The following is a 57410-nucleotide window of genomic DNA, read 5'->3' as shown; positions in this document are numbered from 1 at the left end:
GGCCCGCTGGGTTTTGGCTACAACAAGGAGCTGCTGGCCAAGCGCAAGCTCAACCCGCCCCAGTCGTGGGCCGACCTGCTCAAGCCAGAATTCAAGGGCGAGGTTCAGATGGCCAACCCGGCCTCTAGCGGCACCGCCTACACCATGATCGCCACGCTGGTGCAGATCATGGGCGAGGAAAAGGCGTTTGAATACCTCAAGGCCCTGCACCCCAACATCAGCGCGTACACCCGTTCAGGCACGGCGCCTGTCAAGGCGGTTGCACGCGGCGAGACCACGGTGTCCGTGAGCTTCGTGCACGACGTGACCACCGAGGCGGTCAACGGCTTCCCCGTGGGCTCGGTCACACCTTCTGAAGGTACCGGCGCCGAGGTGGGCTCCATGAGCATCGTCAAGAACGGCCCCAATACCGAGGCCGCCAAGAAGTTCTATGAATGGGCGCTCACGCCGGGTGGTCAGCAGTTTGGCCTGGCGGCCAAGCAGTTCCAGCTGCCCAGCAACACGCAGGTGCCCAAAGACCCGCGCATGACCGATCCGGCCAAGATGAAGCTCATCAACTACGACTACGCCAAATACGGCGCCAGCGCCGAGCGTCGCCGCCTGATTGCGCGCTGGGAAAAAGACGTGCAAAACGCAACGCGCTAAGGGGTGGTGGTGTCGGCAGCAGCGGCGGCGCACGCAACCCTTCGGACCAGGACTCCCGGTGCCTCGGTCAACCGGCCCCTGTGGGTCTGGCTGGCCATGGGCGTACTGGGGTACCTGGTGTTCCCCTGGTATGCACAGCAGGACGCCAATGGCCTGCTGGCGGTGGGCCAGGTCTTCAGCAGCGAGCAGGCGGCCAACGGGCTGATGCAGGCGGCCTTGTTCGGGCGCCCCTGGCTGTGGCTGGGCCTCGCCGGGCTGGTGGTGGCGGGCCTGGGGGCCTGCCTGCCCGCCGGGCGCAAGCAGGGTGCCCTGCTGGTGGCGGGGGGTGCGCTGGGGCTGGCGGCCCTGCTGCTCAGCGGCTTTGCGATTGGCGCGCGCGGCTGGGCGTTTGAATGGATGAACAACAGCCTGGGCGAACTGGGCGCGCGCCAGCCCGGCATGGGCTGGGGCGGGTTTGTGGTGCTGTCGGCGCTGCTGGTGCTGCTGTCTTTTGGGGTGGCACGGCGGGGCTTCTTCAAGGGCGATCTGTTCGTGGCTGCGGCAGTGGTGGGCTGTGGCAGCCTGCTCGCGCTGTTCATCGTGTTCCCGGTGCTCAAGGCGCTGTCGGCTGCGTTTTTTCTGGAGGACGGCCCGTTCTCGCTGGCCGTGGTGTGGGAGCGCATCGCGCACGAGCGCAACTTCAGCCTGTCGTGCCTGGCGGGCGGCCAGCGCTGCGGTGTGGCCTGGAACACGCTGTTCCTGGGCTTGATGACGGCCACCAGCACCACGCTGCTGGGCACCTTCATGGCCCTGATGGCCGAGCGCGCATCGCGCCGCTATGCGCGGCCGCTGAACATCGTGGCGCTGCTGCCCATCATCACGCCGCCGTTTGTGGTGGGCCTGGGGCTCATCCTGCTGTTTGGCCGCGCAGGCGTGTTCAACCAGTTTCTGGAATACGCGTTTGGTATCACGCCGTCGCGCTGGTTCTACGGCTGGCTGGGCGTGTGGGTGGCGCAGACCTTTGCCTTCACACCCATTGCTTTCATGATCATGCGTGGCGTGGTGCAGGGCGTGGCGCCCAGTCTGGAAGAGGCCGCGCAAACGCTGCGTGCCAGCCCGCACCGCACCTTCATGACCGTGACCCTGCCGCTGCTCAAGCCGGGCCTGGCCAACGCGTTCCTGGTGGGCTTCATCGAAAGCATGGCCGACTTCGGCAACCCCATCGTGGTGGGCGGGCAGTTCTCGGTGCTGTCCACCGAAATCTTCTTTGCCATCGTGGGTGCGCAGTATGACCAGGGCCGTGCCGCGTCGCTGGCCTGGATCCTCACGTTCTTTGCGCTCACCGTGTTCGCCATCCAGCGCGGCTTGCTGGGCAAGCAGAACTTCACCACTGTATCGGGCAAGGGCGATGCGGGCATCGCCATGCCGCTGCCGACGGGCGTGCGCCGCGTGGTGCACTCGATTGCACTGCCCTGGATGGCGTTCACCCTGATCGTGTACCTGTTTGCGCTGGCCGGTGGCTTTGTGCAGACCTGGGGGCGCGACTACACCATCACCCTGGCGCATTTCCGTACCGCGTTCAGCGTGGAATGGGGCGAGTTTGGTGTGGTGTGGGCGGGCACAGCGTGGAACTCGTTCTTCACCACGCTCAAGCTCGCCGCCATCTCGGCGCCGCTCACGGCCACGCTGGGCATCGGCATTGCGTGGCTGCTGGCGCGCACCGAGTTCCGGGGGCAGGGCGCGTTCGAGTTTGCAGCGCTGCTGGCTTTTGCCATTCCGGGCACGGTGCTGGGCGTGAGCTACATCCTAGCGTTCAACGTGCCGCCGTTCGAGCTGACGGGCACGGCCCTCATCATCGTGCTGTGCTTCATGTTCCGTAACCTGCCGGTGGGCGTGCGTGCGGGCACGGCGGCGTTCAAGCAGCTGGACCGGTCGCTCGATGAGGCGTCCGTCATGCTGCGCGCAGGCAGCGTACAGACGCTGCGCCACGTGGTGCTGCCGCTGCTCAAGCCCGCGCTGGTGGCTGCACTGGTCTACAGCTTTGTGCGTGCCATCACCACCGTGAGCGCGGTGATCTTCCTGGTCACCGCCGAGAACGAGCTGGCCACCACCTACATCATCGGCCGCGTGGGCAATGGCGACTATGGCGTGGCGCTGGCGTACTGCACGGTGCTCATCGTCCTTATGTCGGCCTCCATCGGACTCATTCAGCTGCTGGTGGGTGACCGCAAACTGGGCCGCCGTGGAGCCGCTCCCGCTGCGCACTGATCCCTCTGACAAAAAAGAAAACACGCCATGAACAACAATGACGCGGGCATCGTGTTCCGCAACATCACCAAGCGCTACGGCAGCGACAGCAGCGCGGCCCTGGCCGTCAAGGGCATCAGCTTTGAGGTGCCGCGCGGCACGCTCACCACCATCCTCGGCCCCTCGGGCTGCGGCAAGACCACCACCTTGCGCATGATTGCGGGGCTGGAATCGCCCACTTCGGGCGAGATCTTCATCGCAGGCCAGGACGTGACCACGCTGGGCCCCGCGCAACGCAATGTGAGCATGATGTTCCAGAGCTACGCGTTGTTCCCGCACATGAATGTGGTGGAGAACGTGATGTACGGCCTGCGCATGTCGGGCCAGCCCAAGGAGCAGGCACGCACCAAGGCGGTGGAGGCGCTGCGCGGCGTGGGCCTGGTGGGCTATGACGACCGCCTGCCCAGTGAACTCTCGGGCGGGCAGCAGCAGCGTGTGGCCCTGGCCCGTGCGCTGGTGCTGGAGCCCGAGGTGCTGCTGTTTGACGAGCCCTTGTCCAACCTCGACGCCCGCCTGCGCCGCGAGATGCGCGAAGAGATCCGTGCGCTGCAGCAGCGCCTGTCGCTCACGGTGGCCTACGTCACGCACGACCAGGCCGAGGCCATGGCGGTGAGTGACCAGATCATCGTGATGAACCAGGGCCTGATTGCGCAAAAGGGCTCGCCCCGCGCGCTGTATGAAACCCCGCACAGCGAATTCGTCGCGGGCTTCATGGGCGAGGCCATGCTGTTCCCGGCCGTGGCCGACGCTGACGGAACGGTGGCGCTCGGCCCACTGGTGCTGCGCCCCCGCATGGCGGTGAAGAGCGGCCCGGTGAAGGTGGCGGTGCGGCCGGAGGCCTGGCGCATTCACCGCCAGGGCGAGGGCCTGCTGCCCGCGCGGCTGGACAAGCGGGCCTACCTGGGCGCCGTGTACGAATACACCTTCGAGACCGCGCTGGGCCACATCTTTGTGGTGTCGTCCGACCTGGACGATGTGCTGGCTGTGGGCGACGCGGTGCAGCTGAGCCTGGGTGCCCACGGCGTATCAGTGGTTGGTAGTACCGAAGGCGCCCGGACCAATGCGGAATAATGGCGCCATGACGAACCAACTCGACGCCCTCAAACAGTTCACCACCGTGGTTGCCGACACCGGCGACTTTCTGCAACTGGCCCAGTTCCGTCCGCAGGACGCCACGACCAATCCCTCGCTGATTCTCAAGGCGGTGCAAAAGCCCGAATACGCGCCGCTGCTCAAGGACACCGTCGCCAAGTGGCAAGGGCGTGCGATGGACGAGGTGATCGACCGCCTGCTGGTGCGTTTTGGTTGCGAGATCCTGACCCACGTGCCCGGCCGTGTTTCCACCGAAGTGGACGCCCGCCTGAGCTTTGACACCAGCGCCACCGTCACGCGCGCCGAGCGCATCATCGAGCTGTATCAGGCCGAAGGCATCCACATCGACCGCGTGCTCATCAAGATCGCGGCCACGTGGGAAGGCATCCAGGCCGCCGCCCAGCTGGAGCGCAAGGGCATCCACACCAACCTCACGCTGCTGTTCTCTTTTGCCCAAGCCGTGGCCTGCGGCCAAGCCAAGGTGCAGCTGATCTCGCCCTTTGTGGGCCGTATTTACGACTGGTACAAGAAGCAGGCGGGCGCGAGCTGGGACGAGGCTGCGCGCGCAGGCGCCAACGACCCGGGCGTGCAGTCTGTCACGCAGATCTACAACCACTACAAGCGTTTTGGCATTGCCACCGAGGTGATGGGCGCGAGTTTCCGCAATGTGGGGCAGATCACGGCGCTGGCTGGGTGCGACCTGTTGACCATTGCGCCCGAGCTGTTGGCGCAGCTGGCTGCGAGTGATGCACCGTTGCAGCGGGCGTTGGATGCAGAGGCTGCCAAGGGCATGGACTTGCCTGCGGTGAACTATGACGAGGCGGGGTTCCGGTTTGCGCTGAATGAGGATGCGATGGCGACCGAGAAGCTGGCTGAGGGGATTCGGGCGTTTGCAGTGGACGCTGTGAAGCTGGAGAAGCTGATCCTTGCGGCTTGAGCTCGGGTTTCTTTTTTGAGCGGCTGGTGCCTGGGTTGCGGGCGCTGGCCGTTTTTGTTTTTGGGGGGCTCTGGGGAGCACATCGCGCAGCATGCTTGTGTTGAGGGTGGAGGCCGGGAGTCGCCCGGCGTGCGAGTAACTTTCTTTTGCTTCGCCAAAAGAAAGTCACCAAAGAAAAGGCGACCCCCAGTCTGCGACCCCGGCGCTTCGCTCCGGGGCAAACCTGCGGCGGGGCGGTTGCGGGGTGCGCCGTGGAACTCGCTTTGCGCTGCGCGCGCCGCTCAGACATCCACGGCGAGTCAGTTGACGAGGCATGGGCGCTCCGACGCCCATGCCACCCCGCAACCGCCCCGCCGCAGGCGCAGCCAGCAGGGGTGGGACAGCCGAACATCCAAACGGCCCCACGGGCCATTGCTGCGCTCGGCCCAGGCTGCGCAGCGCGTGGCGCTTGCACCCGCGAGATGGGGCCGAGCGCAGCAAAGGCCCGTGTGGCTGTTCTGTACCCCGGTGCCCCTCTGGATGCGCCGAGGAGCGCAGGGTTTGGCGGATCAGGGCTCGCGTGTGTCTGAGCGACGCGCAGCGGCGCGAGTTGAGCGAGACCCCGCCAAACCCGAGCACCGCAGGTTTCCCCGTAGCGAAGCGCAGGGGACGCAGACAGTGGGGTCGTCTTTCTTTTGGGTACTTTTCTTTGGCGAAGCAAAGAAAAGTACCTCGCCTGCCGGGCGACTCCCGGCCTCCGCCCTGATCCCAGGCAAGCAACCCGATACGCGCACAAGCCTCCACAGACTCGCTGCGCCCAACAACAGTCCGTTAGACCGTCAACGTCGACCGGAAATCTCCCACCCGGAAGTGCTGGAGTTCACTATAAAAATCATAGCTACCAAGGCATGATGCACTAGCGCACCCAGCCAAAAACACCAAAAAATCACCCCGCAGGCAGCCGCATCCCCACCCGCAACCCCTTCGGCACCACCCCTTCCGCCACCGTCCGCCCCCCGTGCCGCAGCGCGATCTCTTCCACGATCGACAGCCCCAGTCCGCACCCCCCCGCCTTGTCCGACCCACGCCAGAACCGTGCAAACAGATCGCCCAGATGCTCAGCCGGCACGCCCGGTCCATCGTCCTCCACCACCAGCAGCGCCCAATGCCCGGGCTCTTCATGGCCCACGCGCACCGTCACCGTGGCACCGGGGCCCGCGTAGTGCAACGCGTTGTCGATGAGGTTGTTCAACGCCTCGCGCAGCAGCAGCGGGTGGCCCTGCGCGGGCAGGTGGTCCACGCCCTCGTAGCCCAGGTCCATGCCCTGGGCCAGGGCGCGGGCGGCCCATTCGCGGGCCACCTCGCGGGCCAGGGCGGCGAGGTCGATGGACTGCATCTCCACGTTCGACTCCGAGCGCGCCAGCTGCAGCAGCTGGTGCACCAGGTGCGCGCTGCGTTGCGCGGCCGACAGCACCTTTTGCAGGCGGGCCTGCACTGCGGGTTCGTGGCTTTCGTGCAGGGCCAGTTCGGTCTGGCCGATCAGGCCTGCGAGCGGCGTGCGCAGCTGGTGGGCAGCGTCGTTCAGAAAACGCTTTTCCTTTTGCTGGCCACGCGCCACGGTCTCCAGCAGGCGGTTGATAGTGCTGGCCAGCGAATGCACTTCCTGCGGGGCAGAGGTCAGCTCGATGGGCGGCAGCGGCGTGGTGCCCGTGTGGGGCTGTGCGCCGGCTCGTTCAATTTGCGCCTCCAGGCGCTTCAAGGGCTGCAGGCCGCGCAGCACACCGGCGTACACCACGGCGCTCAGGGCCAGGCCCATCAGGCCCATGGGGAACACCATGCGCTCCAGCAGTTCCTGCGCAATGCGCTCGCGCACCGTGAGGCTCTGGGCCACCTGCACGCGCAGGCGCTGGCGGGTGGAGGCGGTGCCGTAGTCCACATCCAGCAAGGCCACGCGCACCGGTTTGTCATCCACCCGCGCCTGGTACAAAAACGCCTCGCCCACCGCCACATCAACCTGCGCGGGCGGTGGCGGCAGCTGCGCGTTGCCCAGCAAAAAGCGGCCGGGCGGGGACGACACCATGTAGGTGATGCGGTCGGCCGGGTCCTGTTCCAGGATGTCCTGCGCGGCCTTCGGAAAGTCCACCAGCAGCCCATCGCCAATCGGCTTGATCTGCCGCGCCAGCGCCCGCACTGACTGGGTCAGCGTCTGGTCAATGCCCTTCTCGCCGTTCTGCAGCGCAATGCGCCACGCCAGAAACCCACCCGACAGCCACAGCACCAGCTGCGGCAGCAGCAGCCACAGCAGCAGCTTGCGTTGAAGAGAGACCCCAGGTACGTGGCGCATGTTTCAACAGTCAAAAATGGGCGGCGCTGCGTTGAAAACTGGCACGGCCCATGCGAGGGCCGCCGCGCAAGGGCCGCCCCGCCGCGCTGGCGGCGTCCCCCTGCCCGCGCACAGCGCGAGAGAAGGGGGAAGCGGCGCAGCCGCTCAGGGGGATGCTCACGGTTTATTCAGCATGTACCCCAGCCCCCGGATATTGCGGATCACCAGGTTGGACTGGTCGAGCTTCTTGCGCAGGCGGTGCACATACACCTCCAGCGCATTGGAGTTCAGCGGGGCGGCGGTCTGGCCGGGCTCGGGCGGGCTGGCGCGCCAAGCGGCCAGCACGTCGTCGCGGGTGACGACTTCGCCGCAGCGGTGGGCCAGCAGTTCCAGCAGCTCCCACTCGCGCTGGGTCAGCTCCAGCAGGTCGCCGTTCAGGGCAGCGGCATGGCTGGCGTGGTCCAGCACCAGCGGGCCGATGGTGGTGCTGGCAACGCCCGCCGCGCTGCTGGCCTGGGTGAAGGCGGGCTGGCGCGCGCGGCGCAGCATGGCCTGCAGGCGGGCCTGCAGCTCCTGCATGTTGAAGGGCTTGGTGATGTAGTCGTCGGCCCCGGCGTTCAGGCCCAGCACGCGGTCGTCGACGCCGTCGCGGGCGGTGAGGATCAGCACTGGCAATCCGGCGATGTGCGCGCGGGCCCAGGTCAGCAGCTCCATGCCGTCGGCGCCGGGCAAGCCCAGGTCCAGGATGATGCCGTCCACCGCCTGCGTCTGCAAAAGCGCCATGGCCTGCGCCACGCTGCTGGCGGTGCAGACGCTGTAATCGAGTTGCTTGAGCTGGCCGGTGAGAGCGTCGAGCAGGAGGGCGTCGTCTTCGACAATCAGTATCGTGGCCATGGATTGAGCATAACAAAGGCCCCTGCAACGGGCCCTCTGTGGGGCCGCTGCGACTCTCAGGGAAAGCCCTGAGAATTAAATTAATTATTGTAATTAAAGTACCGACTGCGCTGAACGGCACCGGTATCACGGCGCAGCAACGGGTTCTGAAAACAACGTCGAGGAGACAAGGGTATGTGGAAGATGACAAAGATCGCCGCACTGGCGGTGGGCCTGGCGGCCGCGATGTCTGCCAGCGCGGGGGAGGTCGAGGTCCTGCACTACTGGACATCGGGCGGCGAGGCCAAGTCGGCCGCCGAGCTCAAGAAGATCATGCAGTCCAAGGGCCACACCTGGCGCGACTTTGCCGTGGCGGGCGGCGGTGGCGACAGCGCCATGACGGTGCTCAAGAGCCGCGTGATCTCGGGCAACCCGCCCTCGGCCGCCCAGGTCAAGGGCCCGGCCATCCAGGAATGGGCGTCCGAAGGCGTGCTGGCCAATGTCGATGCGCTGGCCAAGACCGAGAAGTGGGACGACGTGCTGCCCAAGGTGGTCGCCGACGTGATGAAGTACAAGGGCAGCTACGTGGCTGCCCCGGTCAACGTGCACCGCGTGAACTGGCTGTGGGCCAGCTCCGATGCGCTGAAGAAGGCTGGCGTTGCCAGCATGCCCAAGACCTGGGACGAGTTCTTTGCCGCTGCCGACAAGCTCAAGGCCGCAGGCCTGGTCCCCGTTGCCCATGGCGGCCAGAACTGGCAGGACTTCACGACCTTTGAATCCGTGGTGCTGGGCGTGGGCGGTGCCAAGTTCTACCAGGACGCACTGGTCAAACTGGACGACAAGGCCATCAACAGCGACACCATGAAGAAGTCTCTGGAGACCTTCCGCCGCATCAAAACCTACACCGACCCGGGCGCTCCCGGCCGCGACTGGAACCTGGCCACGGCCATGCTCATCCAGGGCAAGGCGGGCTTCCAGCTGATGGGTGACTGGGCCAAAGGTGAGTTCATCGCGGCCAACAAGGCGCCGGGCAAGGACTTCCAGTGCGCAGCGGCACCGGGCACGGCCAACGCGTTCACCTTCAACGTGGACTCGTTCATCCTGTTCAAGCTCAAGGACGCAGCAGCGCAGAAGGCGCAGAGCGACTTGGCCAGCTCCATCATGAGCCCTGAGTTCCAGGAGGTGTTCAACCTCAACAAGGGCTCGATCCCTGTGCGCACCGGACAGAAGATGGACAAGTTTGACGACTGCGCCAAGCTGTCCAGCAAAGACTTTGCCGACACTGCCAAGAGCGGTGGCCTGGTGCCCAGCGTGGCCCATGGCATGGCGATTGCGCCTGCCACCGAAGGGGCGATCAAGGATGTCGTCAGCCAGTTCTGGAACGACGACAAGGTGAGCGTCGCCGACGCCATGAAGAAGATCGCGGTCGCCGCGAAGACCAAGTAAGCCGTGTACGACACACGCACCCGCACGCACTAAAACCAACCCCAGAGGGATCCCATCATGAAGACAAGAAACCGCCTCACGGCGGTGGCTTTGGCCGCCGCATGCGCGAATGGCGCCTTTGCTATGGACGTAGCAGGCTTTGAGTTCAACGGCTACTCCCGCGGTGGCCCGGTGTTCAACCACTCCGACGGCGTCAAGGGCAACCTGACGCTGGGCGGCGAGCTGCAGAAATACCGCCTGGGCAACGAAGGCGACAACGGCATCGAAGTCAACTTTGCCAAGGGCTTCGAGGCCGGTGGCATCAACTGGAAGGTGAACTACATGCCCGCCAAGTGGGGCAGTGGCGACATCAGCACCGAACAGGCGTTTGTGGAAATGAGCGGCTTCTCGTTCTCGCCCGAAGCCAAGTTCTGGGTCGGCCAGCGCCGCCTGCGGATCCAGGACGTGCACATCGTCGACTACTTCCTGCTGAACTACGGCGACAACATCGGCGCTGGTGTGACCGACGTGCCTGTGGGCGGCATGAAGCTGGGCGTGGGCGTGTTCTCCGGCGACAAGTTTGACGGCGGCCTGCCCAACAACGTGAAGGCGCACCGCATCAACGCCGACCTGTCCGAGATCAACACCAACCCCGGCGGCAAGCTGCGGGTGTTGCTGACCGCCGTGGGCGGCAAGAACCAGGTGGGCGGCGGCTCCGGCTCCGGCATCTCGTTGATGCACACGCAAAAGGAGTTCCTGCTGCCCAGCATCAGCAACACGCTGTATTTGCAGACATCGCGCGGCCATGCCCGCATCGACGGGGAGTTCGAGGCCATCGAGGGCACCAGGGCAGGCAAGCGCGCCACCCGCATTGCCGACTCCATCAACTGGCAAAGCGGCCCGTTTGGCGGCCAGGCCCTCATTGGCTACCAGACCAACAAGGCTGACCTGACCGGCGTGGAGACCAAGGACTTCTCGCTGGGCGGCCGTGGCTCGTACGCGTTCACCAAGAACTTCAAGGGCCTGGTGGAGTTGTCCACCACCACCCGCAAGGGCAGTGGTCCGGACCAGCGCCTGTCCAAGGTCACGCTGGCGGGTGCCCTGGCACTGAATGAAGACTTCTGGTCGCGTCCTGAGCTGCGTCTGTATGTGACGAAGGCCAACTGGAACCAGGCGGCGGCTGTGGCCAACGCAGGCACCTTTGGCGCCAATGGCAAGACCTCGCGCACGCTGGTGGGCGTGCAGTACGAGGTGTGGTGGTAAGAGGGAGAGAGTGAGTAGCGAGTTAGTTTGAGGTAGACACTTTGTTCATTGGGGGGTGCTCTGTGCGCACCCCCCTTTTTTCATGTGACACAAAGTGGGTGAGTGAATGAGTGAATGAGTGAAACGGTGATTCAGTGACTGATCGAGACACCGCCTACCGCGCGCGCAGCGTGTGCAGTGCGTACGCAAGAGAGATTCGCAAGCAATGAAGAATTCCTTTGAAACCTGGCTGCCCAGGCTGGTGGTGACCCCGGCGTTTGTGCTGGGTTTTGCCTTCATCTATGGCCTCATGGTGTGGAACGGCGTGCTCAGCCTCACCGCATCGCGCATGCTGCCCAACTACGAATGGGCGGGCCTGGCGCAGTACGAGCGCCTGTGGGAGATGGACCGCTGGTGGGTCGCCCTGAAGAACCTGGGCATTTTTGGCGTGGGCTATGTGGGCGGATCGCTGGTGATTGGTGTGGTGCTGGCCGTGCTGCTGGACCAGAAGATCCGCGCCGAGGGCGCGCTGCGCACCATCTACCTGTACCCCATGGCGCTGTCGTTCGTGGTGACCGGCACGGCCTGGAAGTGGCTGCTGAACCCCGGCCTGGGCATCGAAAAGATGGTGCGCGACTGGGGCTTCACGAACTTTGAATTTGGCTGGCTGGTGGACACCGAGATGGCGATCTACTGCGTGGTAATCGCCGGCATCTGGCAAAGCGCCGGGTTTGCCATGGCGCTGTTCCTGGCCGGGCTGCGCGGCATTGACGACAGCATCATCAAGGCCGCGCAGGTCGATGGTGCCTCGCTGCCGCGCATCTACTGGCGCATCGTGCTGCCCGCGCTGCGGCCGGTGTTCTTCTCCACGCTCATGGTGCTGTCGCACCTGGCCATCAAGAGCTTTGATTTGGTGATGGCGCTGACGGCGGGCGGCCCCGGTTTTGCCACCGATGTGCCCGCCACCTTCATGTACACCATGTCGTTCTCGCGCGGGCAAATTGGTCTGGGCGCGGCCAGCGCCACCATGATGCTGGCCACCGTCGCGGCCCTGGTGATTCCTTACCTTTACAGCGAACTGCGGACCAAAGCCCATGACCGCTAAGCCCTCCTTGTTCCCTTCTGTGGGCCGCCTGCTGGTCTACACGGTGCTGGCCCTGGCCACCGCCTTCTTTCTGCTGCCGCTGTACGCGATGCTCGTCACGTCGTTCAAGGACGCCGAGGAAATCCGCAGCACCTCGCTGCTGGCACTGCCCGCTGCGCTCAACTGGTCGGCCTGGGGCACGGCATGGTCCAGCGCCTGCACGGGGGTGGACTGCAACGGCTTGCGCCCCTTCTTCTGGAACTCGGTGGCCATGGCCGTGCCAGCGGTGCTCATCTCTACCGTGTGGGGCGCGCTCAACGGCTATGTTCTGAGCCTGTGGAAGTTTCGCGGCAGCGACACGCTGTTTGGCCTGCTGCTGTTTGGCGTGTTCATGCCCTTCCAGGTCGTGCTGCTGCCCATGAGCCAGGTGCTGGGCTGGCTGGGGTTGTCCAGCTCCATCACCGGGCTGGTGCTGGTGCACTGCCTGGCGGGGCTGGCGGGCACCACGCTGTTCTTTCGCAACTACTACGCGGCCATCCCCAAGGAGCTGGTGAACGCCGCACGCATGGACGGCGCAAGCTTCTGGCAGATCTTCTGGCGCATCGTGCTGCCGCTGTCCACGCCCATCGTGATGGTCACGCTGATCTGGCAGTTCACCAACATCTGGAACGACTTTCTGTTCGGTGTGGTGTTCTCGGGCACCGAGTCCAAGCCCATCACCGTGGGTCTGAACAACCTGGCCAACACCAGCAGCAGTGTGAAAGCCTACAACGTGGACATGGCGGCCGCCATCATCGCGGGCCTGCCCACGATGGTGATCTATGTGCTGGCGGGTAAATTTTTTGTGCGCGGGCTGACGGCCGGCGCGGTGAAGGGATAAATCATGGCGTCATCACTCGACATTGCAGGCATCAACAAGCGCTTTGGCAAAGGCGACAAAAGCGTGGAGGTGCTGCGCAAGGTGGACATCCACGTCGCGCCCGGCGAGTTCCTCATCCTCGTCGGCCCCTCGGGCTGCGGCAAGTCCACGCTGCTCAACATCATTGCGGGGCTCGATGAACCCACCGAGGGCGAGATCCGCATCGGTGGCAAAAACGTGGTGGGCATGCCCCCGCGCGACCGCGACATCGCCATGGTGTTCCAGAGCTATGCGCTGTACCCCACGCTGAGCGTGGCCGACAACATCGGCTTTGCGCTGGAGATGCGCAAGATGCCCAAGGCCGAGCGCCAAAAGCGCATCAACGAAGTGGCCGCCATGCTGCAGATCAGCCACCTGCTGGACCGCCGGCCCAGCCAGCTGTCGGGCGGCCAGCGCCAGCGTGTGGCCATGGGGCGGGCGCTGGCGCGCCAGCCGCAACTGTTCCTGTTTGACGAGCCGCTGTCCAACCTGGACGCCAAGCTGCGCGTGGAGATGCGCGCCGAGATCAAGCGCCTCCACCAGGCCAGCGGCATCACCAGCGTGTACGTCACACACGACCAGGTCGAGGCCATGACCCTGGGCTCGCGCATCGCGGTGATGAAGGGCGGTGTGGTGCAGCAGCTGGGCACGCCGGACGACATCTACAACCGCCCGGCCAACACCTATGTGGCCACCTTCATCGGCTCGCCCACCATGAACCTGCTGCGCGGTGCGGCCACGGGGGGGCAGTTTGGCATCCAGGGCGCAGCGCTGAACCTTGCGGCCCCCGCCAGTGCCAACGAGGTGCTGCTGGGCGTGCGCCCCGAGCACCTGGTGATGCAGGAGACGGCCCCGTGGCGCGGCCGCGTCAGCGTGGTGGAGCCCACAGGCCCCGACACCTATGTGATGGTGGACACGGCCGCAGGCAGCGTCACGCTGCGCACCGACGCCCAGACCCGCGTGCAGCCCGGCGACGCCGTGGGCCTGGCGGTAGAGCCCGCCAACGCCCACTGGTTTGACGCCAGCAGCGAGAATCGGCTGGCGTGAGCCGCGCGGCGCAAGCGCCGCCGGATCGTTGCATGTAGTGTGCTGTCCCGCAAATAGCTGCACATGAAATCGCGTCCTCACCCCCAGGGCTGCGTTGCAAATCCTCGCGATAGCGACGGCTATCACTGCGGTTTGCGCCTTGCTCTGGGCGCGATGTCATCGATTTCATTTCGTGCAGCTATTTGCGGGACAGTACACTGGTTGCTATTGAAACAATAGCTGCTAGCGCATGTTCTACTAGCGCTGGCAGCTGTTTTTGCTTAAAAACACCGCATGACACCCCTGCGCCTGCTGGCCGACATTGGCGGCACCAACATTCGCCTGGCCTGGCAAGACCAGCCCGATGGCCCCCTGCACGACACCCGTGTGCTGCCCTGCGCACAGTTCCCCACGGTGGACGCCGCACTGGCGGCCTACCTGGCCGAAGTGAACATCGCCACCCCGCGCGAGGCGGCGTTTGGCATTGCCAACCCGGTCACGGGAGACGCCATCCGCATGACCAACCACAGCTGGAGCTTCTCGCAGCGCGCCGTGCGCGAGGCCTTTGGTTTTGAGCGGCTGGTGGTCATCAACGACTTCACCGCACTCGCGCTGGCGCTGCCCCTGCTCACGCCCGAGCAGCTGCGCCCCGTGGGCGGCGGTGTGGCCGTGCCGGGCGCTGCGATTGCGCTGCTGGGCCCGGGCACGGGCCTGGGCGTGTCGGGCCTGGTGTTTCCGCCCGGCTCGAGCCTGGGGGTGCCGCTGTCGGGCGAGGGCGGCCATGTCACGCTGGCCGCGCAGACCCAGCGCGAGTTCGATGTGCTGGGCATTCTGCAAGAGCGCTACGGCCACGTATCGGCCGAGCGCGCCGTGTGTGGCGCCGGGCTGGTGGACCTGTACCACGCGCTGCGTCGGCTGGCCCAGCGCGGTGGCAAGGAAGTCAGCTCCGCCGCACAGGTGACCGAGCTGGCGCTGCAGGCCAACGACTCGCTGGCGCTGGAGGCGCTGGAGCTGTTCTGCGGCTTTCTGGGCAGTGTGGCGGGCAACCTGGCGCTCACGCTGGGTGCACGCGGTGGTGTGTACCTGGGCGGCGGCATGGTGCCGCGCCTGGGCACATGGTTTGACCAGTCCCCGTTCCGCGCGCAGTTTGAATCCAAAGGGCGCTTCCAGTCCTATCTGGCGACCATTCCCTGCTGGGTCATCGACCCCGGCGCCACGCCCGCGCTGTTTGGCGCATCGCGCGCGCTGGACATTGCGGGCTCGGACGCATGAGCAGCAACAGCGCACCACCGCCCATGCTCCGGCCCACCGGTGTGCACCATGTGGCCATCATCGCCAGCGACTACGCCCGCTCCCGCCGCTTCTACACCGAGGTGCTGGGTTTGCAGGTGGTGCACGAACACTACCGCGCCGAGCGGCAGTCGTACAAGCTGGACCTGCAACTGCCCGATGGCACGCAGGTGGAGCTGTTTTCCTTTCCTGAACCGCCTGCGCGCCCGTCCTACCCCGAGGCCTGTGGCCTGCGCCACCTGGCCCTGCGCGTGGCCGACATGGCGGCCAGCGTAGCTGCCTTGGCCGCCCATGGCGTGGCCGTGGAGCCGGTGCGCACGGACCCGTTCACCGGGGCGCTGTTCACCTTTTTTGCCGACCCGGACGGGTTGCCGATCGAGTTGGTGGAAGAGGGCAGGGCGCGGTAAACCGCACATCGCTGCAACGCTGCGCAGCCATTGCGCAGGCGCTAAGGGTGCGGACCTGCCTCCCAGGGCTTCAGTTTTATTTCAACCACGCCTTGACGCGCGCCGACAGCGCCTCGGTACTGATGCCGTAGCGGTCGTGCAGCGTGGGCAGGGCCCCCGCATCCAGGTAGGCATCGGGCAGCCCCGCCAGGCGGAACCGCGCGGGCTGTACGCCGTTTTGCAGCAGCGCGCTGGCCACAGCCTCGCCCAGGCCGCCAACCACCGAATGGTTCTCGGCCACCACCACCAGGCGCGGCTTGCGCTGCACCTCGGCCAGGATGGTTGTTACATCGAGTGGCTTGATGGTGGGGCAATGCAGCACGCCCACGCCGATGCGGTCGGCCTGCAGCGCCTTGGCCACCTCGAGCGCGCGCATGGTCAGGAAGCCGCTGGAGATGATGAGCACCTCGTCGCCATCCACCAGGCGCTTGGCCTTGCCCAGCTCAAACTGGTAGTCGTACTCGTCCAGTACCAGCGGCACATTGCCGCGCAGCAGGCGCATGTAGACGGGGCCGTTGTGGGCAGCCATTTGCGGCACGGCCTGCTCGATGTCGAGGGCATCGCTGGGGTCGATGATGGTCAGGCCCGGGATGCCACGCATCATGGCGATGTCTTCAGTGGCTTGGTGGCTCGGGCCATAGCCGGTGGTCAGGCCGGGCAGCGCGCAGCACATCTTCACGTTCAGATTTTCTTCGGCAATCACCTGGTGGATGAAGTCGTACGCGCGGCGCGTGCCAAACACGGCGTAGGTGGTGGCGAAGGGAATCAGCCCTTCCTTGGCCATGCCGCCTGCCGCACCCATCAGCAGCTGTTCGGCCATGCCCATCTGGTAGAAGCGCTCGGGGTAGGCCTGCGCAAACAGGTGCAGGTCGGTGTACTTGGCCAGGTCGGCGGTCATACCCACGATCTCGGGGCGGGTAGCGGCCAGTTCGACCAAGGCCTTGCCAAACGGTGCGGCCTTGACGCGCTGCCCCTCGCCCGCGATGGAGGCGATCATGGCGGAGGTGGTCAGGCGCGGTTTTTTCTCGGCGACGGTGTTCATGCGGCGGCTCCTTAGGGTGCGTTCTGGTCGAGGATGGCGAGGGCCTGCTGCCACTCGGGCGGATCGACGCGGATGAAGTGGTTCTTGTCGCGCGTCTCCAGGAAGGGAACGCCTTTGCCCATGAGCGTGTTGAACAGGATCACGCGCGGCTTGGGCTCTGTCAGATTTCGCGCGGTGTCAAAGGCCGCCAGCACGGCAGCCAGGTCGTTGCCATCGACACGCTGCACATGCCAGCCAAAGGCCAGCCATTTGTCGGCCAGGGGCTCGAAGCCCAGCACCTGGCTGCTGGGACCGTCTGCCTGCTGGTTGTTGATGTCCACCAGGCAGATCAGGTTGTCGAGCTGGTGGTGGGCCGCCGACATGGCGGCCTCCCAGGTAGAGCCTTCGTCCAGCTCGCCGTCGCTCATGGAGTTGTAGACGAACGCGGGATTCTTTTTCTGCTTCAGGCCCAGCGCCATGCCCACACCGATCACCAGGCCCTGGCCCAGAGAGCCGCCCGAGATTTCCATGCCCGGTGTGTACGTGGCCATACCGCTCATGGGCAGGCGGCTGTCGTCGCTGCCGTAGGTTTCGAGTTCCTCCTGCGGAATCACGCCGGCTTCGATCAGCGCTGCGTAGTGGGCGATGGCGTAGTGGCCGTGCGAGAGCAGAAAGCGGTCACGGCCCTCCCAGGTGGGGTCTTGGGGTTGTAGGTTCAGCGCATGGCCATAGGCCACGGCCAGCACGTCGGCCCAGCCCAGGGCCTGGCCGATGTAGCCCTGGCCCTGAACCTCACCCATGCGAACGGCGTAGCGGCGGATGCGATGGGCGCACCGGGCCAGCGCCTGCAGTTTGTCTGCGGCGGAAGTCATGGAGTTCTCCTGTGTGAAAGCGGGGGAAGAAAAGCGGTCAGCGAAGGATCGAGGCCGGCACGTAAGACACCAGCGCCAGCACCAAGAAGGCCACGAAGTAAAACGGCCCCAGCTCGCGCACCGTCTGGCCCACCTTGACCTTGGCCAGTGCGCTGGTGATGAACAGCGTGGTGCCCACCGGCGGGGTGTAGAGGCCTACAGCCAGGTTCACCACCATCATGATTCCCAGCTGCACCGGGTCCATGCCAATGCTTTCGGCCAGGGGCAGGAACACCGGGGTCAGCAGCAGCACGGCGGCCGGCAGGTCGATGAACATGCCGATGAACAGCATCAGCAGGTTCATGATCAGAATCACGATCCAGCCCTGGCTCACGTTCTGCTGGATCCAGTGGGCCACACCTGTGGGCATCTGGTCATAGGTCAGCAGCCAGCCGATTGCGGCAGAGGCCATGATCACCAGCAGCACCACGCCGGTCGCCAGGCCCGCATGCACCACGGCATCGTTCAGGCGCTTGAGCGACAGGTCGCGGTACACCACCACCGACACCGCAGCGGCGTACAGCGTGGACAACACGGCCACCTCGGTGGGTGTGGCAATGCCAAAGCGCAGGAACAACACGATCAGCACCGGCAGCAGCAGCGCGGGCGACGAGTACAGCAGGTGCACGCGGAATTCACTCCAGTTGATGGGGGTGGTGTCGCGTGGGAAGTTGCGGCGCTTGCCGACCCACCAGCACATGAACATAAAGCCCACGCACATCAGGATGCCGGGCAGGATGCCCGCGACAAACAGTGCCGCAATGGAGGCATTGGCCGTCAGGGCGAACAGAATCATCGGGATCGAGGGCGGGATCAGGATGTCGATGGTGGCCGCTGCAGCCAGCGTGGCTGCAGAAAAAGCGGGCGGATAGCCCAGGCGCTTGTGCCAGGGAATCAGCAGCGAGCCGATGGCCGAGGCATCGGCCACGGCCGAACCCGACACGCCACCGAACAGCGTGGACGACAGCACGCCCACCTGCGCGGGCCCGCCGTGAAAGCGGCCGATCAGCGTGCTGAGCACGCCCACCAGCGCAGCCCCCAGGCGGCCGCCCATCATGAGCGAGCCGGTGAGCATGAAGAACGGGATCGCGATCAGCGGAAAGCTCTGCACCTGCGCCACCATCTGCTGCACCAGCAGGTCGAGCGGCACGCGGTCGGAGGTGGCGGCGGCCGCCATGGCCGCGACCAGCAGCGCATGGGCAATGGGCATGGCCAGCACGGCCGCACCGAGAAAGACAAAAAGAATGAGGGCGCTCATGGTGAGTTCCTTGGCAGGGGTGGCGGGGCTTACCAGTGCGCCTCGGGTACGGCGGTCTCGGCACCGGGGGCGCTGGGCACCGGCGGGGTGGCCCAGGCGTTCCAGGCCGACTTGAGCGCCAGCAACGCCAGCATCACCAGTCCACCCATCACGCAGCCATAGGTAAGCGACCCGGGCACCTGCAGGATGGGCGACTTCTCGTCGTGCACGATCTCCAGCATCTGAAAGGTGGCCCGGGCGAGCGTGCCGTACAGCGCTGCCACCACCAGCCAGCTGCCGATGGCCGCCCAACGGCGCAGCGCGGGCGGTACGGCGTCCATCAGAAAGCTGGTGGTGATGTGGGCACCGTGCGCTGCCGCCAGCACTACGCCAGACATGACCAGCCACGGAAACAGCAGCTCCGGCACCTCATTGGCCCATTGCAGGCTGGTGCCGGTGGCGTAGCGCAACACGGTGTTGGCCACCAGGATGATGAAGATGACGGACGTGCTGATCCACAGCAGCACTCGGCATACGCCGACAACGGCCCATTCGATGAGGTTCATCGGGAGACTCCTTGGGCTGCAGGGCTGGGGCCCGTGCAGCGGCTTCGGGGGAAATGAGGACAGGCGCCGCAGCGCCCCGAACGATCAGCGCGCGGCGGCGATGACTTTCTTGAGGTACGGGCCGATGGGCGTGGTCAGCCACTTGGCGTCCACCGCAGCCGTGGCCTTGGCAAACGCGGCCTTGTCCACCGTGGTCACCTGCACGCCCTTGGCCTTGAGGTCGTCCAGCAGCTTGTCGTCGGCCTCTTGCGACATCTTGCGCTGCAGTGCCGTGGCCTCTGCTGCCGCTTCGGTCACGGCCTTGCGGTCCGCGTCGGACAGGCGGTCCCAGGTGCGCTTGCTCATCAGGAACGGCGTCATCTGGAACATGTGGCTCGTCAGTGCCAGGTGCTTTTGCACTTCGTACAGCTTGCTGGCGTGGATGTTGACCAGCGGGTTCTCTTGCCCATCGACCACGCCCTGCTGCAGCGCCACGTACAGCTCGGCAAACTTGATCTGCTGTGCCTCGGCACCCAGCGCCTGCATGATGTCCACCAGCACTGCGTCGGGCGGGGTGCGCATCTTCAAGCCCTTCATGTCTTCGACCTTGGTGATGGGGCGTTTGCTGTTGGTCATGTGGCGGATGCCGTTGTCCCAATAGCCCAGCACCACCATGCCCTTGTCGGCCGACTTCTGTGCCAGCTCCTGGCCCAGCGGGCCGTCCAGCAGCTTGAAGGCCTGCGCGGGGGTGGAGAACATGAACGGCATGCCGTAGGCGGCGTACTCGGGCACAGCCACCGACACGGCGCCTTGCGAGTTCGCCGTCATGTCGAGCGCACCGGTGCGTACGGCCGTGACCATGGCGGCGTCGTCGCCCAGCTGCGCGGAGGGCGCCACCTGCACCTCGATGCGGCCTGCGGTCTTGGCCTTGAGGGTTTCGGCGAATTTGACAGCGGCCTCGTGGCGCGGATTGCCGGGGGCAGCGCCATGGCCCAGCGTGAGCTTCATGGTCTGCGCCTGCGCGAGCCCGGGCAGTGCCACCGCCAAAGCAGCGGCTGTCAGCAGGGTGCGGGTGAAGGTTTTGCGTTGCATGGTTTGTCTCCTGGTTTATGTTTGTTGAGAGGTCGTGAGGGCGGTCAGTGGATCAGCATGCCGCCGTTCACATCGAGCGTGATGCCGGTGCAATAAGTCGAAAGCGGGCTGGCGAGAAACACGCAGGCTCCGGCAATGTCTTCGGCCCGGCCCAGGCGGGCGAGTGGAATGGTTTCCGCGATCTCGGCCTTTTTCTCTTCGGTCAGCTTGCCCTTGATGATGTCCGTGCCGATCAGGCCGGGGGTGATGCAGTTGACGCGGATGTTCTCGGGACCAAACTCGCGGGCCATGGCGCGGGCCAGGCCCAGCACACCTGCTTTGGCGGCCGAGTAGTGGGGCCCGCCCAGAATGCCGCCGCCGCGCTGGGCCGACACCGACGAGATGCAGATGATGGAGCCGCTTTGCTGTGCACGCAGCGTGGGCAGCACAGCCTGGGACATGTACAGCGTGCCACGCAGGCTGACGTTGAGAATGCGGTCGTAGTCGGCGCCCGTGATCTCCAGCGTCTTGACGGGCTGGGTGATGCCCGCGTTGTTGACCAGCGTGTCGATGCGGCCGAAATGGGCATACACCTGGGCGGCGGCGGCATCGCACGATGCTTTGTCGGTCACATCGGCCACCAGGCCCAGGTGGCCCTCGCCCAGCCGCGCGGCGGCGCCTGCGGGGTCGGCGGCTTCGAGGTCGAGGATGGCGACTTTGGCGCCTTGCTCGGCCATCAGGCGGGCGGTGGCAAACCCGAGGCCGTTGAGTCCCGCCCCTCCGGTAATGATGGCAACCTGGTCCTTTAGCAGCATGTGTCTTGTCTCCTGTGGTGTGAAGGTGCAGGAGACTTGTACGCTGCCCGTGAGGGCGGCTGTCAAAGCGGTGTCTCCTGTTCTGGGAGCCGATTCTCAAAGCCGCTCAAGATGATGACAAGCGATGAATCATCAGCGTAAGATGACATTCCGTCATCTAACGTCAGGGTTCACCCCATGCCCACCTTGCCGCCCATTGCCAATCTGCAGGCCTTTGAGGCCGTGGCACGCCGCCGCAGCTTTGCGCTGGCAGCGGCGGAGCTGAACCTCACGGCCTCGGCCATCAGCCACCAGGTTTCGCGGCTGGAGGCGCAACTGGACATTCGCCTGTTCGAGCGCAGCGCCCACGGGGTGCGCCTGAGCCCTGCGGGCGAGCATTACCTGATGCACGTGGGGGCTGCGCTCAACGCCATTGCCACGGCCACCGACGATTTGCGGCATGGCATCCGCAACAGCCTGTATGTGCACACGGCACCCAGCATCGCCAGCCTGTGGCTCATGCCGCGCCTGCACCGCTTTGCGCAGGCCTACCCGGAGATATCGCTCAACCTCTCAGCCGCCCACACGCCCAGCGATTTCGCGCTCGGCCAGGCCGACATCGACATCCGCTACGGCATTCCGCAGTGGGGCGATCTGGTGGTGGAGCCGCTGTTCGAGGAAGCGATCGTGCCGCTGGCCAGCCCGGCCTTCATCAAGGCGCACAAGCTCAAGCGCGCAGAGCAGTTGCTGGACCTGCCGCTGATCCAAAGTAACGTCAGCATCGTGCAGTGGTCCGACTGGTTTGGCCGGTTCACCAAGCTGCGGGCACCCGACCGTTTCTCCCTGCGGTTTGACCGCGCCCAGATGTCCCTGGACGCCGCCACACAGGGCCTGGGCGTGGCCTTGGAGAGCGCCGTCAACGCAGGCGGGCACTTGGCTGATGGCCGACTGAAGGCCCCGTTCGGCATGGACCAGGCTGTGCGGGTGAAGGCGCATTTCGCCGTGTACCCTGAGCGGCACGCCAAGCGCCCGGCGGTGGAGGCGTTTTTGTCGTGGCTGCACAGCGAGGCTGCGCAGACCTAAGAAAACAAGGCCCGGCGGCCGCGGCTGCGAAGGTCTGCAGCCGCCGGACGCGAGGCTCTCACATCTCCTCGCTCCAGCAATACCCGTCGCGCGCAATCATTGCGCTCGCGGCACGCGGGCCCCAGCTGCCGGCGGGGTAGGGGCGTGGGCCTGCTGGGTCGTTCTTCCAGTACTGGAGGATGGGCTCTACCCAGCGCCAGGCTTCCTCCTGCTCGTCGCTGCGCACAAACAGGTTCAGGCGGCCAGCAATCACATCGAGCAGCAGGCGCTCGTAGGCGCCCACGCGTTCGGTGCCAAAGCGCTGGTCAAAGTCCAGGTTCAGGTGCACCTGCGACAGCGCGGGTTCGGTCTGGTGCTGGGCGGCGCCCTGCGCCATCAGGTGCAGTTCCAGCCCGTCCTTGGGTTGCAGGTTGATCACCAGGCGGTTGGCGGCGCCCGCAGGGGTCTTGAAGATGGGGTGGGGCACGGGCCGGAAGTTGATGACGATGTGCGCGTCGCGCCCCGCCAGCCGCTTGCCGGTGCGGATGTAAAACGGCACGCCCGCCCAGCGCCAGTTGCTGATCTCGGTGCGCAGCGCCACAAAGGTCTCAGTGGTGCTGCTGGCGGCCACGCCTTTCTCTTGCGCGTAGCCGGGCACGGGCTGGCCCTGGTGGTTGCCGGCCGCGTACTGCCCACGGATCACGTGCTGGCCGATGGTCTCCAGCGTCCAGGGCTTGAGCGACTGCAGCACCTTGAGCTTTTCGTCGCGGATGGCGTTGGCGCTGGAGTTGATGGGGGGCTCCATGCCGATCGCGCACAGCAGCTGCAGCGCGTGGTTCTGCACCATGTCGCGCAGTGCGCCGGTCTGGTCGTAGAACGCGCCGCGCGACTCCACGCCCAGCTCCTCGGCAATCGTAATCTGGATGTTGGCAATGGTTTCGCGGCGCCACAGGGGCTCGAACAGCGCGTTGCCAAAACGCAGCGCAAACAGGTTCTGGACGGACGGCTTGCCCAGGTAGTGGTCGATGCGGAAGACCTGCTCTTCCTTGAGCACGCGGCGCAGCGTGTCGTTGATCGCGCGGTTGGACTGCAGGTCGTGGCCCAGGGGTTTTTCCAGCACCACGCGGGTGGTGGGGCCGTTCAGGCCCACGGCGGCGATCTGCTCACACACATTGGTGAACAGGCTGGGCGCAGTGGCCACATACATCACCACCGAGTCGGCTCCGCGCGCCTTCAGCGTCTCGGCCAGGCGTTCGTAGTCCTGGGTTTTGGACAAGTCCATGCGCAGGTAGTGCAGCAGCGCGGCGAAGCGTGCAAACTCGTCCGGGCTGGGGCGCTTGGCCAGCTCCACGCTGTCGAACCGCGACTGGATCAGGCTGCGGTATTGTTCGTCGCTCAGGTCATCACGTGCCACCGCGATGATGCGTCCCCCCTCAGGCAGCGTGCCATGCCGAAAGGCCTGAAACAATGCGGGCATGAGCTTGCGCCAGGCGAGGTCGCCGGTGCCGCCGAACAGGACGAGGTCAAAACTCATGGTGTCTCCGTGATGGGGTGGTTCGTTTTGTTGCGTGGGATTGTAATCACGTTACATGATTTTCTAAAGAGGAGTGCCTTGTATCTACTGCTTGTAACCCAAAAGAACCTGTTAATAGGCCATTTTGTCGTGTAATCAAGTTACTATCTCGGCGCTTTTTTCACCTTACCCGTTTGATGACCATGCCTCTCCGTTGCGACCAGTCTGCGCTGTGGCCCCAGTTGGCCGCCCACTACGCCTCCCACGGCCAGCATCTGGACATGCGCCAGGCGTTTGCGCAGGATGCCCAGCGGTTTGCAGCCTTCAGCCAGTCGGCTCCGCATGTGTTTGCTGACCTGTCCAAGAACCTGTGGGACCGCGATACCGAAGCGCTGCTGCTGGATCTGGCCCGCGACTGCGGCCTGGTGCAACACCGCGATGCGATGTTTGCAGGCGAGGCCACCAACACCACTGAAAACCGCGCCGTGCTGCACACGCTGCTGCGCCGCCCTGCAGGCGTGGCCCTGCCCGGTGATGTGCCCGAGACCGCACAGCGCCTGGCCGACGTGCACCACACGCTTGATGCCATGCTGCAGTACGCCGAGCAGGTGCGCAGCGATGCCGCCATCACCGACGTGGTGAACATTGGCATCGGCGGGTCGGACCTGGGCCCGCACATGGCCGTGCGCGCGCTCGAAGAGTTCCGCATCCCCAGCAAGCGCTTTCACTTTGTGTCTAACGTGGACGGGCACGAGCTGCACCACGTGCTCAAGGGCCTGCGGCCCGAGAGCACGCTGTTCCTGGTCGCGTCCAAGACGTTTACCACGGCCGAGACCATGACCAACGCGCGCTCGGCCCTGGCGTGGTTTGGTGCCCAGGGCGGGCGCGATGTGGCCCGCCACTTTGCGGCGCTTACCACCAACATCGAGGCCGCAGCGGCCCTCGGCATCACCACCACCTTCGGCTTCTGGGACTGGGTGGGCGGCCGCTACTCGCTGTGGTCGGCCATTGGCCTGCCGATTGCCATCGCGATCGGTGCCCAAGGCTTCCGAGATTTCCTTGGGGGCGCGTACGCCATGGACGAGCATTTCCGCACCGCACCGCTGGCGCAGAACCTGCCGGTGCGTCTGGGTCTGCTCGATGTCTGGTACCGCAATTTCCTCGGCTTCACCAGCCGCTGCATTGCGCCGTATCACGCCGCGCTGGGGCGCTACTCGGCCTACCTGCAGCAGCTGGAGATGGAGAGCAACGGCAAGCGCGTGGCGCAAGACGGCAGCACGCTGGCCTGCGTCACATCGCCCGTGCTGTGGGGCGAGCCCGGCACCAACGGCCAGCACGCGTTCTTCCAGATGCTGCACCAAGGCGCCGATGTGCTGCCGCTGGAGATCGTGGCCGTGCGCAAGGCCTCGCACCCGCTGCCCGGCCACCAGCAAAAGCTGCTGGCCAACGCCCTGGCGCAGACGCAGGCGCTGATGGTGGGCAAGGCCAGCGATGACGGCCACCGGCACTTTCCGGGCAACCGCCCCAGCACGCTCATGCTGCTCGAATCACTCACCCCCACATCGCTGGGCGCGCTGATTGCACTGCAGGAGCACCGCGTGTTTGTGAGCGGCAGCCTGTGGGGCATCAACAGCTTTGACCAGTGGGGCGTAGAACTGGGCAAGGTGCTGGCCAAGGACCTGGAGGCGCGGCTGGAGAGCGGTGATGTGGCGGGACTCGATGGCTCCACCGCTGGCCTGCTGGGCTTGCTACGCAGCCCTGCCTGACCTTCACGGCACAGCAAAGTCCTCGGGGTCGCTCTGGCGGAAGACCGGGCGCCCTGCCGGCAGAAGCCGGCACAGTTTCTGGTCGACAGCTAACGCATCAGGAGACACTCCCCATGGCGATTCCGCCCTATCCGGACTTCCGCTCCGCAGCCTTTTTGCGCCAGCATCTGCGTGACACCATGGCGTTCTACGACCCCGTGGCCGCCGATCCGAGCGGCGGGCAGTTCCACTTCTTTCTGGACGACGGCACGGTTTACAACACGCACACCCGCCATCTCGTCAGCGCCACCCGTTTTGTGGTCACGCACGCCGTGCTCTACCGCACCACGGGGGAGGCGCGTTATCAGGCGGGCATGCGGCACGCGCTCACGTTCCTGCGCACCGCGTTTCTCGACCCTGCCACGGGCGGCTACGCCTGGCTGATCGACTGGCAGGATGGCCGCACCACCGTGCAAGACGCCACGCGCCACTGCTACGGCATGGCCTTTGTGATGCTGGCGTATGCCCGCGCTTACGAGGCCGGAGTGCCCGAGGCCCGAGATTGGCTGGCTGAGGCTTTTGAAACTGCCGAACAGCACTTCTGGCAACCTGCCGCAGGCCTGTATGCCGACGAGGCAAGCCCCGAGTGGCAGGTGACCAGCTACCGAGGCCAGAACGCCAACATGCACGCCTGCGAGGCCATGATTTCGGCCTTCCGCGCCACGGGCGAGCGTCGCTACATCGAGCGTGCCGAACAACTCGCGCAAGGCATCTGCCAGCGGCAGGCCGCGTTGTCCATCGCCGCCAGCGCCCCCGCTGCCGAAGGTTGGGTGTGGGAGCACTTCCATGCCGACTGGTCCGTGGACTGGGACTACAACCGCCATGACCGCAGTAACATCTTCCGCCCCTGGGGCTACCAGATCGGCCACCAGACCGAATGGGCCAAGCTGCTGCTGCAGCTGGATGCCTTGCTACCGGCCGACTGGCACCTGCCCTGTGCGCAGCGCCTGTTCGATACCGCTTTGGAGCGGGGCTGGGATGCCGCGCACGGCGGCCTGTATTACGGCATGGCGCCCGACGGCAGCATCTGCGACGACGGCAAATACCACTGGGTGCAGGCCGAGAGCATGGCAGCTGCAGCGGTGCTTGCTGTTCGCACGGGGGATGCTCGCTACTGGCAGTGGTACGACCGCATATGGGCCTACTGCTGGGCCCACTTTGTGGACCACGAACATGGCGCGTGGTTTCGCATCCTGCACCGCAACAACCGCAACACCACCCGCGAGAAGAGCAACGCGGGGAAGGTGGACTATCACAACATGGGGGCGTGTTATGACGTGTTGGGAGCGCTGGGGCTGGGGGCTGAGAAGGGCTAACCGGCAGCGAGTCACCCTGTCGACGTAAGCTCACCCCATCGGAACCATCCGGTCCAGCAGGAGAGGAAACATGGAAGTCGGTTTGCTGACCCCGGCGCAACAGGAGCAGATGGTGGACTTGCTGCTTGCGCTGCATGATCACTACCACGCGGGCCGTGCGCTCGACCGGGTCCTTGTGCGCAACCACCTGTTGGACAACCTGTGCGGACCCGACTCTCAGATTCGACTTGTGACGGCAGAACTCGGCGGCGAGTTGTTGGGGTTTGCCGCCATTTACCTGGTGTATTCGTTGGTGGAGCCCGAGCCCGCCCACCAGCGGCAGTGTGTACTTAAGGAGCTGTTTGTTTCTCCGCACCATCGGAGCCAAGGTATTGGCCTGGCTTTGATGCAATGGGTGGCGCGATACGCGCTGGACAACGGCTGTGGCCGCATCGATTGGTCGGTCAAGTCGTCCAACGCCCGGGGCATTGCGTTTTACGAGAGCCAGGGTGCAAGGTTGGTCAGTGACCGCCTCAGCTATCGGATCGTGCGCGAGGAGATCGGCGCGTTGGCGGGCTGGTGATGGAGCGCTGGCCTTTGTGCCCCACTGTGACCAGTTGCTCGGCGCTCTTCACACCTTGAAGAAATTCACCGGCAGCCCAGCCACTTCGACCTGCATGCTGAACAGCGACCCCGCTGCAACCGCTGCCTGCTGTTCTTGAAGAGGCCTTCCCGCCCGCGCCGACGTAATGAACAACGTCCGCAAATTCTCGCCCCCCAGACACACCATGGTCGGGCACTGCACCGGCACCGCAATGCGCTGCAGCACCTCACCTGCTGGCGAAAGCTGCAATACACAAGCGCCTTCGTACATCGCCACCCAGTAGTTGCCTTCCACATCCACCGCCGCGCCATCGGGTCTGCCGCCGTACGGCTGGCCGTCCACCTTGCGGTCAAACTGCACCCAGGGGCGGCGGTTGGCGATATCGCCCGTGGCCACCTCAAAGTCGAACTGGTCGATGCGGTGCTCCGGTGTGTTGGACCAGTACATCGTGCGGTTGTCGGGGCTGAAGGCCAGGCCATTCGCGGTGAAGTTGTCGCCCGCCATGTGGCGCACGCGGTAGCCTGTGGCGCTGGCCGGGTCGGCCTGCAGGCACCACAGCGCCGCATTCGGTGCGGTGCGGGGCGTGATGACCGAGCCCGCCCAGAAACGGCCTGCGGTGTCGCAGCGGCCGTCGTTCAAGCGCAGGACCGTGGTGTCATGCTGCTCGGGCGGCAGCAGGGCCAGGCAGGTGAGGGCGGTAGGGTCTGCGCTGTCCTTGGCCGGATCCAGAAGATAGAAACCGTTTCGTAACCCGATTACCAATCGCCCATCAGCCGCAGGGGCGCAGCAGCCGGGCTCGCTGGGCATGTGCCACTGCCGGTGGTGGCCGCTGTCAGGATGCCATGCGTGCACCGCTTGTCCCTGAATGTCACACCAGTAAAGGGATTTTTCCGTGGGGTGCCAGAAGGGGGATTCACCCAGTTCGGACGGCGGCAAGGGCAAGGTTTGCAGGGACATGGGTTGAATTGGGGTGGTTATCGAGTTACATTCTAGGGCCTCAGATAACGACCCTGGCGCAATGCACGGGGTCCTGCCACCCACCGATGGAGACTTCCATGCATCCAGTTGTAGCGCGCGTGACCGAGCGCATTGTCCAGCGCAGCGCAGACACCCGCGGCGCCTACCTTGCCGGCGTTGACGCCATGATTGCCCGCAAGCCCGCACAAGACCGCATGGGCTGCGCGAACCTGGCCCACGCCTACGCGGCATTGCCGGGATCGGACAAGTTCAAGGTCACGGTCGAGAAGGCGCCCAACATCGGCATCGTCACGGCCTACAACGACATGCTCTCGGCGCACCAGCCGTACCAGAGCTACCCCGCTATCCTGCGTGATGAGGCCGCCCAGCTCGGTGCCACGGTGCAAGTGGCCGGTGGCGTGCCCGCCATGTGCGATGGTGTGACGCAGGGTACGCCCGGCATGGAGCTGTCGCTGTTCTCCCGCGATGCTATTGCCATGGCCACTGCGGTAGCGCTGTCCCACGATGTGTTCGATGGTGCACTGCTGCTGGGCGTTTGCGACAAGATCGTGCCCGGCCTGCTGATCGGCGCGCTGCACTACGGGCATCTGCCCTGCGTGTTTGTGCCCGCAGGCCCCATGGGCACAGGCCTGTCGAACAAGGAAAAATCCAAGGTGCGCGAGCAGTACGCACAAGGCCTGGTGGGCCGTGACGAACTGCTCAAGGCCGAATCGGCCGCGTACCACAGCCCTGGCACCTGCACGTTCTACGGCACGGCCAACAGCAACCAGATGCTGCTCGAAGCCATGGGCCTGCATGTGCCCGGCGCGGCGTTCGAGTCGCCCGGCAGCGAGGCGCGCGAGGCCTTCACGCGCCAGGCGCTGCGCACGGTGCTCGACATCGGCAAGCGGGGCAACCGCTTCACCCCCATCGGCAAGCTGGTGGACGAGCGCTGCATCGTCAACGCCATGGTGGCCCTGCTGGCCACGGGCGGCTCCACCAACCACCTGATCCACTGGGTGGCGATTGCGCGCAGCGCGGGCATCCTGATCGACTGGACGGACTTTGACGAACTCTCGTCGGTGGTGCCCCTGCTGGCCCGCGTGTACCCCAATGGCGACGCCGATGTGAACCAGTTCCAGGCGGCGGGCGGCCCGCCCTGGATCCTGCGCGAGCTGCTGGCGGGTGGCTTGATGCACCCTGACGTGATGAGCGTGAACGCGGGCGGCATTGCCGATGGCGGCAAGAGTGCACCCGCCGTGTCGGGCGACACCTCGGTGCTGCGGCCTGTGAGCGAACCCTTCTCACCCACCGGCGGGTTGCGCCTGCTGCAAGGCCGCCTGGGCCGCGCGGTGATCAAGGTGTCGGCCGTGCCCGAAGACCGCCACATCGTCCAAGCCCCAGCGCGAGTTTTTGACTCGCAAGAAGCCCTGCTCGCAGCCTTCAGCGCTGGCGAGGTGAACCAGGACATGGTGGCCGTGGTGCGCTTTCAGGGCCCGCAGGCCAACGGCATGCCAGAGCTGCACAAGCTCACGCCCCCGCTGGCAGTGCTGCAGAACCAGGGCTTCCAGGTGGCGCTGGTCACCGACGGCCGCATGAGCGGCGCCTCCGGCCGCGTACCGGCCGCGATCCACGTCACGCCCGAGGCCCTGGCCGGTGGCCCGCTGGCCAAGGTGCGTGATGGCGACATCGTGCGGGTGGATGCGGTGGCTGGCACGCTCGATGTGCTGGTGGACGACGCCGAGTGGGCCGCACGCGCCCCGGAGCCCTGCAGCGCCCCATCACCCATCGGCTTCGGCCGCGAACTCTTCACCAACTTTCGCCGCCACGCAGGCGGTGCCGAACAAGGAGCCTGTACATGGCTGTAACCCCTGCTTCCGCCCCCATGAATCCCCTCGACATCGCCAGCCATGGCCCGGTCATCCCTGTCATCGTGATTGACCGCGTGGAAGACGCGCTGCCCCTGGCCGAGGCCCTGCTGGCCGGTGGCGTGAAGGTGCTGGAGGTGACGCTGCGCACCGCTGCCGGTCTGCCCGCCATCGAAACCATCGCCCGCAACCTGCCCGAGGCCGTGGTGGGCGTGGGCACGGTGCTCAACGCCGATGACGCGCGCCGCGCGAGCGAAGCCGGTGCGCGGTTTGCCGTGAGCCCCGGCTACACCTCGGCCGTGGGCAGCGCCTGCAAGGGCCTGAACCTGCCGCTGCTGCCCGGTGTGGCCACATCCAGCGAGATCATGGCGGCGCTGGCCGATGGGTTCTCGTTCCTCAAGCTCTTCCCGGCCGAGGCCGTGGGCGGCATCCCGCTGCTCAAGTCCTGGGCCAGTCCGTTTGGCCAGGTGAGCTTTTGCCCCACGGGTGGCATCACCAACGCCACTGCCTCCAACTACCTGGCACTGCCCAATGTGCGCTGCGTGGGCGGCTCATGGCTTACGCCCACCGATGCGGTGCGCGCGGGCGACTGGGCGCGCATCACCCAGCTGGCGCGCGACACCCAGGCATTGCGCAAGGCGGCTTGAGGGGCTCTGGGCGCTGGGTTTGCAGCCAAAAGCGCCTGGTGCGCTAGTGCAATATGCACCAAAAGCTATCAAAATGAGAGCAAAGGAGGCGCTGACACCGTGGCGCCAGCGGTACGGTGTCTCCGCTGCGCGCGCCGAGTTGGCTGGACTTGTCGCAGCGCCCCTCTATCATGGCCACGCGGGGATACCCCGTGACCGAGCAATGATTGTTCAAGAGAGGGAATTCGCTATGGATTTTGTTTCGGCTGTCAAAAGCTGCTTCGCGCAGTACGCAGGGTTTTCGGGCCGTGCGCCACGCTCCGAGTTCTGGTGGTTTGCGTTGTTTCAGTTCGGGGTGCTGGTGATTGCCACCATGATCAGCCAGGTGCTGTATGGCATTGCCGCGCTGGCCCTGCTGTTGCCCGCGCTGGCCGTGGGGGCTCGCCGCTTGCACGATATTGGCCGCTCCGGCTGGTGGCAGCTGCTGTCCCTCACCGGTATCGGCACCCTGGTGCTGATTTACTGGTGGGTGCAACCCAGCGGGGAGTAAACCCATGGCAGGCCAGTGTCCCGAATTGGCCCCATAGAAAAAACAAAAGCCCGCAGACCGTAAGGCCTGCGGGCTTTTGTGTAGTGGGCTGCGCAGTCAGCACGGAGCCGCTGCGCAGGGGCCAGGCAATTACATGCCCATGCCGCCCATGCCACCCATGCCGCCCATGTCGGGCATGCCGCCGCCAGCGCCGGCTTCTTCCTTCGGAGCCTCTGCCACCATGGCTTCGGTCGTCAGCAGCAGCGATGCCACGGAGGCAGCGTTTTGCAGAGCGGTGCGGGTGACCTTCGTGGGGTCCAGAATGCCCAGTTCGAGCATGTCGCCGTAGGTGTCGTTGGCAGCGTTGAAGCCAAAGTTGCCCTTGCCAGCCAACACTGCGTTCACCACCACCGAGGCTTCGCCACCGGCGTTGTTCACGATTTCGCGCAGAGGAGCTTCCACAGCCTTCAGCACCAGCTTGATACCGGCGTCCTGGTCAGCGTTGTCGCCCTTGATCGAGTCGCCCACAGCTTGCTTGGCACGCAGCAGAGCCACGCCGCCGCCAGCCACAACGCCTTCTTCCACAGCTGCACGGGTAGCGTGCAGTGCGTCTTCCACGCGGGCCTTCTTTTCCTTCATTTCGACTTCGGTGGCAGCGCCCACCTTGATCACGGCCACGCCGCCAGCCAGCTTGGCCACGCGCTCTTGCAGCTTTTCGCGGTCGTAGTCGGACGTGGCTTCTTCGATCTGCACGCGCACTTGCTTGACGCGGGCTTCGATGTCAGCGGCAGCGCCAGCGCCGTCGATGATGATGGTGTTTTCCTTGCCCACTTCGATGCGCTTGGCTTGGCCCAGGTCGGCCAGGGTGACCTTTTCCAGGGTCAGACCGACTTCTTCAGCGATGACCTTGCCGCCCGTCAGGATGGCGATGTCTTCCAGCATGGCCTTGCGGCGGTCGCCGAAGCCAGGGGCCTTGACAGCCACAACCTTCAGGATGCCGCGGATCGTGTTGACCACCAGCGTAGCCAGGGCTTCGCCTTCGACTTCTTCGGCAATGATCAGCAGGGGACGGCCAGCCTTGGCAACTTGCTCCAGCGTAGGCAGCAGGTCGCGGATGTTGCTGATCTTCTTGTCGAACAGCAGCACGAAGGGGTTGTCCAGAATCGCGGATTGCTTTTCGGGGTTGTTGATGAAGTAGGGCGACAGGTAGCCGCGGTCAAACTGCATGCCTTCCACGACGTCCAGTTCGCTGTCCAGCGACTTGCCGTCTTCCACGGTGATCACGCCTTCCTTGCCAACCTTGTCCATGGCGTCAGCGATCAGCTTGCCGATGGTTTCGTCGGAGTTGGCGGAGATCGAACCCACTTGGGCGATTTCCTTGGAGGTGGTGGTGGGCTTGGAAGCCTTCTTCAGCTCGGCGACCAGGGCCGTCACAGCCTTGTCAATACCGCGCTTCAGGTCCATCGGGTTGATGCCGGCGGCCACGTACTTGAAGCCTTCGCGCACGATGGCTTGTGCCAGCACCGTAGCGGTGGTGGTGCCGTCACCAGCGTTGTCGCTGGTCTTGGAGGCCACTTCCTTCACGAGCTGGGCGCCCATGTTCTGCAGCTTGTCCTTGAGTTCGATTTCCTTGGCCACGGACACACCGTCCTTGGTCACGGTGGGGGCGCCGAACGAGCGCTCCAGCACCACATTGCGACCCTTGGGGCCCAGGGTCACCTTGACCGCGTTGGCCAGGATGTTCACGCCTTCAACCATGCGTGCGCGGGCTTCGCCGCCGAAAACTACGTCTTTTGCTGCCATTTTGGAGCTCCTGAAAATTTGATTCAAATTGGCTGCTGGCGCTTATTCAATAAGCACTGGCAGCTATGAAAAGATGAGTGATTCAGAGGGAAGAGAAATTACTTCTCAACCACTGCAAACAGGTCGTCTTCCTTCATGACCAGCAGCTCGTCGCCCTTGACCTTGACGGTCTGGCCCGAGTACTTGCCGAACAGAACGCGGTCACCGACCTTCACGTTCAGGGCGAGCACTTCGCCCTTGTCGTTGCGCTTGCCGGGGCCAACGGCCAACACTTCACCTTGATCGGGCTTTTCAGCGGCGTTGTCAGGGATCACGATGCCGGAAGCGGTCGTGGTTTCGCTTTCAATACGCTTGACGATCACGCGATCGTGCAGAGGGCGAAGGTTCATTGCAATGCTCCTGTTTTCAGTAAAAAAGCTGAGGGACTCAATCAGCCCCGGCCATCCGGGGCTACCAAACTGCCAGCAGGGAGTGCGGTGTTAGCACTCGTCTGCAGTGAGTGCTAATGATACGGGCATTCCGCTTCATTTCAAGAGCATCACTGGTATGTCTGAGATATTTGCTTACTTGTTGGCAGGTCGGCGCGAGGTCTTTGCGGCGCTTTGTAACTACCCTGCACCTACAATCTTTCGGATGTGGCGATGGTGGGCATTTGCGTAACGCACGCATGTGCAACTCTCTGGGTTGCAGTGGTCCAACCGTCTCTTTCTTGCTCCCAACTCACAGGCTTGACCTCGAGCGCGCGGAGCTTTACCGATTCAGGAATCTGATGGCGTCCTTGCAATTCACAACCGCGCTGATGGGCATTGGCCTTGCCGCGCTGATTTTGTACTTGATCCGTAGAGATCATCTTTATGTCATGCATGGCCTGTTCTGGGTGATGGTGGCCGGGGTGGCGGCCGTGCTAGGTGCTTCACCCGGGTTGATCGACTGGCTGGCCCTGCGGCTGGGTGTGACCTACCCACCCACGCTGCTGCTGCTAATGGTGTGCATGGTCTTGCTAATCAAGGCCCTGCACAGCGACATGGTCAATACCCGTATTGAGCGCGATGTTCGCCGGTTGAACCAGCGCTTGGCCTTGTTGGAGGCCGATCTTGCGCATAAGTCCGCTGAGCGCCCCCAAGATCAAGACCTGCTCTAGTTTTATGAATGTATCCTTGAATTTGTTGTTGCCTGTGGTTCTGTGCGGTGGCTCTGGCACGCGCCTGTGGCCGCTGTCGCGCGAAACCTACCCCAAGCAGTTTTTGGCCCTGGCCGGTGCGCGCACCATGCTCCAAGACACGGCACTGCGCTTGCAAGGGCTGAATCAAATCCCTGTGGCGAAGGCGCCTATCCTGGTCTGCAATGCAGAGCACCGCTTTTTGGCTGCCAGCCAGCTGATGGAGGCAGGCATACACGGCGCGCGCATCGTGCTGGAGCCTGCGGGCCGCAATACAGCACCCGCGCTGACCCTTGCGGCCTTGCAAGCGCAGTCAGAGGAAGAAGGCGGCGACCCGGTACTGCTGGCCATGCCCGCTGACCATGTGATAGCCCACCTACCCGCGTTTCACCATGCCATCGAGCAAGCGTTTGCCATTGCTAACGGCGGCGCCATGGTGACCTTTGGCATCGTGGCCGACAAGCCAGAGACAGGGTATGGCTACATCCAGTGTGGCGAATCAGTGCCGGGGGGGGAGGCCCACCACATCGCCAGCTTTGCCGAAAAACCGGACGCAACACGTGCCCAAAGCTACCTGGACGCTGGCAACTACTTGTGGAACAGCGGCTTGTTCATGGTGCGCACCAGCGTATGGCTCAAGGCCATTCAAAGCTGCCGCCCCGATATCTTTGCCGCCTGCTCAGCCGCCATGGCAGGAGCACAAAAGGATATGGACTTTGTCCGTCCTGCCACCGAAACCTTCAACGCATGCCCTGCCGACTCCATTGACTACGCCGTGATGGAGCGCCTGCCAACCCGGCCCGAGCTGGGCATACAGGCGTGCGTGGTGCCGCTGCAGGCCGGCTGGTCGGACCTGGGCGCGTGGGATGCCCTGTGGCAGGTGCGGGAGCAAGACGCGCATGGCAACGCGCGCGTGGGTGACATCATTCAGCACGGCTGCTCCAACTCACTGCTACTGTCCAGCAGCCGTCTGGTGGCTGGCGTGGGGCTGGACAACATCGTGGTGGTAGAAACCGCAGACGCCATCCTGGTAGCAGACAAACGCCAAACCCAGGACGTCAAACTGATCGTGGGCAAGCTGCGCGAAGCAGGGCACACCTTGACCCAGACGCACCGAAAGATCCACCGCCCCTGGGGCTGGTACGACAGCATCGATAGTGGCGAGCGCTTTCAGGTTAAGCGCATTGTGGTCAACCCCGGCGCCAGCCTGAGCCTGCAAATGCACCATCATCGGGCCGAACACTGGATTGTGGTCAAGGGCACAGCCCAGGTGACCAACGGTGAAAAGGTCTTTTTACTGGGTGAAAACGAATCCACCTTTATCCCGTTGGGCCACGTGCACCGGCTGACCAACCCTGGGAAAGTACCTCTAGAAATTATTGAGGTGCAATCGGGAAGTTATCTGAATGAGGATGACATAGTCCGGTTTGAAGACACGTACGGTCGGGCAGTGCCTGCTCCGAAAGAAGGCTGACTCTATGCCTGGCTTACCTATGCTTAAAGCCCTTTGGGGCTACCGCGGCTTTGTCTGGAGCAGTGTCATGCGGGAGTTTCACGGGAAATACCGCGAATCTTTGCTGGGTGCGTTCTGGTCAGTGGCCAACCCGCTGGCCATGATCATTATTTACACCGTGGTGTTCGGCCAACTCATGCGCCCCAGTCTTGCGGGTCACGAGCAAACGCCGTTTGCATTCAGCATCTACCTGTGTGCAGGGGTCCTGACCTGGGGCTTGTTTTCAGAAATGCTCGGACGTCTGAACGGCGTGTTCCTAGAACATGGCAATCTGATCAAAAAATCTAACTTTCCACGCATCTGCCTGCCAGCCATTGTTGCAGTCTCTGCGTTGGTCAACTTTGGGATTGTGTTTGCCTTGTACCTCGCCTTTTTAGCCTTGATTGGTCATTGGCCAGGATGGGCGCTTCTAGCTGTTATGCCTTTGCTGGCATTGCAGGTGCTTTTTACTCTGGGCCTTGGTATCTTTTTGGGAACACTCAACGTCTTTTTCAGGGACATTGGGCAGTTAATGGGCATTGTGGTGCAGTTCTGGTTCTGGCTCACACCAATTGTTTATGTGTTCGACTCTTTGCCAACTGCTGCGCGAGCAGTGCTGCGATTCAACCCAATGCAGCCCTTGATGGTTTCCTATCAAACCTTGTTTCTGAACCAGCGCATGCCAGACTTTGCTAGTCTGATACCACTTGCTTTGCTCTCGATGTTATTTTTATTATTAGGGGGTCGGTTCTTTCTTTCACATGTGGGTGAGTTGGTGGACGAATTGTAATGGGTAACCTCGTAGTTTCAAATGTCGGTAAAGCTTATAAGCGTTATCCAAGTAAATGGTCACGAATCGTTGAATGGGTAACTGGTAAAACTCGTCACGAAAAAACTTGGGTATTGCGTGGTATTTCTTTCAGCTTACAGCCTGGAGAAGCAGTTGGTATTGTGGGGGAAAATGGTGCTGGTAAAAGCACACTGCTAAAAATTATTGCCGGTACTACTCAATCGACGGAGGGGGGGGTCCATGTAAATGGGAAGGTTGCTGCTTTGCTTGAATTGGGAATGGGATTCCATTCGGATTTCACAGGTCGACAAAATATATTCATGGCGGGGCAGTTGCTCGGCCATACAGCTGAAGAAATATCGCTAGTTACACCCGAAATCGAGAAATTTGCAGATATTGGGAAGTACATTGATCAACCTGTGCGCGTGTACTCAAGTGGTATGCAAGTTCGACTGGCTTTCGCGGTGGCCACGGCAATCCGCCCAGATGTGCTCATTGTTGATGAGGCGCTGTCGGTGGGTGACGCTTCATTTCAGCGTAAATGCTTTCAACGTATTGAAGCGTTTCGCGCGGCAGGTACTACATTACTCTTTGTGAGTCACGATATCGACGCGATAAAAAAAATATGTAACCGGGCATTATTTATAAACCAAGGTACTCTGGTCATATCGGGTGCGTCCAAACAAGTTTGTGATGAATATGAGCGGTACTTATTTGGTGATCGAAAAGTAGGTGGGGAAAATAAGCGGGAATTTCAAATTAATTTAAAATCAGCGATAGAAGCTTCTCACTTCGATCAGTCCCTTGCCGTGAGTTGCGAAATAATCTATGGCAACGGTCAAGCTGATATAGAAGCTTGCTGGTTGGCTGACACTGATGGCTGTCGAATTAATGTTGTTGAGTCTGGTATTCCTTTTCAATGGTGCTATCGCGTCCGATTTATTGAAGATGTCAAAAATCCTATTTTTGCCATGATGCTAAAAACCCGTGAAGGTGTGGCGCTGTACGGGACTGATTCAACTTTGGACGAATTGTCTGATACAGATTATAAATCTGGCGATGTTGTTCAGGTTTGCTTTTCTTTGAAAAATCAATTGGCCCCGGGCATTTATTATCTAAACTGTGGTGTGAGAATAGAGGGGGAGCATGGTGCTGAGTTTTTGAGCCGAAGAGTTGATTCGGCACTGCTACGTGTCACTGCTGGAGAGGGGCTAACCGTTGTTGCTGGGTTGATGGATATGAAAGCTCAACTAGATGTGAGCAGTGAAGTCATTCTGCGAAATTAAATCTATGCAAAATTCGCCGATCTTCGTTCATTCTATCTTTCGTGCGGGAAGTACATATATATTCAATGTATTTCGTCGTAGTTGCGGGGGCTATTGGTGTTATCAGGAACCTCTTCACGAGGCTGCTTATTACTACAGGGCGGATCCATCTAGTCTTAGATTTGATGATCTCGATTCTAAGACGCAGCTGCTCCGTCATCCAAAACTGGAGAAGTCTTATTTTGATGAATTAATCGATGTTTGGCCTGTGTGGGAAAAAGCGATTAACGAAAAAATAATCTACGAAGAATATTTTTACGACCCAGAAAGTGAAGCGGAAATTGAGTACTGGAGAACCCTGGCACGAGGCGCTAAAGGCCGACCTGTGTTCCAAGAGTGCCGCACATCGGGTCGTATCGAGTTTATTAAAAGGCATCTCGAAGGAAGTCACGTATATTTATGGCGCAATCCATGGGATCAGTGGTGGTCATATAAGGTCACGTCATATTTTGATGTTGTAAATCTAATAATCGTTAGTTCTCCTCAAGCACCTCCGCTTGTGAAGAATATCTGGGCAGAGCTTGATATTCCTTCGTGCTCGGAAAGGAGTTTGAGCAATTTGTTTTCATTTTATGAAAATATTGCACTCACTAGTGAGAAAAGCTATCTCATTTTTTACCTTCTTTGGTGCTTGGCTCTTCGGGAGGGAATGGTTCATGCGGATCTGATGATCAATATTGATAGCCTTAGTGATTCTTCCTGTTACAAGTTGGAAATTCTAGCTGCCCTCAAAAACATGGGCATCAATGAAATCAATTTCTCTGACTGTGAAGTGCCTCAAGGCCGGTACTCAGAACGAGATAGTCAATTTTTTCTACCTCTTGAGATAAGAGTCCATCGGTGGCTCATAGAAGGTGGTTGGACTGAGGCTGATCTCAGCGCAATCCAGATTGCGCGGGAGCGTCACCGACCTTCGTTTTCGCATGAAATGGTTTCATCCTCGGATCTTATAAGAACAACCGAGCACGAAAGTCGGGCGCGTGAGTTGGCGATTCGTGCTGAGACCTTACTAGCTCAACGCATTCGTGATATTTCAAAAAAATTGCAAGATGAGCAAGACGTACGTTTTGACGATTTGGCGCGCGAGGCTGCTTCAGGGCGTGCGCAAATCTTAGATTTGCACGCAGAAATTCAAAAGAAGAAGCATGAAATCAGTGAATTCAAAAAAAAAGCCACCTTTTATCAAGAAGAAACGCTAAAACTTCAGTTGAAAATTAATGGAATTTATCAAAGTCTGTCTTGGCGTATCTCTTCTCCACTTCGGTGGATGGCGGGTAAATTCTTTGATTTTGTACTCGTAGTGCGTAATTTTTTAAATTATCTTTTATTCTTCGGAATCGAAAAATCTCAGCCTCTTCTGGGCTGGCTATTTGGACAAGTCTTTAGTTATCCAAAGATCCGCTTTATTCTAAGCAGATGGCTCATTCGTTACCCTGAGCTGCATCGCCAATTAGTTAGTGTCGCAATCCGCCGAAATGTACTTAAAGAGGCATTGTTGAGTACGCCGTTTGCTCATGTACACAAGGTAGAATTTAACAAAATTCCGATTAGTGGAGATTTTAAAAATCATCCTCGAGTTCTTCCTGAAACTCCAGTTCTTCCTGAAGCAATGTCACTTCCTGAACTGGTTATTGCTAAATCTTGCTGGGTGAGGCTGGTTGGTCATGTGGAAGGAGCCTATAGTTTGGCTATAGTTAATCGTGGATTGGCCGTTGGGATGGAAAGTATTAATGAGAAACGGTTTAGCTATATACCGTACGAAAATGAGTTGTGTTCTGAGATGCCGAGGCTTAGCCCTGAGCAGGACTCACTTATACACGATGCGCTCTGGCGAAAAATTCCTTCTGAGGAGATCCAAGGCACTATTTCAATAGTACATCACTATCCAGTTATTGCGGATACGCAGCCATGTGGCATGCGTGGAGTGCTATTCTTCTGGGAAGAAACTTCTGTCCCTATCGATGTAGTTCGAAATATTAACAATAATTTTGATATTGTTTGGGTCGCTGCGACCTCTGTTAAAAGGGCATTAATAAATTCCGGCTGTGGTATCCAGGTTTTTGTCATTCCGATCGGGATAGATCATTTGATTGATCAGAGTGAAGAGCCTATTGATAAACTAACCGTGTCTGCTGGGCAGGTGTTTCGCTTCCTCCATGTGTCGTCAGCGTTCGAACGCAAGGGGATTGATGTACTTTTGTCGGCATATTTAAATACTTTTACTTCTGCTGATTCGGTAGAGCTATACATAAAGACATTTCCAAATCCACATAACAAGGTGCATGCACAGCTGAAGTCTTTAAGTGAGGGGTTGAAGTTTCCCCCCAAAGTCATTATTGACGAGAATCCCTTGGATGATTTGAACATGCTTAGGCTTTATCGAACTGCGCATTGCATGGTCTTGCCGTCGCGCGGAGAGGGCTTCAATCTTCCTGCGGCAGAAGCGTTGGCTTTGGCCTTACCAGTCATAACAACGGGGCATAGCGCCCATGCGGATTTCTGTACACACGCGACTGCTACGCTGATAAATTTCGAATTTTCAGCGTCCCGTAGTCATTTGCGGAGCAGTGATTCCTGTTGGGTGGAACCCGACCCCCTACATTTGGCAGATGAAATGCGGAGAGTGCGTGAAAAAGTTATTATTAGGGATCCCGAACTGGAGGCTCGGGTTAAGTCTGGTGCATTGCACGTACGTAAAATTTATACTTGGGCTAACTGCGCTAGCTCATTAATACGGAGTGCACAATGGATGCAAAACCAATCCCGCTCTGAATCTTCTCCTCTAAGAGTTGCTGCGGTTAGCCCATGGGCAACGCGATGCGGGATTGCAGAATATGCTAATAGCTTATTGTCACCGAGTGTTTATAAACGTCGGATGATTTTAAAAATATATTGTGATGATCGTACTGTTAATGTTCCGCCAGATGCTGAAATAGCTTGGAGGGCTGGCGAAAATGATAGTGTTCACAAACTTCTTGAGCGAATAAATCAGAGTAATACTGATATTGTTTTTGTGCAGCATCAACCCAGTCTATTCCCTCTTACGGAGGCTCTTTGCGAGCAACTAGCTCATTTGAGTAAAGTGGGTGTGGTAGTTGTTCTGGAGTTGCATTCAACACAACCCTTGCTCCATGATTCGAGACTGACCTCGACTGTGATCGAAGCATTGAGTAAGGTAGATCGAATTATTGTGCACAAGCCTCAAGATTTAAATAATTTGCTTGCATTGGGTTTGGTTGAGAATGTGATGCTGCTCCAATTGGGGGGGGTGGCGCCATTAGCGCCCTCTGATTCATCTTCTGTGAGAGCTGAATTAAATATTCCTTCAGATGCGTTAGTTTTGGGTTGCTTTGGTTTTGCCTTGCCTCACAAGGGAATTGATACTTTGATCAAGGCAATACCACCACTAATTTCTGTCACCAAAAGGTCAGTTCATTTGATTGCTGTGACATCTATCTTGGATAAGCGCAGTTCAATTTATATTGAAGAATGTCGAAAGATTGCAAAGAAATTTGGAGTCGAAAAAAATATTCATTGGATGACTGATTATTTACCAATTGAGGATTCGCAAAAAAAATTGGGCGCCGCTGACTGTGTAATTTTTCCCTATAAGCATACCCAAGAAAGCTCCAGTGCTGCAGTGACGGTTGGACTTTCTACTCTTAAACCAGTTCTTGTTAGCCCCCTTGAGATATTTTCAGATCTCGCGGATGTAACTTGGAGGATGGATGGCTCAGAGGTGCAAGATATTGTTAGTGCGGTGTCGCATCTCTTCAATGCTCAAGGAAAAGACAACCCGTTGTTCGAACGCCAAGAGGAGTGGTTGAGGTCCCATGACTGGGAATATTTGTCTGAGCGACTATTTAATATAATTAAATCGTTACGACGAGAGAAGCTTCTTGCGAGTGTTGTTGCCTAATCTGTGTAATTTTGAATAATGAAATTTTCAAAAATAGGCAGTTGATGGTTTGCAAATTTTTTTAACTTGATTTTCGGGTTAAATAACATATTTATATCGATTTATGAAAAAGGCAATTATTACGGGTATTACGGGCCAAGATGGGGCATATTTGGCTAAATTTCTGCTTGATAAGGGTTATGTTGTATATGGTACTTTTCGTCGTACCAGTTCAGTCAATTTTTGGCGCATCCAAGAATTGGGCATACGTGAGTGTGCCAATTTGCATTTGGTTGAGTATGATCTAACTGATTTATCATCAAGTATTCGCCTGTTGCAAAATACCGATGCTTCGGAGATTTACAATCTGGCAGCTCAGAGCTTCGTCGGCGTCTCGTTTGAACAACCTGTAACGACTGCGGCCATAACCGGTATTGGGGTGGTCAATTTGCTTGAGGCCATTCGTATAGTTAATCCAAAGATTCGTTTTTACCAAGCCAGTACTTCCGAGATGTTCGGCAAGGTGCAAGCGATTCCTCAGGTGGAGGAGACGCCGTTCTACCCCCGTAGTCCATATGGGGTTGCGAAGCTTTACGCGCATTGGATGACTGTGAATTATCGCGAAAGTTATGATATTTTTGGGAGCAGTGGTATTTTGTTTAACCACGAAAGTCCATTGCGTGGGCTAGAGTTTGTCACGCGAAAAATTACAGATGGTGTCGCGAAAATTAAGTTGGGTAAAATTAATACATTGGAGTTGGGGAATCTAGATGCCAAGCGTGACTGGGGCTTTGCTCAAGAATATGTGGATGGTATGTGGCGTATGCTCCAGGCTGAAGAACCTGATACATTTGTGTTGGCAACTAATCGTACTGAAACGGTGCGAGACTTTGTGCGTATGGCATTTAGAGGAGCGGGCATCGATGTGGAGTTCAAGGGGGCAACCGATTCTGAAATAGCAGTAGATATCGCTACAGGTAAAACAGTTGTGCGAGTGAACCCAAGGTTCTATCGGCCCTCAGAGGTGGAGCTGTTGATGGGAGATCCTGCTAAGGCCAAAGCGAAGTTGGGGTGGGAGCCTCAAACCACCCTGGAGCAGTTATGCCAGATGATGGTGGAGGCTGATCTGAGGCGTAACCAGGGTGGCTGGTCATTCTGATGGCAATAGAAAATGTCGCAGCAAAGCCCAGAGCTTTGATTACAGGGATAAAGGGATTCACTGGTCGCTATGTTGCTTCAGAGTTGCTGGCTCATGGGTGGGAGGTTTATGGCCTTGGAACACAGCCTGATGCAGTAGATCTACGCTATCGTTGCGTAGATTTGCTCGACGCCGTTGGCGTAAACGCTGTTGTATCGGAAGTGAAGCCCGATTTTGTTATTCACCTTGCTGCGATAGCTTTTGTGGGGCACGATAACGTAGATTCTTTTTACAAAGTGAATCTTTTAGGCACGCGAAATCTGTTGGCGGCACTTGATAGCTCTATGCATAGGCCAAAATGCATATTGTTGGCCAGTAGTGCAAATGTATATGGCAACTCTTCTGGGGGGGTCTTGGCAGAGGATGCCCCTCTGAATCCTGCCAATGATTATGCAGTCAGTAAAATTGCCATGGAGCAGATGGCTCGGCTATGGATGAGTCGACTGCCTATAGTAATAACAAGGCCCTTTAACTACACCGGCATCGGGCAATCAGAAGTCTTTTTGGTTCCTAAAATAGTGGCTCATTTTCGTCGGCACGCGAATATCATTCAACTTGGTAACATTGATGTGTGGCGCGATTTCTCTGATGTGCGGGCCGTCGCTCGGGCGTATCGTCGTTTGCTTGAGGTGTGTCCTGCGGGAGTCACTGTCAATGTATGTTCCGGTCATCCTCATTCATTGCGCGAATTGATACAGATGTTGGAATGTATAGCAGGGCACACGCTGGAGGTACAGATCGATCCGGCTTTTGTGCGTGCTAACGAAGTCAGATCATTGAGCGGTGACAGCGCCAAGTTGCGTGGACTAATTGGCGACTGGCATACGCCAAAACTGCAGACCACACTTGACTGGATGTTTCGAGGAAATTGATCTAATTCTCTTGAATCATCGTGGATGCAATTCGGTTGTTTTTTAATAAGTTTTTGAAAATATTTAGTAGTGATGTTTTGAGAGCTGGATTTTGATCCAATAAATATTTTTTGATGTGGCTTGTATTTTTAATCGAGAATGACAATATAAGATGGTAACTCCCGATCTGGCCAGTCGCGGCATGTATTGGTATAGCCTTGGACATATACTGATTTTCCCTGCGCTTGTGCTGAGAGTAAAATTGCGAGAAAGCCTTTTCCGGCTGGGTCGGATAGTTTAATGGCCCATTGTTGAACACTGCTTACGCAGCCTGCAGGGTTGCTCATTGGTCCAGCTGCAAACATTACAACATCCGGGGTGTGCATAAAAACACTGGTAACCTTTCCAGAGGAAATTCCGGCGTTTGCAGAGTTGAAGCATGTCAGAATCGATGCTGTAAAAATTATATTAAAAAATTTTTTCATAAGACCTCTATTTTAAAGTTAGTCAAGTAAAAGATTAAGAATGGGCGTAAGATCAACGTTTATTTTTTTTGTATACTGGTAGCTCGCTGCAAGAGTGACCCCGCTGAATGCTTGATAACCACTGAGCATAATATGATAAGTGCCTGCGCTTGGTGTTGTGAAAGTGCAGGTTTCTGCGTTCCCGTCTAGATAAGGGCGGCAGTCGTAAGAGTTGAGTGTAGGAACCTGATTAAACTTGACATACAGGTCAACATCCCCGGACCCGCCATTCATTTGAATAACAAGGTTCGTAGCGCCAGCGGGTACAACTACGGAAAAATACTGGGTAGAACCCGCACTACCTGACAAATTGCTTTGGAGGAGGGGGGTGGTGGTTGTGCCGCCCGAGGTGAGATTGAACTGGGCATTGACTGTTGTACTGGCGTTGATGGTGAAAGAGCAAGAACCCGTGCCACTACAGGTTCCACCACTCCATCCGGCAAAAGTGCTACCGGCTGCAGGAGTCGCTGTAAGCGTGACAGTAGCTCCGGGAGTAAAAGACTCCGTGCAGGTTGACCCGCAATTAAGAGTGCCGCTGGACCGCGTTACCGTACCTCCCCCGGTACCAATTTTTGCGATGGAGAGCACGCCGACAGGTGGAATCGTGAAAGTGGCGGTGATGCCCTTGTAGGAGTCCACCGTGACGGTACAAGTGCCTGTGCCAGAACAACCAGCCCCTGACCAGCCGGCAAAAACATAGCCTGAGCCTGCAGTGGCCGATAGGGTCACTGAAGTGCCGACTGAATAAGCTTCTGTACAGTCAGTACCGCAGTTAATACCTGCGGGTGCGCTGGTAACCGTGCCTGTGCTTGCACCAGCACCTGCTTTTGTGACGTATACATCGTACGTGCTGGAAGCGTCTAGAGGTAGGTAGGTCTGTGCTTGTCCAGTCATGACTATGGGCACTCGCCCAGCGTTGACCCCATACGGATGCCCTGTACCAAACGACCACGCAATGTTGCTCATTCCGCCTGATAGCAGATGACAGTAGCTCATGATGGTGCCGTTGCTTTGACCCGCGCCACCTCCCGTGGTCGAACTCAGCCCTGGCAAATAACCAAAACGATCAGGCCCACCCAAAGCGATGCCGCACTGGCCGGTTGCATTACCTGAGTAGCAGCAATCGATAGCTCCGCCTGTGTTAGGAGAGGGTACTACGGCGGGGTTGTCATAATCATGGGTGTGAGAGCTACCAAATGCATGTCCAATTTCGTGGGCTACTACCACCGAGTCCCAAATCACTTGAGGATTTGAGGGCGTGAAATTACCTGCGAGCGCCGCACTCACACCATACGCGTAACTGGGAGCACCTAGCGTATTGACGTAAGCAATCCCGCCGCCCGCGGGCTTGCCGCTCAGTAGGTGAACATGGTGCCATGTCTGCGGTGCATAGGCACCCCCGTTTCCGTAATTGCGGAGCTCGGTCAGCATGGCACTCGTATTCGTGGCGTTCCATGGGTCGACTGTGGTCGTCCGAATAATGATCTGCTTCAAATTGAATCGGGTAGAGGCTTCAGCTTGGTACCGGGTGCCAACGTAGGTGAACAGATCCACAACGTAGTTGAATGCGGCTGCCTCGGTTCCTTTGAGTTGGTAAAACTCATAGTCGCTATCAATAATGATGTCTGCCCTGCGTTGGGTGCCTGCCTTTTCACTTATGGCTTGCGAAGAGCCTGATTCACCAGTGTTCGAAACTTGTTGGAAAAGAAGTTTGCGCTGGGTCGGGTCGCTTTGCAGGAAGGCTGGTGTCACGCCGCAAGAAAACTCTCTGTTGACGAAATCCCTTTGATGGTCCACCGCCCGCGAAACCGCTTTGCCGTCTCCGCTACTGCGTGCCGGCACCAACTCGTTCAACAGCGTATCCTTGTCCTGATGAATGATGGTGCGGATTTCACCATCGGGGGACACTGTCGCAAAGGCATAGCTGTCTGGCTTGCCCTGCACAACCCCCACAAAGTGGGCGTTGACGGCCAGTGGGTAGGCGCGACGACCCTTGTCATCAACCACGGTGTATTGGGTCCCTGCGCTTACCACCTCTGAGCGGCTCAACTCCAGGTTCACTACGGTGGGGCTAGCGTCGTTGACGCGGAGGTTTTCGATCCGCAGTGATTCCCCGGGCTTGACACTCAATGCCGCCAGGGCGGTTCTATCGGACGGCGCCTGCCCGGGGACAAGTTGCATTACTTGCTGTGCATACGCTTGCCCGCAAAACATTGCCAGCGCGGTGACAGACAAAACGGCTATCGAAGAGCGCCATGCTGAGATAGATAGACGCATTATTTTTTCATTCTCATGTTGGTTGTCTTTTCCCGGCACACAGCCATGAAGTCAACGCGAGACGCGCAGATCGTGGGTGCAACCCAACTTCTGAGTCAAAGAAGCAGACTGTTTCAAAGATTATGGTGGTTAATCTTTGTATTGTTAACAAATATGTGCAAAGCGGCTGGAGCGCAACAGTCCATCCCGCGAGCTTTTGTGCCTGACCTTGTCCTACGGGGTGCTGCGCGAACGGAGATCCCAGCGCGCCAAGCAGAGCAGGCTGGTGGCCAGCATGTATTTCGCCACGTTGAGCCATGAATTGAAAATACGCGATTTCCCTATGGTGCGCATGTTCATGTTGACAGGGATTTCGGTGATCTGGAGGCCAGCGCGGCGCACAAGTAGCAGCGCACCGAGATCCTGATAGTCAAGCAGCGTAGCCTCGCGCGAGGCTAGAACCTCCAGAACCTGGCGGTTGTATAGGCGGAAGCCAGATGTCAAGTCACGCAGATCGAAGCCAGCGAGATGTCTGAACCAGTTCCAGGCCAATTGGCGTAATGGGCTGGCTCTTTCGGGGAAGGCTCCTACAACGAGGTCAGCCTGCTGCCGCGCTTGGAGCAATGTGGGTATTTCGTCGACCTCATGCTGCCCATCTGCGTCCATGGTTATTACGGCCTGATATCCGTGTCGAAGCGCGTATCGGATGCCTAATTGCATTCCTCCCCAAGCACCCACGGGCAAGGTGGGGCTGAGCACCTGAGCGCCTGCCGCGCTCGCGATGGCCTGGGTATCGTCGGTGCTTTGATCGTTGATCACCAAAACATCACGCCATCCTTCTGCGTCCAATCGGTGAAGCAGGTCGCCAATGGTCGCGGCTTCGTTGCGCGCCGGTATGACGATGAGCAAGTCCTTGCCGGGAGGTGTGTCGAGGACGGCTTCGGGAGCGGCCACTCTGTATTGGTTGTAGATGGCCTGCGCGCAGCCTCCTATGGAGAAGTGCTTCTGCAACGCTCGTCGCCCCGACTCCCCCCATTGTTGGCGCAGGTGAGGATTGGCTTGCATCTGTTGGATCGCCGTGGCCCATGCCGTTACATCTTCCGGGGGCGCTTGAATCCCCGCATTTGCGGTTTGTAGAACCCAGGGCATTCCAGAACCTGCAAGAGATGAAACAATGCACGGCTTGGCGTGTTGCATGGCTTCCAGCAGGACCATGCCAAAAGCTTCAGTCCGTTCACGAGACGCGAGGCAGAACACGTCACAGCTTTGGAGCAAGACGATTTTTTCAGCATCGTCTACATTGCCAAGCAGCCGTACGTTGGGTGTTTGGCCCTGAGGAGTTAGCTTGTCGATTTGAGCTTGCAGCTCACCACGGAGCTCGCCGTCGCCCACGATCAGTAGCTCCACATCTGCCACGCCAACCGCTGCTGCGATCAGAGTTTCGAAGCCTTTGTAATAGGTTAGCCTCCCGATGGAGAGCAGGCGAAGTTTGCCTGCCACCCAGTGACTGGAGCGTGCAACCAAGGATGCGTCTGTAATTGGCCCATTCGGTGCCTCAAGTCCCAATGGGATGACAGCGCATTTGGCGCGCCAAGCCTGCAGCGGCTCGCTCGCTTCGAGGTAAGGCGGCGAAGTCGCGATAATGCGCGCCGCACGTCCCAATACAGCCTGTTCAAAAGGGCGGTATAGCCTATAAGCCAGTGCAATGGCGACACGAATGCGTGACACCACTACGTCAGACTGCCAATGCACCACCCATGGGATCGAGCGTGCCTCGCGCAGTGTCAAAACCCATAGCGCCGAGTTGTTGGGCATGTGCAGATGAAGCACATCAGGCTTGTGCTGTTTGATGGCCTGGGCCAATGCGGCGCGAAAACCCATCGCCAGCGGAGCGTAGACAAACTGGAGTTGCACGGGGACACGTTTGATCCACGGCGGATCATCTGGCTCGGGCGAGCCGTGCACAATCGCTACGGCCTCGATTCCAGAGGCTCGTTGTTCATTGACGAGGTCGGCAAGGAATACCTCCATGCCACCCCGGTGCGGGGGATAGAACTTACCAATGTGCAATACGCGCAACGCCACAAGAATGCCAGCCTGATTTATGAGTGACTATCGTCTTTTGGCAGCCGCAATGATTGCCCGCATTTGGCCGTACTGAGCGTTCCGCGGATCCAGTCTGATCGCTTCATCAAGATCTTTCAGGCTGTCGGCACCTTGACCCGCTTGATGGTGTGCCAATGCCCGGCCGTAATAGACAGGGGCTCCCGGATGGGATGCGATGAGTTGGTCAAAGATTCCAATGGCGGCTTGCGCTTCCCCCTTGCCCACTAACGCCATGCCCAGGCCTAGCCGTAGCCTGGGGTCGTTGGGATTGGCTTGAAGCAACACTTTGAATCCGCCGATGGCTTCGTCGTACCGTTGAGCGGCCATAGCTGTTTCGACCAGTCGGATACGAATGGTTGGTACTACGCTCTGTTGCTGCGGGTCTTTCTCTACCTTGGCTAGTGCAATGCGAAAGTTTTCTAGTGCGGGTACAAATTGCCCCAAGGCGGCCTGAGATTCGGCTTTGTGAAAATACAAACCAGGCTCGGAATAGCCTTGTTCCTCGGCTGTTGAAAACGCCTGAAGGGCTTCGGCATGTTTCTTTTTGAGTTGAAGAATGACGCCCGAATTGAAGACCGCACCGCTGCCCAGTTCTCCTCGGTCGCGCAGTGCAGATGCCGTGGCAATATTCCGCTCCGCTTGCTCAAGCATGCCTTTGCGTATGTAAAAGGCGCCCAGATTCAAGAATGGGCGGCTACGCCCTACGGCGTTGGCGGGGGCCTTGAGGTTGGTCTTTTCGGCCGCGTCAGTCCAGGCGGTTACTTCGTCAGCCAGCGAGAGGTTGCGTTCAAGGGCAAGGGCGCCAAACACCAATCCAAGCACGATACCCAGTGTGTAGATCGTGCGTGGTTTGAAGCCTGTGAGCGCTATGGCCAGCAATCCAGGCAGGGCCACACCCCAGAGATAGCTGCGGTATAGCACGAACGGATCCTGCACCCAAATGGTCGAAAACTCCGTGGCAAACCATACTAAGGGAAGAAGCAGGAGCAGCGCTACGAGGCTCAGCGCTCCGGTGCGTCGCAACAGCAGCCACGTGGTACCCACAAGCAGGGTTGCGTACCCCAACCCACCCACTATGTGCCATGACGATGCAAACCCCAGCGGGAAGGCCGGCCGCAGGTCAATTGACATCCATCCCACATAAGGCACGACCCACAGCAGTCCGTAAGCAAAGAAGAGTGCCGCCTGGTTGAGGATGCTCAGCGGAAACATCCGCTGCGTGACCCCCGGTTGCAGTGCCTCCAGCTGCTGGGCAAAAGCCAGAGACTGCTCGTCAAAGAGTCGGCCGACAACGTTGCCGTAAAAGTGCAGGAGAACTCCTGTGACCACAGCCAGAAGCAACAGCGTGCCGCCCATCAAAGCCGCGATCTCTTTCCAGCCCGGCCGCTTGATATGAATGTAGAGAGGCACTGCAAGAGCAATGGTCATGACCGCGTGTTCCTTGGATAACACGGCGAGCAGGTAGCTCAGCAGTGCACCCCCGTACCACGCAACACGCTGCGTTTGCAGTCCGCGTACGAATGCCCAGCAAGCGAGCACCGCGAACAACGTAGCCATGAGGATAGACCGCTGTATCAGATAGCCCACCGCATAGGCTGCCATGGGATGCAGGGCAAACAGTGCTACTCCCACCCGCAAGGCGGCGCGCTGAGAGGATGCAAAGTGTGTTTGCTCTTCAATGTCCTGAGGAAAGCGAGTCTGGCTCAGGAGCGCTTTGAAGAAGCCATACATGGCCGCTACTACGCCGAGATGCAGCACGATGTTGACAATACGCTGCTTCCACCAGCCAGCGCCAAAGATCTGCTCTATCCATACGAAGCTGCCATACGAAATCATGCGTTGCTTGACATCCAGCAAGCTCCCGTACACGCCAAAGATGGAGCCTTCGGTCAGCCGCAGGTCGTCAAACAGCAGCTCGTTGCTCAATGTTGGCAGGTATACGCCCAACACGGCCAACAACACGATCAATGCGAAAAAATAGGGTGCTTTGCCGGATTCAGCCATGAAAGGGCTTCAGGGAGAGGGTGGGAGGCGCCAACCCGAGCGGGAGGCAAAGTGCCGGGTCAGTGTAGCAGAGCAAAAAGTACGACGAACTGTGAAAAAGTGTTTAAAAACATCGGGCTTGCGCGCGTTCGCGTATTGACGGACGCCATTGCTGCACCGCACCGGTGATGTCCAGCATTCGCGCCACGCTCGGTCGGCTTAACCTCCACTTGTCAGCATCAGATCCAGGTTCTGCACCGCCGCCCCCGAGGCACCCTTGCCCAGGTTGTCAAACACGGCGGTCAGCAACACCTGACCGTGGCGGGCATTGCTGAACACCCCCAGCTGCAGCCGGTTGGTGCCGTTCAGGGCTTGCGGGTCCAGATGCTCGGCCGCTTCGGTGGTGGCGGGGGGCATCACCTCGACAAAGGTGGCGCCGGCATAGTGCTGCTGCAGGCAGGCGTGCAGGTGTTCGCCTCGCGCTCCGGGCGCGAGCTGCCGCAGATGCAGCCCGATGGTCAGCACGATGCCCTGGCGGAAGGCGCCGTACGAGGGCAGAAAAAACGGGCGCTGCGACAGCCCGGCGTGCTGCGCGATCTCGGGCGTGTGTTTGTGCTCCAGCTGCAGCCCATAGACCTGGAAGGCGGGCGCACTGGCTGCTTCGGGGCCTTCGTGTGCTTGCACCCGGGCACGCCCACCGCCGGAATACCCCGACACCGCATGGATGGTGAGCGCATGGTCGGCAGGCAACAAGCCGGCCTGCACCAGGGGCCGCAGCAGGGCGATGGCGCCTGTGGGGTAGCAGCCGGGGTTGCTGACGCGTTGCGCGTTGGCGATGCGCGCGGCCTGCGCCGCATCCATCTCAGGGAACCCATAAACCCATTGCGCGTCCGTGCGGTGGGCCGAGCTGGCGTCGATCACCCGCACCGAGGGGTTGTGGATGGCGGCCACGGCTTCGCGGGCGGCGGCGTCGGGCAGGCACAGGATGGCGATGTCGCAGCTGTTGATGGCTTCGGCGCGGCGGGTGCGGTTCTTGCGGTCGGCTTCGGGCAGTGTCAGCAGCTGCAGATCTGTGCGGCCGTGCAGGCGCTGGTGGATTTGCAGGCCGGTGGTGCCTTGGTCGCCGTCAATAAAAACAAGGGGCTGGGTGGTCATGGTGCGGATTCCTGGCAGGGGTGGGAGATGGGATGTGGGAATCTTCAGCGCCGGTCTAAAATTTGAAAAGTTGAATTTCACAAACATCAAGATCAGTTCTACTGAATGTCATGCGCGAACTCAATCTCGATCGGCTGCGTACCCTGGTCACCATCGCTGACCTCGGGTCTTTCGCTGAAGCTGCCCGCACGCTGCACCTGGCGCCGCCCACGGTCAGCCTGCACATTGCCGACCTGGAGGCCTTGATCGGTGCGCCGTTGCTGGTGCGCAAGCGGGGCGAGGTGCGGCCGTCCGGCGCGGGGGAGGTTCTGGTGGAGCGGGCGCGGCGTTTGCTGGCCGATGCCGACGAGGCCATGGACCTGGTGCGGCGCCAGGTGCAGGGGCTGGAGGGGCGGGTGCGGCTGGGCGCGTCCACCGGCGCCATCGCGCACCTGCTGCCCCAGGCGCTGGAAGTGCTGGGCCAGTACCACCCCGGCATCGATGTGCAGGTGCTGGTGCTCACGTCGCAGGAGACTGTGTCGCGGCTGGCGCTGGGGGCATTGGATGTGGGCCTGGTGGCCTTGCCCATGGCCTCGGTGCGCGGGGTGACGGTGATGCCGTGGCGGCGCGACCCCGTGATGGCGTTCGTCCCCTCGTTCTGGGAGGCACCCCGCAGGGTCACGCCCCAGTGGCTGGCAGGGCAGCCGTTGATCCTGAATGACGACGGCACCAGCCTGTCGCGCCTGACGAGCGAATGGCTGGCCCTGGCGGGCGAGCAGCCCAAGGCGCGCATCCAGCTCAACTACAACGATGCCATCAAGAGCCTGGTGGCTGCGGGCTACGGAGCCACGCTGCTGCCGCACGAGGCCTCCACCGCCACGCCGCTGGACCCGCGCATTCGCATGCTGCCGGTGCAGCCCCGGCTGTGGCGCCCCCTGGGCATCGCCCACCGCGCGGGCCCGGTGGAGCGCGCCACCCAGCATGTGCTGGATGTGCTGTGGCAACAGAAGCAGGTGTGACGCGAAGCTGAACCGGGAATGTGCCGCCCCAGGCCGCCGCCTGTCGCTCAGGCAGCGTCGTCCCCGATGAGCAGCCGGGTGTCGGACACGTAGCGGTGCGGCGGTACCTCCAGGTTGGTGGGCGCGGGCTTGTTCTTGAAGACGCGGCCCGCCAGGTCGAAGGTGGAGCCGTGGCATGGACAAAAGAAGCCGCCCTGCCACTGGTCGCCCACGCTGGGGTTGGTGGTGCCTGCGGGCACGGCGGTGGGGGAGCAGCCAAGGTGGGTGCATATGCCCACGGTGACAAACACCTCCGGGCGGATGGAGCGTTGCGGGTTGCGGGCGTACTCGGGTTGCTGGTCCTTGCGCGAGGCCGGGTCGGCCAGCGCGGCGTCTTGCTGGGGCAGGGCGGCCAGCATCTCGGGCGTACGCCGCATGATCCACACGGGCTTGCCGCGCCATTCCACCGTCTTTACGCCGCCGGGCGGCAGGTCGCTGATGTCCACCTCGACACCGGCGCCCATGGCCCGCGCGCGCTCGCTGGGGGCCAGGCTGGACACCAGGGGCACGGCGACCCCTGCCGCCGCCACGCAGCCTGTGGCCGCCGTCAGCAGCACCAGCTGCCGACGCTCTGCAGCGGGATCGCCCTCTGTGCCTGGAAGGGAGCCATTCGTTGTAGCGGGGTGGAGGGCCATGGGGGCTTTCTGAGAAGGAGGACGGGACGGGCTGTGGTACAGAAAAGGTTCTCGCCGGGGTGACAGCCACCGCCCGCATCGCTGCGGACGGCTATGGCTTACCGCAAACCGCGTGCCATCGCCCGCAAGACCTGCGTGCCATGGCGCGTGCTGCATGAAAAGCCCGTGAATTCAATGGATTGCGCGCGCGATGTCGGGTTGGCAGGTGCGCCGCAGGCCCGGCAGCGGCCGGATTCACTGCCACCCTGTCTGCCAAGCCGGCTGCCAACTGCCATCCATTGCAGTCCGCATGGCATAGATCAAAGGCCCGCTGCCGAAACCGGTGCACCGTCAGGGCCCTTGCATGTACGAAGGTTTTTCCATGCCCCACCTCCCCGCACCACCCGCAGAACTGGTGTCCTTTCTGGAAGGCCTGCCAGATCCGCACATCCTGGTGGACGACCGCTATCGCATCCTGGCGGCCAATGGCGCCTATCGCCGCCTGTTCGGTACGGCTGGCGGCGCGGGGGGCAGCGTGGTGGGGCGCACCTGCCACGCTGTGTCCCACCACGCCAGCGTGCCCTGTGACCAGGCGGGCGAGTCCTGTCCGCTGGCGCAGGCGCGCGCCTCGGGGCAATGCGAACGGGTGCTGCATGTGCACCACACGGCCCAGGGTGAGGAATATGTGCAGATCGAGCTGGCGCCCGTGGCGGGGGCGGACGGCACCATGGGGTTCTTTGTCGAAAAGATGGTGCCTTTGCCGGTGGCGGCGCAGCCGGTGCCGTCCGCGCAGGGGCTCATCGGGCGGTCGCCCGCGTTCCAGAAGATGCTGGGGCTGGTGGCGCGGGTGGCACCCTCGCGGGCTGCGGTGTTGCTGCTGGGCGAGTCGGGCACGGGCAAGGAGCTGGTGGCCCATGCCGTGCACCAGGGCAGCCTGCGCGCGCGGCGTGCGCTGGTACCCGTGGACTGCTCCAGCCTGCCCGAGGCGCTGTTTGAGTCCGAGCTGTTCGGGCATGAGAAAGGGGCGTTCACCGGCGCGGCCCAGGCCCGGCCGGGGCTGGTAGAGGCGGCAAACGGTGGCACGCTGTTTCTGGACGAAGTGGGCGACATTCCCCTGCCGCTGCAGGTCAAGCTGCTGCGCCTGCTGGAGACCGGCACCTACCGCCGCGTGGGCAGCACCGAGCTGAGGCATGCCGACCTGCGCGTGGTGTCTGCCACGCACCGCAACCTGCAGCACATGGTGGCCGCAGGGCACTTTCGCGAAGACCTGTATTACCGCCTGAGCACCTTCCCCATCCACCTGCCACCGCTGCGCGAACGCCAGGGGGACACCGCTTTGCTGGCACGCGCGCTGCTGGAACGCGTGGCGCCCCAGCCCCGTGCGCTGCAGTTGTCTGGCGCTGCGCTGGCCTTGCTGGAGGCGCAGCCCTACCACGGCAATGTGCGGGAACTGCGCAACCTGCTGGAGCGCACCGCCTTGCTGTGCGATGGCGACAGCATCGGCGCGGAGCATGTGCAGCAAGCGCTTGCCTGTGGTCTGCCCCCGCTCGCGGGTGCGGTGGCTCAGGGCGCAGGGGTGCTGCCTGTATCGGTTGCGTTAGCGGGGCTATCACGCCGCCCCTTGCCCGACGACGAGGCCCTGCGCCGGGCCGTGGCTGCCCACCAGGGCAGCCGTTCAGCCCTGGCGCGGCGGCTGGGCATCAGCGAGCGATCGCTGTACCGGCGGCTGAAAACATTGGGTGCTTGACGCCAATAAGTGAAGAAATTGGCCTCAAGCGCATATGTTGATTGTGCTGGCAGCTATCTTTTATATAGCGTTTGGTGCGCCTTGCTGGCTTAGACCACCGCATCGGGCGCCAGCGCGCTCAGCACCATGCGCACGATCAGTTCCTCGGCCTTTTCGTAGTCGCGCTCGGTCAGGGAGGGCTTGCCCAGCAGCAGGGCGAACTGGGCTTCCTGCTCCGCATACGCCTGGGTGACCGACCAGATGATGAACATCAGGTGCGTGAAGTTGACCTTGGCAATGCGGCCCTCGCGCGCCCAGCGCTCGAAGGTGCGCACCTCGGTCTTGAGCAGCGGCGCCACGCGTTCGGTGATGGCCGTGCCATACCGTGGTGCACCTGCAATCACCTCTTTGGTGAACACCTTAGCGCCCTGGGGGCGGGTGCGCGAATAGTGCAGCTTGGCGCGGATGTAGCGCCGAAGCGCCTGCTGGGGGTCATCGCTGTGCGACAGGTCTTCCATGCCCGCCAGCCACTGGGTGAGCACATCGTCCAGCACCCGCTGGTACAGCGCTTCCTTGCTCGGGAAGTAATACAGCAGGTTGTGGCGGCTGATGCCGATGGCGGCGGCAATGCTCTCCAGCGATGCGCCCTCAAAGCCGAATTGCGCAAACTGATTCTCGGCCTCGGTAAGGATGCCCTGCTCCTTGAGCAGCCGCGAGGCCGTGGGGGCGCGGGGGGCGGACTCGTTGTGAGGCGGGAGGGCCGCCTTGCGGGGACGCGGGGGCGGGGGGGCAATGGACGGGCGGGCTGCAGTCATTGCACCATTGTGGAACAAGCCGGGGCCTGAAAACTGGCAATTGGCTGGCTGGAGGCTGGCACGCGGTTTGCTGTAGGGATTTTACCAATTGGTAAATTTTTACGGGTTGGTAAATTGACCCACAACGCAGGGCACCGCCGTCGCAAAGCAGCGGGCACCTGCACCCCACAGCGAGGACCACGATGAAACCTCCGAAGTTTGCGGGCACCAGCATTCACGCCGGTGCCGCATTGGTTGGCGCCACTTGCTGGCGCTCCAACGCTGCGCGGCGTGCGCTTGCACGCCCCATGGGCGCCCAGACCCCCACCCTGACCCTCTCGGAGGAAACCTGATGGACACACCCGCAAGCCGTGCCTGCGGCATTCATGCCGCACGCCTGAACCTGGCCGACTACGCCGTGAACTTCAGCGACGCACACCCGCCGCTCACCCGCCCGCAAGCGCTGATCGAGGCCGAGCGCTGCTATTACTGCCACGACGCTCCCTGCGCCACGGCCTGCCCCACCGGCATCGACATCCCGTCGTTCATCCACCGCATTGCGCAGGACAACAACCGGGGGGCTGCCCGCGCCATCCTGGAGGCCAACCCGCTCGGTGGCATGTGCGCCCGCGTGTGCCCCACCGAGGTGCTGTGCGAACAGGCCTGCGTGCGCAACACCAACGAGGACAAGCCGGTGGAGATCGGCTCGTTGCAGCGCTACGCCACCGACGCCTTCTTTGCCCAGCCCGGTGCACCGCTGTTCCAGCGTGCAGCCGCCACCGGCAAGCGCGTGGCCGTGGTGGGCGCCGGGCCGGCGGGCCTGGCCTGCGCGCATGGCCTGGCTGTGCGTGGGCATGACGTGGTGCTGTTCGAGGCGCGCCCCAAGCTCGGCGGCCTCAACGAATATGGCCTGGCCAGCTACAAGACCACGCACAACTTCGCGCAAAAGGAAGTGGAGTGGCTGTTGTCCATCGGCGGTATCGAGGTGCGCACCGGCCAGCAACTGGGCCGTGACATCACGCTCGACAGTCTGCTGGGCGCGTATGACGCCGTTTTCCTTGGCCTGGGCCTGCAGGGTGTGAACGCACTGGGCGTGGCCGAGCCCACGGCCACTGGGTTGCGCAATGCCGTGGACTTCATCGCCGAGCTGCGCCAGAGCACCGACCTCTCCGCCCTGCCTGTAGGCCGCCGCGTAGTGGTGATTGGTGGCGGCATGACGGCGGTGGATGCCGCTGTGCAGTCGCGCAAGCTGGGCGCGGAAGAAGTGACCATCGTCTACCGCCGGGGCGCTGAGGCCATGTCGGCGTCCGCTGTG

48 protein-coding genes (2 of these 48 only partly in view) are annotated in these 57410 nt (G+C 61.2%); 29 read left to right on the top strand and 19 right to left on the bottom strand.

All coding sequences use genetic code 11. The annotated features are described in order from the left end of the window. From ATF69_RS03750 to tal, 4 genes are all read left to right on the top strand, one after another. A protein-coding gene (locus tag ATF69_RS03750) for an ABC transporter substrate-binding protein (protein ID WP_116748974.1) crosses the window boundary here: on the top strand, positions 1–645 show its 3' portion. The gene continues 384 nt to the left of window position 1, outside the view; 645 of the gene's 1029 nt are visible here — the last part of the coding sequence; its start codon lies beyond the left edge, outside the window; its stop codon occupies positions 643–645. 96 nt (positions 646–741) lie between these two features. Beyond that, the gene (locus ATF69_RS03745) at positions 742–2892 is read left to right on the top strand and encodes an ABC transporter permease (RefSeq protein WP_235511552.1); all 2151 of its coding nucleotides are present in this window, start codon (positions 742–744) and stop codon (positions 2890–2892) included. Positions 2893–2919: 27 nt separating this feature from the next. Further along, positions 2920–4002: an ABC transporter ATP-binding protein gene (locus ATF69_RS03740; protein WP_056744043.1), complete on the top strand. Its 1083-nt coding sequence runs from the start codon at positions 2920–2922 to the stop codon at positions 4000–4002. Positions 4003–4009: 7 nt separating this feature from the next. Further along, positions 4010–4960: a transaldolase gene (tal, locus tag ATF69_RS03735; RefSeq protein WP_116748975.1), complete on the top strand. Its 951-nt coding sequence runs from the start codon at positions 4010–4012 to the stop codon at positions 4958–4960. 925 nt (positions 4961–5885) lie between these two features. On the opposite strand, the gene ATF69_RS03725 is transcribed toward tal, so the two are convergent. Both ATF69_RS03725 and ATF69_RS03720 read right to left on the bottom strand, forming a co-directional pair. Continuing rightward, positions 5886–7283 (bottom strand): sensor histidine kinase, encoded by a 1398-nt coding sequence (locus tag ATF69_RS03725; protein ID WP_056744047.1) that lies wholly within the window; start codon positions 7281–7283, stop codon positions 5886–5888. A gap of 156 nt (positions 7284–7439) precedes the next feature. Next, positions 7440–8156: a response regulator transcription factor gene (locus ATF69_RS03720; RefSeq protein ID WP_056058426.1), complete on the bottom strand. Its 717-nt coding sequence runs from the start codon at positions 8154–8156 to the stop codon at positions 7440–7442. A gap of 174 nt (positions 8157–8330) precedes the next feature. On the opposite strand from ATF69_RS03720, the gene ATF69_RS03715 reads away from it, so the two are divergent. The 7 genes from ATF69_RS03715 to gloA2 all read left to right on the top strand — a co-directional run bounded on the left by ATF69_RS03715 (position 8331) and on the right by gloA2 (position 15507). Then, positions 8331–9581 (top strand): ABC transporter substrate-binding protein, encoded by a 1251-nt coding sequence (locus ATF69_RS03715; RefSeq protein WP_146869933.1) that lies wholly within the window; start codon positions 8331–8333, stop codon positions 9579–9581. Between the two features lie 57 nt (positions 9582–9638). Next, positions 9639–10823, top strand: coding sequence for a carbohydrate porin (locus ATF69_RS03710; RefSeq protein WP_483189342.1), 1185 nt, complete (start codon positions 9639–9641; stop codon positions 10821–10823). 205 nt (positions 10824–11028) lie between these two features. Then, positions 11029–11907, top strand: a complete 879-nt coding sequence (locus tag ATF69_RS03705) for a carbohydrate ABC transporter permease (protein ID WP_146869932.1) — start codon at positions 11029–11031, stop codon at positions 11905–11907. Beyond that, positions 11897–12766, top strand: a complete 870-nt coding sequence (locus ATF69_RS03700) for a carbohydrate ABC transporter permease (RefSeq protein WP_099731185.1) — start codon at positions 11897–11899, stop codon at positions 12764–12766. Before ATF69_RS03705 ends, ATF69_RS03700 begins: the two co-directional genes overlap by 11 nt. A 3-nt stretch (positions 12767–12769) precedes the next feature. Further along, positions 12770–13831, top strand: coding sequence for an ABC transporter ATP-binding protein (locus tag ATF69_RS03695; RefSeq protein WP_146869931.1), 1062 nt, complete (start codon positions 12770–12772; stop codon positions 13829–13831). 273 nt (positions 13832–14104) lie between these two features. Next, positions 14105–15082, top strand: coding sequence for a glucokinase (gene glk, locus ATF69_RS03690; RefSeq protein ID WP_146869930.1), 978 nt, complete (start codon positions 14105–14107; stop codon positions 15080–15082). Beyond that, positions 15079–15507, top strand: coding sequence for an SMU1112c/YaeR family gloxylase I-like metalloprotein (gloA2, locus tag ATF69_RS03685; protein ID WP_108498894.1), 429 nt, complete (start codon positions 15079–15081; stop codon positions 15505–15507). The genes glk and gloA2 overlap by 4 nt, the downstream gene beginning before the upstream one ends. Before the next feature lie 76 nt (positions 15508–15583). On the opposite strand, the gene ATF69_RS03680 is transcribed toward gloA2, so the two are convergent. The 6 genes from ATF69_RS03680 to ATF69_RS03655 form a co-directional block, all read right to left on the bottom strand. Next, positions 15584–16588, bottom strand: coding sequence for a transketolase family protein (locus ATF69_RS03680; protein WP_146869929.1), 1005 nt, complete (start codon positions 16586–16588; stop codon positions 15584–15586). An 11-nt stretch (positions 16589–16599) separates the two neighbouring features. Continuing rightward, positions 16600–17439 carry a transketolase gene (locus ATF69_RS03675; RefSeq protein WP_146869928.1) on the bottom strand — a complete coding sequence of 280 codons (840 nt, stop codon included), beginning with the start codon at positions 17437–17439 and terminating at the stop codon, positions 16600–16602. Positions 17440–17476: 37 nt separating this feature from the next. Further along, the gene (locus tag ATF69_RS03670; protein ID WP_056058450.1) at positions 17477–18736 is read right to left on the bottom strand and encodes a TRAP transporter large permease; all 1260 of its coding nucleotides are present in this window, start codon (positions 18734–18736) and stop codon (positions 17477–17479) included. Positions 18737–18765: 29 nt separating this feature from the next. After that, the gene (locus tag ATF69_RS03665) at positions 18766–19281 is read right to left on the bottom strand and encodes a TRAP transporter small permease (RefSeq protein ID WP_056058454.1); all 516 of its coding nucleotides are present in this window, start codon (positions 19279–19281) and stop codon (positions 18766–18768) included. Positions 19282–19365: 84 nt separating this feature from the next. Beyond that, entirely contained in the window at positions 19366–20352 is a 987-nt protein-coding gene (locus ATF69_RS03660) for a TRAP transporter substrate-binding protein (RefSeq protein WP_056058457.1), read from the bottom strand. A gap of 44 nt (positions 20353–20396) precedes the next feature. After that, positions 20397–21146: an SDR family NAD(P)-dependent oxidoreductase gene (locus tag ATF69_RS03655; protein ID WP_146869927.1), complete on the bottom strand. Its 750-nt coding sequence runs from the start codon at positions 21144–21146 to the stop codon at positions 20397–20399. A 177-nt stretch (positions 21147–21323) separates the two neighbouring features. Between ATF69_RS03655 and ATF69_RS03650 the strand changes: the two genes are divergently transcribed. Continuing rightward, positions 21324–22208: a LysR substrate-binding domain-containing protein gene (locus ATF69_RS03650; RefSeq protein WP_056058464.1), complete on the top strand. Its 885-nt coding sequence runs from the start codon at positions 21324–21326 to the stop codon at positions 22206–22208. Between the two features lie 58 nt (positions 22209–22266). On the opposite strand, the gene zwf is transcribed toward ATF69_RS03650, so the two are convergent. Further along, positions 22267–23721, bottom strand: a complete 1455-nt coding sequence (zwf, locus tag ATF69_RS03645) for a glucose-6-phosphate dehydrogenase (protein WP_099731175.1) — start codon at positions 23719–23721, stop codon at positions 22267–22269. A 176-nt stretch (positions 23722–23897) separates the two neighbouring features. On the opposite strand from zwf, the gene pgi reads away from it, so the two are divergent. The 3 genes from pgi (at position 23898) to ATF69_RS03630 (ending at position 27383) form a co-directional block, all read left to right on the top strand. Next, positions 23898–25466: a glucose-6-phosphate isomerase gene (pgi, locus tag ATF69_RS03640; RefSeq protein WP_146869926.1), complete on the top strand. Its 1569-nt coding sequence runs from the start codon at positions 23898–23900 to the stop codon at positions 25464–25466. A 113-nt stretch (positions 25467–25579) separates the two neighbouring features. Continuing rightward, complete coding sequence (locus ATF69_RS03635; protein ID WP_146869925.1) at positions 25580–26821, top strand: AGE family epimerase/isomerase; 1242 nt, start codon at positions 25580–25582, stop codon at positions 26819–26821. A 70-nt stretch (positions 26822–26891) separates the two neighbouring features. Beyond that, complete coding sequence (locus tag ATF69_RS03630) at positions 26892–27383, top strand: GNAT family N-acetyltransferase (protein WP_146869924.1); 492 nt, start codon at positions 26892–26894, stop codon at positions 27381–27383. 48 nt (positions 27384–27431) lie between these two features. On the opposite strand, the gene ATF69_RS03625 is transcribed toward ATF69_RS03630, so the two are convergent. Further along, positions 27432–28361: an SMP-30/gluconolactonase/LRE family protein gene (locus ATF69_RS03625; RefSeq protein ID WP_146869923.1), complete on the bottom strand. Its 930-nt coding sequence runs from the start codon at positions 28359–28361 to the stop codon at positions 27432–27434. 98 nt (positions 28362–28459) lie between these two features. Between ATF69_RS03625 and edd the strand changes: the two genes are divergently transcribed. The 3 genes from edd (at position 28460) to ATF69_RS03610 (ending at position 31405) form a co-directional block, all read left to right on the top strand. Then, positions 28460–30229, top strand: coding sequence for a phosphogluconate dehydratase (gene edd, locus ATF69_RS03620; protein WP_146869922.1), 1770 nt, complete (start codon positions 28460–28462; stop codon positions 30227–30229). Next, complete coding sequence (eda, locus tag ATF69_RS03615) at positions 30220–30876, top strand: bifunctional 4-hydroxy-2-oxoglutarate aldolase/2-dehydro-3-deoxy-phosphogluconate aldolase (protein ID WP_146869921.1); 657 nt, start codon at positions 30220–30222, stop codon at positions 30874–30876. The genes edd and eda overlap by 10 nt, the downstream gene beginning before the upstream one ends. 229 nt (positions 30877–31105) lie before the next feature. Next, positions 31106–31405, top strand: coding sequence for a DUF805 domain-containing protein (locus ATF69_RS03610; protein WP_056744079.1), 300 nt, complete (start codon positions 31106–31108; stop codon positions 31403–31405). Between the two features lie 129 nt (positions 31406–31534). On the opposite strand, the gene groL is transcribed toward ATF69_RS03610, so the two are convergent. Both groL and ATF69_RS03600 read right to left on the bottom strand, forming a co-directional pair. Then, positions 31535–33187 carry a chaperonin GroEL gene (groL, locus tag ATF69_RS03605; RefSeq protein WP_056058489.1) on the bottom strand — a complete coding sequence of 551 codons (1653 nt, stop codon included), beginning with the start codon at positions 33185–33187 and terminating at the stop codon, positions 31535–31537. 98 nt (positions 33188–33285) lie between these two features. Beyond that, positions 33286–33576 (bottom strand): co-chaperone GroES, encoded by a 291-nt coding sequence (locus ATF69_RS03600; protein WP_056058492.1) that lies wholly within the window; start codon positions 33574–33576, stop codon positions 33286–33288. Between the two features lie 380 nt (positions 33577–33956). Between ATF69_RS03600 and ATF69_RS03595 the strand changes: the two genes are divergently transcribed. From ATF69_RS03595 to ATF69_RS03565, 7 genes are all read left to right on the top strand, one after another. After that, a complete protein-coding gene (locus ATF69_RS03595; protein WP_146869920.1) occupies positions 33957–34328 on the top strand; it encodes a DUF2304 domain-containing protein in 372 nt (123 codons plus the stop codon). A 4-nt stretch (positions 34329–34332) separates the two neighbouring features. After that, positions 34333–35820, top strand: a complete 1488-nt coding sequence (locus ATF69_RS03590; RefSeq protein ID WP_146869919.1) for a mannose-1-phosphate guanylyltransferase/mannose-6-phosphate isomerase — start codon at positions 34333–34335, stop codon at positions 35818–35820. A 19-nt stretch (positions 35821–35839) separates the two neighbouring features. Then, positions 35840–36628, top strand: coding sequence for an ABC transporter permease (locus ATF69_RS03585; protein WP_233584297.1), 789 nt, complete (start codon positions 35840–35842; stop codon positions 36626–36628). Continuing rightward, positions 36628–37914, top strand: a complete 1287-nt coding sequence (locus ATF69_RS03580; protein WP_146869918.1) for an ABC transporter ATP-binding protein — start codon at positions 36628–36630, stop codon at positions 37912–37914. The genes ATF69_RS03585 and ATF69_RS03580 overlap by 1 nt, the downstream gene beginning before the upstream one ends. Positions 37915–37918: 4 nt before the next feature. Next, positions 37919–41872 (top strand): glycosyltransferase, encoded by a 3954-nt coding sequence (locus tag ATF69_RS03575; protein WP_146869917.1) that lies wholly within the window; start codon positions 37919–37921, stop codon positions 41870–41872. A gap of 103 nt (positions 41873–41975) precedes the next feature. Further along, a complete protein-coding gene (gene gmd, locus ATF69_RS03570; RefSeq protein ID WP_146869916.1) occupies positions 41976–43010 on the top strand; it encodes a GDP-mannose 4,6-dehydratase in 1035 nt (344 codons plus the stop codon). After that, positions 43010–43921, top strand: a complete 912-nt coding sequence (locus ATF69_RS03565) for a GDP-mannose 4,6-dehydratase (protein ID WP_146869915.1) — start codon at positions 43010–43012, stop codon at positions 43919–43921. Before gmd ends, ATF69_RS03565 begins: the two co-directional genes overlap by 1 nt. Positions 43922–44049: 128 nt before the next feature. Here ATF69_RS03565 and ATF69_RS03560 read toward each other — a convergent pair whose 3' ends face one another. The 5 genes from ATF69_RS03560 to argC form a co-directional block, all read right to left on the bottom strand. After that, positions 44050–44385 carry a hypothetical protein gene (locus tag ATF69_RS03560; protein ID WP_146869914.1) on the bottom strand — a complete coding sequence of 112 codons (336 nt, stop codon included), beginning with the start codon at positions 44383–44385 and terminating at the stop codon, positions 44050–44052. A gap of 18 nt (positions 44386–44403) precedes the next feature. After that, positions 44404–46701: a pre-peptidase C-terminal domain-containing protein gene (locus ATF69_RS03555; RefSeq protein WP_146869913.1), complete on the bottom strand. Its 2298-nt coding sequence runs from the start codon at positions 46699–46701 to the stop codon at positions 44404–44406. A gap of 213 nt (positions 46702–46914) precedes the next feature. Next, positions 46915–48711, bottom strand: coding sequence for a glycosyltransferase (locus tag ATF69_RS03550; protein WP_146869912.1), 1797 nt, complete (start codon positions 48709–48711; stop codon positions 46915–46917). Positions 48712–48792: 81 nt separating this feature from the next. Further along, positions 48793–50790, bottom strand: a complete 1998-nt coding sequence (locus ATF69_RS03545; RefSeq protein WP_146869911.1) for a tetratricopeptide repeat protein — start codon at positions 50788–50790, stop codon at positions 48793–48795. A gap of 198 nt (positions 50791–50988) precedes the next feature. After that, a complete protein-coding gene (gene argC, locus ATF69_RS03540; protein ID WP_146869910.1) occupies positions 50989–51924 on the bottom strand; it encodes an N-acetyl-gamma-glutamyl-phosphate reductase in 936 nt (311 codons plus the stop codon). A 110-nt stretch (positions 51925–52034) separates the two neighbouring features. Between argC and ATF69_RS03535 the strand changes: the two genes are divergently transcribed. After that, complete coding sequence (locus tag ATF69_RS03535) at positions 52035–52922, top strand: LysR family transcriptional regulator (protein ID WP_146869909.1); 888 nt, start codon at positions 52035–52037, stop codon at positions 52920–52922. A 47-nt stretch (positions 52923–52969) separates the two neighbouring features. Here the strand turns inward: ATF69_RS03535 and petA are convergent, their stop codons facing one another. Then, positions 52970–53596: a ubiquinol-cytochrome c reductase iron-sulfur subunit gene (gene petA, locus ATF69_RS03530; RefSeq protein ID WP_146869908.1), complete on the bottom strand. Its 627-nt coding sequence runs from the start codon at positions 53594–53596 to the stop codon at positions 52970–52972. 361 nt (positions 53597–53957) lie between these two features. Here petA and ATF69_RS03525 point away from each other — a divergent pair, with 361 nt between their 5' ends. After that, positions 53958–55322, top strand: coding sequence for a sigma-54 interaction domain-containing protein (locus ATF69_RS03525; protein ID WP_146869907.1), 1365 nt, complete (start codon positions 53958–53960; stop codon positions 55320–55322). Positions 55323–55411: 89 nt separating this feature from the next. On the opposite strand, the gene ATF69_RS03520 is transcribed toward ATF69_RS03525, so the two are convergent. Continuing rightward, complete coding sequence (locus ATF69_RS03520) at positions 55412–56116, bottom strand: TetR/AcrR family transcriptional regulator (RefSeq protein ID WP_244303644.1); 705 nt, start codon at positions 56114–56116, stop codon at positions 55412–55414. A 182-nt stretch (positions 56117–56298) separates the two neighbouring features. Here ATF69_RS03520 and ATF69_RS23090 point away from each other — a divergent pair, with 182 nt between their 5' ends. Continuing rightward, positions 56299–56448, top strand: a complete 150-nt coding sequence (locus ATF69_RS23090) for a hypothetical protein (protein WP_156379419.1) — start codon at positions 56299–56301, stop codon at positions 56446–56448. Beyond that, a protein-coding gene (locus ATF69_RS03515) for an NAD(P)-dependent oxidoreductase (RefSeq protein ID WP_146869906.1) crosses the window boundary here: on the top strand, positions 56448–57410 show its 5' portion. The gene runs 387 nt beyond the window's last position; the window shows 963 of its 1350 coding nt (coding positions 1–963); it begins with the start codon at positions 56448–56450; its stop codon lies off the right edge, out of view. The genes ATF69_RS23090 and ATF69_RS03515 overlap by 1 nt, the downstream gene beginning before the upstream one ends.

Source organism: Acidovorax delafieldii, from assembly GCF_007993815.1.
GTDB lineage: Bacteria > Pseudomonadota > Gammaproteobacteria > Burkholderiales > Burkholderiaceae_C > Acidovorax > Acidovorax delafieldii.
The sequence above is the reverse complement of the archived record's forward strand: the minus strand, read 5'-3'. Positions and strand labels throughout refer to the sequence as shown.

Coding starts and splice junctions, on each gene's coding strand:
- ATF69_RS03675 (WP_146869928.1), bottom strand. CDS start 17,439: ATGACTTCCGCCGCAGACAAACTGCAGGCGCTGGCCCGGTGCGCCCAT.
- glk (WP_146869930.1), top strand. CDS start 14,105: ATGACACCCCTGCGCCTGCTGGCCGACATTGGCGGCACCAACATTCGC.
- ATF69_RS03550 (WP_146869912.1), bottom strand. CDS start 48,711: ATGGAGGTATTCCTTGCCGACCTCGTCAATGAACAACGAGCCTCTGGA.
- ATF69_RS03625 (WP_146869923.1), bottom strand. CDS start 28,361: ATGTCCCTGCAAACCTTGCCCTTGCCGCCGTCCGAACTGGGTGAATCC.
- ATF69_RS03740 (WP_056744043.1), top strand. CDS start 2,920: ATGAACAACAATGACGCGGGCATCGTGTTCCGCAACATCACCAAGCGC.
- ATF69_RS03670 (WP_056058450.1), bottom strand. CDS start 18,736: ATGAGCGCCCTCATTCTTTTTGTCTTTCTCGGTGCGGCCGTGCTGGCC.
- ATF69_RS03665 (WP_056058454.1), bottom strand. CDS start 19,281: ATGAACCTCATCGAATGGGCCGTTGTCGGCGTATGCCGAGTGCTGCTG.
- ATF69_RS03590 (WP_146869919.1), top strand. CDS start 34,333: ATGAATGTATCCTTGAATTTGTTGTTGCCTGTGGTTCTGTGCGGTGGC.
- ATF69_RS03575 (WP_146869917.1), top strand. CDS start 37,919: ATGCAAAATTCGCCGATCTTCGTTCATTCTATCTTTCGTGCGGGAAGT.
- ATF69_RS03680 (WP_146869929.1), bottom strand. CDS start 16,588: ATGAACACCGTCGCCGAGAAAAAACCGCGCCTGACCACCTCCGCCATG.
- tal (WP_116748975.1), top strand. CDS start 4,010: ATGACGAACCAACTCGACGCCCTCAAACAGTTCACCACCGTGGTTGCC.
- gloA2 (WP_108498894.1), top strand. CDS start 15,079: ATGAGCAGCAACAGCGCACCACCGCCCATGCTCCGGCCCACCGGTGTG.
- ATF69_RS03610 (WP_056744079.1), top strand. CDS start 31,106: ATGGATTTTGTTTCGGCTGTCAAAAGCTGCTTCGCGCAGTACGCAGGG.
- ATF69_RS03520 (WP_244303644.1), bottom strand. CDS start 56,116: ATGACTGCAGCCCGCCCGTCCATTGCCCCCCCGCCCCCGCGTCCCCGC.
- ATF69_RS03700 (WP_099731185.1), top strand. CDS start 11,897: ATGACCGCTAAGCCCTCCTTGTTCCCTTCTGTGGGCCGCCTGCTGGTC.
- petA (WP_146869908.1), bottom strand. CDS start 53,596: ATGGCCCTCCACCCCGCTACAACGAATGGCTCCCTTCCAGGCACAGAG.
- ATF69_RS23090 (WP_156379419.1), top strand. CDS start 56,299: ATGAAACCTCCGAAGTTTGCGGGCACCAGCATTCACGCCGGTGCCGCA.
- ATF69_RS03545 (WP_146869911.1), bottom strand. CDS start 50,790: ATGGCTGAATCCGGCAAAGCACCCTATTTTTTCGCATTGATCGTGTTG.
- ATF69_RS03660 (WP_056058457.1), bottom strand. CDS start 20,352: ATGCAACGCAAAACCTTCACCCGCACCCTGCTGACAGCCGCTGCTTTG.
- ATF69_RS03650 (WP_056058464.1), top strand. CDS start 21,324: ATGCCCACCTTGCCGCCCATTGCCAATCTGCAGGCCTTTGAGGCCGTG.
- ATF69_RS03565 (WP_146869915.1), top strand. CDS start 43,010: ATGGCAATAGAAAATGTCGCAGCAAAGCCCAGAGCTTTGATTACAGGG.
- ATF69_RS03630 (WP_146869924.1), top strand. CDS start 26,892: ATGGAAGTCGGTTTGCTGACCCCGGCGCAACAGGAGCAGATGGTGGAC.
- ATF69_RS03725 (WP_056744047.1), bottom strand. CDS start 7,283: ATGCGCCACGTACCTGGGGTCTCTCTTCAACGCAAGCTGCTGCTGTGG.
- ATF69_RS03580 (WP_146869918.1), top strand. CDS start 36,628: ATGGGTAACCTCGTAGTTTCAAATGTCGGTAAAGCTTATAAGCGTTAT.
- ATF69_RS03705 (WP_146869932.1), top strand. CDS start 11,029: ATGAAGAATTCCTTTGAAACCTGGCTGCCCAGGCTGGTGGTGACCCCG.
- ATF69_RS03715 (WP_146869933.1), top strand. CDS start 8,331: ATGTGGAAGATGACAAAGATCGCCGCACTGGCGGTGGGCCTGGCGGCC.
- ATF69_RS03560 (WP_146869914.1), bottom strand. CDS start 44,385: ATGAAAAAATTTTTTAATATAATTTTTACAGCATCGATTCTGACATGC.
- edd (WP_146869922.1), top strand. CDS start 28,460: ATGCATCCAGTTGTAGCGCGCGTGACCGAGCGCATTGTCCAGCGCAGC.
- ATF69_RS03655 (WP_146869927.1), bottom strand. CDS start 21,146: ATGCTGCTAAAGGACCAGGTTGCCATCATTACCGGAGGGGCGGGACTC.
- ATF69_RS03710 (WP_483189342.1), top strand. CDS start 9,639: ATGAAGACAAGAAACCGCCTCACGGCGGTGGCTTTGGCCGCCGCATGC.
- ATF69_RS03745 (WP_235511552.1), top strand. CDS start 742: ATGGGCGTACTGGGGTACCTGGTGTTCCCCTGGTATGCACAGCAGGAC.
- ATF69_RS03695 (WP_146869931.1), top strand. CDS start 12,770: ATGGCGTCATCACTCGACATTGCAGGCATCAACAAGCGCTTTGGCAAA.
- argC (WP_146869910.1), bottom strand. CDS start 51,924: ATGACCACCCAGCCCCTTGTTTTTATTGACGGCGACCAAGGCACCACC.
- ATF69_RS03535 (WP_146869909.1), top strand. CDS start 52,035: ATGCGCGAACTCAATCTCGATCGGCTGCGTACCCTGGTCACCATCGCT.
- ATF69_RS03585 (WP_233584297.1), top strand. CDS start 35,840: ATGCTTAAAGCCCTTTGGGGCTACCGCGGCTTTGTCTGGAGCAGTGTC.
- gmd (WP_146869916.1), top strand. CDS start 41,976: ATGAAAAAGGCAATTATTACGGGTATTACGGGCCAAGATGGGGCATAT.
- eda (WP_146869921.1), top strand. CDS start 30,220: ATGGCTGTAACCCCTGCTTCCGCCCCCATGAATCCCCTCGACATCGCC.
- zwf (WP_099731175.1), bottom strand. CDS start 23,721: ATGAGTTTTGACCTCGTCCTGTTCGGCGGCACCGGCGACCTCGCCTGG.
- ATF69_RS03525 (WP_146869907.1), top strand. CDS start 53,958: ATGCCCCACCTCCCCGCACCACCCGCAGAACTGGTGTCCTTTCTGGAA.
- ATF69_RS03635 (WP_146869925.1), top strand. CDS start 25,580: ATGGCGATTCCGCCCTATCCGGACTTCCGCTCCGCAGCCTTTTTGCGC.
- ATF69_RS03595 (WP_146869920.1), top strand. CDS start 33,957: ATGGCGTCCTTGCAATTCACAACCGCGCTGATGGGCATTGGCCTTGCC.
- groL (WP_056058489.1), bottom strand. CDS start 33,187: ATGGCAGCAAAAGACGTAGTTTTCGGCGGCGAAGCCCGCGCACGCATG.
- ATF69_RS03555 (WP_146869913.1), bottom strand. CDS start 46,701: ATGCGTCTATCTATCTCAGCATGGCGCTCTTCGATAGCCGTTTTGTCT.
- ATF69_RS03720 (WP_056058426.1), bottom strand. CDS start 8,156: ATGGCCACGATACTGATTGTCGAAGACGACGCCCTCCTGCTCGACGCT.
- ATF69_RS03600 (WP_056058492.1), bottom strand. CDS start 33,576: ATGAACCTTCGCCCTCTGCACGATCGCGTGATCGTCAAGCGTATTGAA.
- pgi (WP_146869926.1), top strand. CDS start 23,898: ATGACCATGCCTCTCCGTTGCGACCAGTCTGCGCTGTGGCCCCAGTTG.